The organism is Agrobacterium larrymoorei (assembly GCF_037722385.1).
GTDB lineage: Bacteria > Pseudomonadota > Alphaproteobacteria > Rhizobiales > Rhizobiaceae > Agrobacterium > Agrobacterium larrymoorei_C.
Window position 1 is genome coordinate 225,829 of sequence record NZ_JBBKAQ010000004.1, and the last position, 57,099, is coordinate 282,927.

Here is a 57,099-nt window from a genome sequence, read left to right on the forward strand (position 1 = left end):
TCCTCTTATCTGTCCAGCACGGCGCGGATGGTTTCCATGGCCGTGACCAGACGGCGCGAGACCTCGCGGTTCACCTCTTCGAGACGGTTGGCGCGAAACTGCGACTGGTCGAGCTCCTGGGCAAGACGGGCACGATCCACATGGACGCGCTTGACTTCACTCTCCACCTCGGCACTTTCCCGCTGGCGCTCAAGGCGCATGTCGAGGGCGTTTTCCAGGCTGGTGATTGCGGAGCTCAGCTCCGACAGCGCAACATGTATGGTCTTTTCCGCCGTCATCGTTTCTTCCAAACCGCGTAAGCGGCAAACCCGAATCGTTGCCGCCCGATGTCACTCAAGGCCAGAACACGATATGACCCGTTTTGCGCCCGCGTCAATCAAACCAATACATTCAAGCACTTTGCGCTGTGGATGAATGCACCCTGATAAGGATTTCGACAAACGAAGCCGTGACTCTTCTTGCCCGATTCTGGCCACACCTTGGCACCAGAACTATGTGTGAGCACACAAGGCGGATGCGAAACGATTTTTGTTGCCGAACGAACCGCAACGAAGGCCGCATTTGTTGACAGAGCCGCCCCACCTGCTATGGATCAACCCGCTTTTTGGATAGTTAGAACGACTATCTCCTTTCACCCGGAACAGACGGAAAAGCCATGATTTCTCGCGACAAACACGACCGGATGGCCAATGCAATCCGATTTCTTGCCATGGATGCTGTGGAGAAGGCCAATTCTGGCCATCCCGGCCTGCCGATGGGTGCAGCGGATGTCGCCACGGTCCTCTTTACCCGCTATCTGAAGTTCGACCCCAAGGCGCCGCTCTGGCCCGATCGTGACCGTTTCGTGCTGTCTGCCGGCCACGGCTCCATGCTGCTCTACTCGTGCCTGTATTTAACCGGCTACGAGGACATGACGATCGATGAGATCAAGCGCTTCCGCCAACTCGGCTCCAAGACCGCCGGCCACCCGGAATATGGTCATGCCACCGGAATCGAGACCACCACCGGCCCTCTCGGCCAGGGCATTGCCAATGCTGTCGGCATGGCGATTGCCGAGCGCAAGCTCGAAGAGGAATTCGGCTCAGACCTGCAGAGCCATTATACCTACGTCCTGTGCGGCGACGGCTGCCTGATGGAAGGCATCAGCCACGAGGCGATTGCGCTTGCCGGCCATCTGCGCCTGAACAAGCTCGTCCTCTTCTGGGACAACAACAACATCACCATCGACGGCGAAGTGGGCCTGTCCGATTCCACCAACCAGATCGAACGCTTCAAGGCGGTTCACTGGCACACGATCGAAATCGACGGTCACGATCCGGAAGCGATTGCCGCTGCCATCGAAGAAGCCCACAAGTCCGACCGTCCGACCTTCATCGCCGCCAAGACCACCATCGGCTTTGGCGCGCCGAACAAGGCCGGCACCCACAAGGTTCATGGCTCTCCACTGGGCGCAGAAGAAATTGCCGCAACCCGCAAGCACCTGAACTGGGAAGCGGAAGCCTTCGTCATTCCCGAAGACGTGCTCGACGCATGGCGTCTGGCGGGCCTGCGCTCCACCAAGACGCGCCAGGAATGGGAAGCCCGCCTGGAAGCGGTCGAAGGTGAGAAGAAGGCCGAGTTCAAGCGCCGTTTTGCCGGCGATCTGCCCGGCAACTTCGATAGCTCCATCGACGCCTTCAAGAAGAAGGTTGCCGCCAACAACCCGACGGTCGCCACCCGTAAGGCGTCCGAAGACACGCTCGAAGTCATCAATGGCGTTGTGCCGGAAACGCTGGGCGGTTCTGCCGACCTGACGCCGTCCAACAACACCAAGACCAGCCAGATGGTATCGATCACGCCGAGCGACTTCTCCGGTCGCTACATGCACTACGGCATTCGCGAACACGGCATGGCCGCTGCCATGAACGGTATCGCGCTGCACGGCGGTCTGATCCCCTACTCCGGCGGCTTCATGATCTTCTCAGACTATTGCCGTCCGTCGATCCGTCTTGCCGCTCTGATGGGCATCCGCGTCGTCCACGTTCTGACGCATGACTCGATCGGCGTTGGCGAAGACGGCCCAACCCACCAGCCGGTGGAGCAGGTTGCAGCGCTGCGCGCCATCCCGAACCTTCTGGTCTTCCGCCCGGCAGACGAGACGGAAACCGCGGAAGCCTGGCAGCTTGCCCTGCATGAGAAGCATCGCCCGTCCGCACTGGCGCTGACCCGTCAGAACCTGACGCCGGCCCGCAAGGATTACGAGGAAAAGAACCTTGTGGCCTACGGCGCTTACGAACTGGTTTCGGCAAGCGATGCCAAGGTCGCGATCTTCGCCTCCGGCTCGGAAGTCGAACTGGCGCTGAAGGCCGCTGCCACGCTGAAGGACAAGGGCATTTCCACCCGCGTCGTTTCGGTGCCCTGCTTCGAGCTGTTCAAGGAGCAGCCGGAAACCTACCGCCAGGCGATCATCGGCAACGCGCCGGTCAAGATCGCCGTCGAAGCAGCGGTTCGCCAGGGCTGGGATTACTTCATCGGCAATGACGGCGCTTTCGTCGGCATGCAGTCCTTTGGTGCGTCTGCGCCTGCCAAGGACCTGTTCAAGCATTTCGGCATCACCGCGGAAGCAGTCGTTGCCGCAGCCGAAGAAAAGCTTGGCTGATCCCATTGGCCGAAGGTCGGGTTGCTTTCAGCGCCATGAGCTTCGGCTGTCGACTGTCGCTAGGCGGTGAAGAGCCCCAAGCCTTTGCCGCTTCGCGTCCACGCCATTTCATCCAGACGTAAATTATTGATCGGGAGACTGTAAATGACTGTAAAAGTAGCCATTAACGGCTTCGGCCGCATCGGCCGCAACGTCCTTCGCGCCATCGTCGAATCCGGCCGCACCGACATTGAAGTCGTTGCCATCAACGACCTCGGCCCGGTCGAGACCAATGCGCATCTCTTGCGTTACGACTCCATCCACGGCAAGTTCCCCGCAGACGTAAAGGTCGAAGGCGACTCGATCATCGTTGGCGGCGGCAAGCCGATCAAGGTCACTGCCGTTCGCGATCCCGCAACGCTGCCGCATGGCGAACTCGGCGTCGACATCGCGCTGGAATGCACCGGCATCTTCACGGCCCGCGACAAGGCTGCCGCACACCTGACGGCTGGCGCAAAGCGCGTCATCGTTTCGGCTCCAGCTGACAATGCCGACCTGACGGTTGTCTTCGGCGTCAACCACGACCAGCTGACGAAGGATCACCTCGTCATCTCCAACGCCTCCTGCACCACCAACTGCCTGGTGCCGGTCGTCAAGGTTCTCGATGATCTGGTTGGCATCGACCACGGCTTCATGACCACGATCCACTCCTACACGGGCGACCAGCCAACGCTGGACACCATGCACAAGGATCTGTACCGCGCCCGCGCCGCAGCCCTCTCCATGATCCCGACCTCGACCGGTGCCGCCAAGGCCGTTGGTCTCGTCATGCCGCACCTCAAGGGCAAGCTGGACGGCACCTCGATCCGCGTTCCCACGCCAAACGTCTCGGTCGTCGACTTCAAGTTCGTCGCCAAGAAGGCAACCTCGGTCGCTGAAATCAACGAAGCCATCAAGTCTGCGTCGAACGGCGCGCTGAAGGGCGTTCTCGGCTACACCGACGAGCCGCTGGTCAGCCGTGACTTCAACCATGACAGCCACTCCTCGATTTTCGCCACCGACCAGACCAAGGTCATGGAAGGCAACTTCGTGCGCGTTCTGTCCTGGTACGACAACGAGTGGGGCTTCTCCAATCGTATGTCCGACACGGCCGTGGCTTTCGCCAAGACGATCTGATCCGGCTTTCAAAGCCAATCGACAGAACCGGTGGGAGCAATCCCGCCGGTTTTTGTTTTTGCGCCTGACGAAAAGGCCAGCATTGAATTCAAAGACCAGACTTATGGCCCCGCTACAACAGCAACCACAGGTAATCGAACCTCGGAAATCGCGGCTACTTGACCTTCCTTATGGTGCGAATAGATCCTTCTAAGTTGAGCAATCTATTTTCTAGTAATTTTATGGAATAGCGTTTCTTCATTCCCGTCGCCCCCTGGATCATCTTCAGCCATCGCCGCAATCGACAGGCCAAAGGAGAGATCATGTCGGGTTTGAAGGGGTACACCGCAATTGCTACAGCAACGCTTCTGTCGCTTTCCGTAGCGACGGGCGCGAGCGCATCCGATGCGCTGGTCAGCGCACAATGGGTGCAGGACAATTTGAAAAATCCCAAGGTGAAAATCTTCGAGGTCAGCGTCGATCCGGGCGTCTTCGAGCGCGGCCATATTCCAGGCGCGCAAAACCTCAACTGGCACACCGATCTCGTCGACCCCACAAGGCGCGATATCGCCAGCCGCGAAGCTTTCGAAAAGCTTCTGCGCCAGGCGGGCGTCGATAAGGACAGCACCATTATTCTCTACGGCGACAACAACAATTGGTTCGCGGCCTGGGGCGCCTGGGTGTTCGAAACCTATGGGCTTGGCGACCGGGTGAAGCTTCTGGATGGCGGACGAAAACTGTGGGAGGCGGAAGGCCTCCCGCTCGATACCGCGGCCATTGAAACCAAGGAAAGCAATATCGAGTTGCCGGATCGCGATCCAGCGATCCGTGCCCGCTTCTCGGACGTCGTGGCCGTGGCCGAAGGCAAGCACGATATCAAGCTCATCGATATCCGCTCCGCTGACGAATATAATGGCAAGATCTTCGCGCCCGACGGCGTGAAGGAACTGTCGGTCCGGGCCGGTCATATTCCAGGTGCCGTCAACGTGCCATGGGGCACCATCGTCAACAAGGATGGCACCTTCAAATCGGCCGACGAGATCAAGGCGATCTATGCCGAAAAGGGTATCGACGGGTCGAAGCCGGTCATCACCTACTGCCGCATTGGCGAACGCTCCAGCCACACATGGTTCGCGCTGAAGAAAATCCTCGGCTACGACGTCAAGAACTATGACGGCTCCTGGACCGAGTATGGCAATGCGGTCGGCGTGCCGGTGAAGAACCCGGCCGGCACCGTCTGGAACGGCAAGTAACACTCCAAACAGTTCCTCCCGGTCCGGTGGGTGCCTCGGCACCTGCCGGATGTCTTATCTGTGGTGGCCGCATGACCTTCCGGATCGCTCCGTTCATCTCTGTCGCCCTGCTCGTTCTGATCGGCATATGGGGCTGGTTCCTGTCGCTCGAAACCGGTGGACGCGCGCTGGCTTTCTCGCTGTTGGCGGGTGCCGCCTTCGGCATCGTTCTGCAACGCGGTCGCTTCTGCTTTCTGTGCAATTTTCGAGACCTCGTGGAAAAGCGCGAGGCTGGTGGCGTGATCGCCATTCTGCTGGCGCTCGCAGCCGGTACGGTCTTCTATCAGATCGTCATGGCGTCCTGGGCTCCGGTACCACAGCCCGGACGTTTGCCACCCGGCGCGCATATAGGCCCGGTCGGCTGGGTCCTGGCACTCGCCGCCACCGTCTTCGGCCTTGGTACTGCTCTCTCGGGCTCCTGCCTTTCGGCGCATTTCTACCGGCTCGGCGAAGGCGCCTTCGGCTCGCTGGTGGCGCTTAGCGGGGCCGCCATAGGCTTTCTGATTGGCTTCGCCAGCTGGAACAGCCTTTACACCGTTGCCGTCTATGACGACCCGCCGCTGTGGTTGCCGCACAGCCTTGGCTACACGGGGGCGCTGATCTTCAGCCTTACGCTGCTGGCCGGTCTCACGATAGCGTCACTCTGGTGGAGCAACGGGCGACTCCATCCGTCCGAGCGCGTCCGCCAGTCGCCATCGAGCGTCACCGCAATCTTCCAGCCCATCTTCAAGGATCGCTGGCCACCCGTCGTCACCGGCATCCTCATCGCCGCCATCAGCGCCTTCGCCTATTTTCGCGTGGCCCCACTCGGCGTGACGCAGGAATTGGGAAGCCTGGTGCGCACGGGCGGATTCTCTCTCGGCCTGGTACCGGAAACGCTCGCCGGTCTCGATACCGCCCGCGGCTGCATCAGCGCCATCAAGACCACCCTCCTCTCCCCCAACGGCCTCTTCGTCAGCGGCCTCATCCTGGCAAGCTTCGCCTGCGCACTTATCGCCGGTCAGTTCAAGCCCACTTGGCCGAACGGACGTGGCCTGACGCTGCGCTTCATCGGCGGCCTGCTGATGGGCTGGGGTGGCACGACAGCACTTGGCTGCACAGTGGGCGTGCTGCTCTCCGGCATCCACGCAGGTGCTGTGTCAGGCTGGGTGTTTCTGCTGTTTTGCGCGCTCGGCACGCTGGCGGGGCTGCGGCTCGTCCGAGCAATCACGCGCTGAGTATCAAGGAGGCCCTTCTCCCCTCCCTTCATCATTCCCGAAGGAGCCGGATGATGCCGGTGAGACGACATCTTTGCGCGCACCCGCCTTGCTCTGGTCCATTTTGCGACAGAACAATTGCAGACAAGATTCGGCACCAGCAGATGTGGCACTGCGCGTCGAATTCAAAAGTGCGGATGCAAAGGTTAGGGCATTGGAATCATTTTATCTCTTGCTGCTGGTTGCCACCGTCCTTGTTCTAGCAGCCGCCTTTTCAAGTCTGATTGCCTACCGCTTCGGCGCACCACTGCTGCTGCTCTTCCTGATGATCGGACTTGCCGCCGGCAAGGATGGGCTGGGCATCGAGTTCAGCAATAGCGCACTTGCCTACATGCTGGGCTCGCTTGTGCTGGCGGTCATCCTCTTCGATTCCGGCTTCAGCACGCCGTTGCAGACCTTCCGGCTGTCCTCCCGGCCTGCCATCACGCTTGCGACCCTGGGCGTGGTGCTGACCGCCGTGTTCTTCGCTGGGGCTGCTGCGCTGCTGCTTGGTTTCTCCTGGTTGGAAGGCCTGCTGCTTGGCTCCATCGTCGCTTCCACAGATGCGGCAGCCGTCTTCTTCCTCCTGCGCATCGGCGGCATTCACATCCGCGATCAAACGCGCTCGACGCTGGAAGTCGAATCCGGCACCAACGATCCGATGGCAATCTTTCTGACCATCGCGCTGGTGGAAGTTGTCAGTCGCGGCAAAGGGCTCGCGGGCTTTGACAGCGGCTTCCTGCTGATGTTCCTAGAAGAAATGGGACTGGGCCTCATCTTCGGCCTGCTGGGCGGTTTGATGATCGTCAACATCGTCAACCGCTTCACCATGGACCGCGGGCTTGCGCCCATCCTCGTTCTGGCCTTGGCCCTTCTCGTCTTTTCCTTTACCGGCGCGCTGAACGGCAGCGGCTTCCTCGCGGTCTATGTCGCCGGTATCGTCGCCGGCAACCGCAAGATTTTCGCCAAGGGTGCAATCCGTCGCTTCCATGAGGGCATGACATGGCTGGCGCAGATCATCATGTTCCTGATGCTCGGGCTGCTCGCCACCCCGTCACAGTTTCCGGCTATCATCATCCCCGCGATCCTGCTGGCGCTCTTCCTCATCTTCGTTGCAAGACCGCTTGCCGTGTGGCTAAGCCTCATGCCGTTCAACTACACCCAGCAGGAAACGAGCTTCGTTGCCTGGGTTGGTCTGCGCGGCGCAGTGTCCATTCTGCTGGCCATTCTTCCAGCGCTGGGCGGGCTCAACAATGCCGAGATCTATTTCAACGCAGCCTTCATCATCGTCCTGGTCTCGCTTCTGCTGCAAGGCTGGACCATCAAGCCCGTCGCCACCCGCCTCGGTCTCGTGGTGCCGCCACGCATGGGTGAGGTGGACAAGCTGGAAGTGGACCTGCCTGGCACGGCAACCCACGAACTGATCTCCTATCGCGTCGCCAAGGGCAGCGCGATCCTCCAGGGCGAGCGCATTCCGCGCTGGGCCATGCCGTCTCTCGTGGTGCGCGACGGCAAGTCGATCCGCTATCAATATGCCGGAAGGCTCAGGGAAAACGATCTCGTCTATCTCTTCGTCATCCCCAGTAATGCCAGGCTGCTCGACCGGCTCTTCGCCAGCGCCAAGCCCGTCACCACCGATGACGAGGACATCTTCGGCACCTTTGCCATCTCGCCGCAACGCCCGGCCAAGGAGCTCGACGCATCTTACGGCCCGGGGCTCATCACGGTGCAGGAGCAATCGCTCACCGTTGGCGAATTGATCGAATTTCGCCTCGGCGGAAAGGCGGAATATGCCGACCGGATCCGTCTCGGTTCGCTGATCCTGATCGTCCGAGATCTCGATGAAAACCATGCGATCTCCAGCATCGGTATTTCGCTGGAGCCGGTGGAGCCTGCCACCACGCTACCGATCTTCATCAGCCTGAAAGACATCATCCACCGCGCCCGCGAGCACCGCAGAGAGAAGCGGAAAGCAGCGCTGAACGCGAAGTGAAATTGCGTCAGCGTATCGTGACGAAAACGCCTTGCACCGCCGGTCAGGCATAGTATGGTCGCGCCCGAAGACATTGTTTCAAACACGTTTTACAGGATCGATCTATGCCCGCCTTCAAGACCCTTGACGACCTCACCGACATTTCCGGAAAGCGCGTTCTCGTTCGTGTCGATCTCAATGTCCCGGTTGCTGATGGCAAGGTGACGGACAAGACCCGCCTGGAGCGCGTGGCACCCACCATTCTGGAACTTTCTGACAAGGGCGCCAAGGTCATCCTGCTCGCCCATTTCGGCCGCCCCAAGGGTGAGCCAGTCGCCGACATGTCGCTTTCGCTCATCGCGCCTGCACTCGAAGAGGTTCTCGACCACGCAGTCCTGTTTGCCAGCGATTCCATCGGCCAGGCTGCGAGCGATGCGATCGCAAACATGAATGATGGCGATATCCTGCTTCTGGAAAACACCCGCTTCCACAAGGGTGAGGAAAAGAACGATCCGGCTTTCGTCACCGAGCTTGCCAAGAACGGCGATATCTTCGTCAACGATGCTTTCTCCGCTGCCCACCGCGCCCATGCGTCGACCGAAGGCCTTGCCCGTCATCTGCCGGCTTACGCAGGCCGCACCATGCAGGCGGAACTGGAAGCGCTGGAAAAGGGCCTCGGCGCCCCTGCCCGTCCGGTCGTTGCGATTGTCGGCGGCGCAAAGGTCTCCACCAAGATCGATCTTCTGATGAACCTCGTCAAAAAGGTCGATGCGCTCGTCATCGGCGGCGGCATGGCCAACACCTTCCTCGCCGCCCGCGGCACACAGGTCGGCAAGTCGCTCTGCGAGCATGATCTCGCCGAAACCGCAAAACAGATCATGATCGAGGCTGCCACTGCCGGCTGCGCCATCGTGCTTCCCGATGACGGCGTGGTTGCCCGCGAGTTCAAGGCCAATGCTGCCAATGAAGTCGTCGATATCAACGCCATTCCCGAAGACGCCATGGTGCTCGATGTCGGCCCGAAATCGGTCGAAGCCATCAAGGGCTGGATTTCGCGCGCTGAAACGCTGGTCTGGAACGGCCCGCTCGGCGCCTTCGAAATCGAACCCTTCGACACGGCAACCGTCGCGGCCGCGCGTCACGCCGCCGAATGCACCAAATCCGGCAAGCTCGTCTCCGTCGCAGGCGGCGGTGATACTGTCGCGGCACTGAACCACGCAGGTGTGGCAGAAGACTTCACCTACATCTCGACCGCCGGCGGCGCCTTCCTCGAATGGATGGAGGGCAAGGTTCTTCCGGGCGTTGCCATTCTGCAAGAGCAGAAGTAATTCACCTCTGCCAAGACACATCCGAATAAAACCGAACGACCGACGCCACCACCGGCGTCGGTCGTTTTATTTCGTGAGCACTCACTTCTATCGCCGGAACCAAACAGCGCATCAAGCGTCTTCTTCTTCGGCAATTTAGCACGCCGCACATGCTCGGAAACACATTCTCTGATCAAAACTATTTCAATCGTTTCAATATCTTAGCCTGCCATCTTTCTGCCTCTGTCTGGTACCTGAGTATGATCACGCATTTGGGAGAACTGGAAATGACTGAACGTCTTGAAGACATCGCCGCTAGAATGGTCTCGCATGGCAAAGGGCTGCTAGCCGCCGATGAATCGACCGGCACGATCAAGAAGCGCTTCGACACGATCGGTCTGGAATCGACCGAGACCAGCCGCCGCGATTATCGCGAAATGCTGTTCCGCACCGAGGAGGCAATGACCAAATGCATCTCCGGCGTCATTCTCTATGAGGAAACTCTCTTCCAGAAGGCAGCCGATGGCACACCCTTTGTCGACATCATCAAGGCGGCTGGCGCCATTCCCGGCATCAAGGTGGACAAGGGCGCAAAGCCGCAGGCATTCTTCCCTGGGGAGACCGTGACGGAAGGTCTCGATGGCCTGGCGGATCGCTTGAAGACGTATTACGAAGCGGGTGCGCGCTTTGCAAAATGGCGCGGCGTGATCGCGATCGGCGACGGACTTCCGACATGGGGTTCGATCAAGGCGAATGCACAGGCGCTCGCCCGCTACGCCGCTCTTTGCCAACAGGCCGGCATTGTTCCGATCGTCGAGCCGGAAGTGCTGATGGACGGCAAGCCCGGCACGCACAGCATCGACCGCTGCGCCGAGGTGACCGAGTGGGTGCTGCGCACCGTTTTCACCGACCTCTACGATGCCCGCGTCAATCTGGAAGGCATGATCCTGAAACCCAACATGGTCATCGACGGCAAGAATGCCCGCAAGGCCGGCGTTGAAGAAGTGGCCGAAAAGACGATAAAGGTGCTCAAAGCCACAGTACCAACCGCGGTTCCCGGCATCGCCTTCCTCTCCGGCGGTCAATCCTCGGAAGAAGCCACCGCCCACCTTTCGGCCATCAATGCAAGTCATGATCTGCCCTGGTCGGTGACCTTCTCTTACGGCCGTGCGCTGCAGGAAACGGCACTCCACGCCTGGGGCGGCAAAGCGGAAAACGTCGCCGCCGGGCAGCGCGCCTTCCGCCACCGCGCCGAAATGAATTCACTTGCAGCGCTGGGCAACTGGAAGCAGGAGCTCGAAAAGGCAGCCTGACGCCAGACCCGTGTGTTGAGACTTTACCGGAAAGCCGCTCCCCTTGGGCGGCTTTTTCTTTTTCAGGCGGCTCGCCGCACTCTTCAAATTCCCCACCGCCCGGCGCACAATGGCGCCACGACAGGCCCGTCACGGTCCCGACAGCAACCCGACTGTCGGGCAGATGACGTGGTGATCGATGGCGGTTTGCGGAAATGTCGACCACGTCGAACCTTGGAGAGAATGATGCTGGTACAGAAACTCAGGCTGCAGCGTGGCTGGTCGCAGGAGCAATTGGCAACCGTCAGCGGGCTCAGCGTGCGCACCATCCAGCGCATCGAACGCGGCCAATCTGCGAGCCTCGAAACGCTCGCAACGCTGGCATCCATCTTCGAGATCGACGTGTCGCAACTGACCGTGGAAAAGGAACCGGACATGCAAAGCCTTGCCGTCAACTCAAGAGAAGCCGAAGAAGCAATCGCTTTCGAGCGGGTGCGAAAGATCAAGAAATTTTACCTGCATGTCGCGCAATATGTCCTGGTCATCGCCATGCTGGTCGTCATCAACCTCGTCACCAGCCCCCATTACTTCTGGGCCATATGGCCCGCTCTCGGCTGGGGTGTTGCGCTTGCGCTCAACGGCATGACCACCTTCGACCTCGTGCCCTTCCTCAATGCGGCATGGGAGCGCAAGAAGGTCGAGGACTATCTCGGCCGCAAACTCTGATCATCTGAGCGCCCCTGCCGTTTCGTCGGGGCGACAGATTTCACGGGCGCAACAGCAGCACAAGCGTCCAGAGAACGAAGGCCACAACTGCGATCTTCCAGAAATCGGCGCGTCGCCTGAAACCCGCAAATCCGAGCGGGCGGATCAGCTGTATCCCCATGGCCAGAAGTAGCAAAAGGCCGATCGCCTTCGTCATCGCGCAACCTTTTGGCTCAATCGGGCAAGCATCGCGCCGCCATCTTTGCCATTGTCTTTGGGAACCGTCTGCAGCTTCTGCCGGTTCAACTGCAAATCTCTATTTAGGGGCTTGCCGCATTCGGGAGCCAAATGTCAAACTCATTCTACATCGTCACAGGGCCGACATTTTTATGCGCACCATGGCGGTACCTTATTCGCACCAGCTTGCACGTGATACCGTCAATAGCATCAGCATAAGAGTGATTTTATGAGCAGAAATATTCTACCCGTATTCGCTCTTCTCACCAGCACCCTCTTTCTCTTCCTTGGCAACGGCCTGCAGGGCCTGCTTCTGCCGGTGCGCGGCTCGGAGGAAGGCTACTCCAACGAAGTGCTCGGTTTCCTGGGCACCTCCTGGGCGGCGGGCTTCGTTATCGGTTGCTTCGTTGCACCGGCCATCGTGCGCCGTGCCGGTCACATCCGCGCCTTTGGCAGCTTCGTTGCGGTCATCTGCCTTACCGTTCTTCTGACGGGCCTGTTCATCGACGATGTCGCCTGGGTGGGCTTGCGCGTCTTGACCGGCTTCTGCACCGCCGGCACATCGATGATCATCGAAAGCTGGCTGAACGAGCGCGCCACCAATGAGAGCCGTGGCGCAATCTTCTCGCTCTATATCGCCATCACCCTGTTCGGCGTGGTCGCCGGACAGCTCGTCATCCCGTTTGGCCATGTGGGCAACACATCGCTCTTCATGATCTGCGCCATCATTTATTGCGTGGCGATCCTTCCCGCCATGCTCTCCAAGGCCGAGAGCCCGCAACCGCTGAAGAAGGTCAAGCTCGATCTGCCGGCGCTCTATCGCAATTCGCCGGTGTCTTTCGTCGGCATCCTGTTGGTGGGTATTGCCAATGGCGCCTATGGCACGCTCGCCGCCGTCTTCGGCGCGCGTGCCGGGCTTGATCCGACAACCATCGCCATCATGGTCAGCTCGACCATTTTTGTCGGCGCGCTTGCCCAGTTCCCGGCCGGCAAGCTCTCAGACCGGATCGACCGTCGCTACGTGCTGGCAGGCCTTTCGGCGCTCGCTGCCGTCGCAGGCCTTTCGGTTGCGACCATCCAGCCGGCGCATGTCTATGTGCTGATCGGCATGATTGCCGTCTATGGCGCGGCGGCAAACGCGCTTTACCCAATCGCGGTAGCGCATGCCAACGACTTTGCCTCGTCCGAAGACTTCGTCAAGGTCTCGGGCGGCCTGCTCCTGCTTTACGGCATCGGTACCATTATCGGCCCGACCCTTGGCGGCCCGATCATGACGTCCTACGGTCCTTACGCGCTGTTTCTGGTAACGGCGGTTTCGCATCTTCTGATTACGGCGTATTCTATCTTCCGCTCAAGGCAACGCGCCGCGCTCACCACCGAGCAGAAGGACAACTTCTCCACCATGTCGACAGCGCCTGCACCGCTGTTGACGCCGGAAAGCGCCTCGCTTGACCCCAGAGCACCGCAATATCCTGAAGACGAAGCAGATTTGCAGAAGGGAGCAGGAATATGAGTATCTTTGACGAGGATCTTCCGCAGAAGCAGAACACCACCCACATCGTCGGCGCCGATCTGACGCTGATCTCCGTGGATGAGCTGACCGCGCGCATCAATATCCTGACAGCTGAGATCGAACGGCTGGAAGCAGAGCGGGAGAAGAAGTCGGCCGGACGCAAGGCTGCGGAAAATCTGTTTCGCGCGAGATGAGATCGGTAACACCGAACAAACGTTACCCCTCGAGACAGTTTTTCATTTACCATTAACCAAATATTAAGCTTTCTGAGAGATTACTATACATGTTCAGTTCTGCTGAACCTCAGGCAGTTTCTCCTATCGGCGAATTGGTCTGATTTTTCTCCCTGTTTTACCTTGAGAGCCGCTTTTGCGGCTCTTTTTTTATCTTGTTGGAAAACCTGCAAAACTGTGGGTATTAACCTTTCTTTAATAATCAGCTTGCGCATTTGCGGTATTGGTATCATCCTGAAAATACAAAGGCCGGAACAATTTACCCGCTGACTCCGTTGCCTCACCGTATCATGCGTAAGCAGGGATTAAAGAAATGTCGGAACAGGTTTTGAATACCATCAGCTTCGCCGGCCGCGCTGCAGCCTCGAACCAGTTCAAGACTCTCTATGCCGAAGGCATGGGCCTGGTAGAAGAAACGGCAAGCTACCTCGATGGCTCCGGCCGCGCCGCTTCCAAGGTGCTGCCGCGGATGGCCTCGGTACTTTACGCCGCTGAATCCATGCGCCTCACCACCCGCCTGATGCAGATGGCATCTTGGCTGCTCCTGCAGCGCGCCGTCAACAATGGCGAGATGACCCGCGACCAGGTTCTCAACGAAAAGAATAAGGTTCGCCTCGACAACTTCAACGTGGATCGCAACGCGCCGGGCTGGAACGATCTGCCGGAATCCTTCCGCGACCTGGTCGAGCGTTCTCTGCGCCTGCAAAACCGTGTTGCACTTCTCGACCGCGAAATCTACCGCCCGTCGGAAGCAAAGGTTCCGGACAACGAGAACAGCGTTCAGGCACAGCTGAACCTGCTGCGCACTGCGTTCAACAGCAACTGATCGCGCTAACCCCGACGCATGATTTTGAAAAAGCAGGCTCAGGCCTGCTTTTTTGTTTTGGAGTCCCGCCACAGTGCACGGCGCATTTGATTTCCGAGCCTCGTGACGCAGATTAAGCGTATTGGAACGACGGCCAGATACTTTGTGATCAAAGGCGAAACCTCTCGGCTGTCATCCTCGGCCTTGAGCAGAGGATTCATTATTTTCAAGCGCTTGACGATAAGATAATGGATCCTCGCCTCAAGGGCGAAGATGACCAGGGGCGAGGTTAAGCCTCATTGCAACCTCGTGCGGAGGTGGACCTTCCCACCTCGTATGAAAAAGTTCGTGGCAGACAAATCGGTCGTGTCTTGTTCTGTGAGCCCGGCGCAGCGAAATCCCCGAAAGCGCTCCCCCCACAACAAAAAACCCCGGATCGCTCCGAGGTTCTTATGCAGTCCATGATCAAACGAATTAGAGGCCGAGGCCGCCGAAACGCTTGTTGAACTTGGAAACGCGACCGCCGCGGTCCATCAGCTGCTGGTTGCCACCGGTCCAGGCCGGGTGCGAGCTGGGATCGATTTCGAGGTTCATAACTGCGCCCTCGGAACCCCAGGTGGAGCGGGTTTCGTATTCGGTACCATCGGTCATGACAACTTTGATCATGTGATAGTCGGGATGGATTTCAGCCTTCATGACAATCTTCCTGCGTAAGTGGGTGCGGACCATTTGCCGCAATTGCGTCAACTGAGCCGATTCAATAAATGAAACCATGAGCCCTTCAGGCCATGGCTTCCCAATTTGATGCGGAGCCTATACATGAAGGGCGCCGAGATAACAAGTGCCTGCCGCTCACGGTAAGACACATATGAAGACGCGCAAAATGCGTTGCCGCACAGGGCTTTTATCCGCTGCGGTATGAAGGAGTGATGCACGTGGCAGACATTGAGGGACAGAAGCCCGCGGGACGCAGGACGTTGAAACCTCTGGCGAGCCTCTTTCCCTACCTCAAGCGCTATCGCGGCCTTGTCGCCGCCGCTCTGTGCGCGCTGGTCCTGTCCTCGGCCACCACGCTTGCCCTGCCGCTTGCCGTACGCCGCATCATCGACCACGGTTTTGAAGCCACCGACGGCGCGATGATCAACAACTATTTCGCCATGCTCTTGGCTATTGCCATCGTTCTCGCGCTCGCCAGCGCCATGCGCTATTATTATGTGATGATCATCGGCGAGCGCGTCGTGACCGATCTGCGCCGCGATGTCTTCGCGCATCTGACCTCGCTGTCGCAAGCCTTCTTCGATACCAACCATTCCGGCGAACTGACCTCGCGCCTGACCGCCGATACGGTGCAGATTCGCTCCGCCTTTGGCTCGTCCGCGTCCGTGGCGTTGCGCAACACGCTGCTCTGTCTCGGCGCGGTGGTAATGATGGTCTACACTAGCCCGAAGCTTGCGGGCCTCGCATTGCTTGCCATCCCCTTCATCGTCTTTCCGCTGATCGCGTTCGGCCGGTCGGTGCGCTCGCGCTCCAGAACCACGCAGGATACGTTGGCCGCCTCCTCCGCTTTCGCCTCGGAGACCATTTCCGCCAGCCGCACCATCCAGTCCTTCAATGCCGAGGCACTGGCAAACAGCCGCTACGATGGCGCAGTCGAGAAGGCCTATCAAGGCGCCCGCGCTGCCATAAGCGCTCGTGCCATTCTGACGGCCGTTGCCATCAGCCTGGTCTTCGGCAGCGTCGTCGCTATTCTCTGGTATGGCGCACACAGCGTTCTCAGCGGCACTATCTCGGGTGGCACGCTCAGCCAGTTCGTTCTCTACTCCGTCATTGCCGCAAGCTCGCTCGGTCAGCTCTCTGAAGTCTGGGGGGAACTGTCGCAGGCAGGAGGTGCAGCCGAACGCCTCTCCGAATTGCTGGCGGAAAAGTCACCGGTTGAAGAACCTGCAGCTCCCGTGTCGCTTCCCGTCCCGCCGCGGGGCGAAGCAAGTTTCGAGCATGTGGCCTTCCATTATCCGAAGGGTGCTGGCAAACCCATCCTCTCCGACCTGTCCTTTCACGTTGCAGCCGGCGAAACGGTGGCGATCGTCGGCCCGTCGGGTGCGGGCAAAAGCACCGTCTTCTCGCTCTTGATGCGCTTTTACGATCCGCAATCCGGCCGCATCACCATCGACGGCACCGATATCCGCTCCGTCACCTTGAAGGAGCTGCGCTCGAGGCTCGCCATCGTTCCGCAGGATGTCGCGATCTTTGCCTCTTCCATCCACGACAACATCGCCTTTGGCAGACCGGAGGCGACGCGCGATCAGGTCCGGGCTGCAGCGGTCGCCGCACAGGCCGATGGCTTCATCGCTAGACTGCCGGAAGGTTACGACACGGTCGCTGGCGAACGCGGCGTGACACTCTCCGGCGGCCAGCGCCAGCGCATTGCCATTGCCCGCGCCATCCTGCGCGATGCGCCGATCCTGCTGCTCGACGAAGCAACCTCGGCACTGGATGCCGAAAGCGAAACGCTGGTGCAGAGGGCGCTGGACGAGTTGATCGCCAAGCGCACCACCATCGTCATTGCCCATCGCCTTGCCACTGTGCTGAAGGCCGACCGCATTCTGGTAATGGATGAAGGTCGGATCATCGAGGAAGGCACCCATCAAAGTCTGATCCGCCAGGGTGGGCTCTACGCCAAGCTCGCGCGCCTGCAATTCAACACGGACGCCGACGACGCGGCTTGAACGCCGCAATCGCCCCCTGGGCGCAAAGACACCTGAATCGCGAAAAGATCAGCGCTCCGTCAGCTTCAACTCGATGCGGCGGTTTTGGGAACGCGCTTCCGGTGTCTCGCCTTCCGCCAGCGGCTGATACTCGCCAAAGCCGGCTGCGACCAAGCGATTGGCCGGCACGCCCTTGGAGATCAGGAACTTGACGACCGAAGTTGCGCGCGCAGACGACAGTTCCCAATTGTCCCGAAAGCGGCCAGAGCCCGACAGAGGCACATTGTCGGTGTGACCGTCTACGCGCAGAACCCAGTTGATCTCTGGTGGGATTTCCTTGGCAAGATCGATCAGGGCAGTGGCAAGCTTTGCCATCTCCACCTGGCCTTCCGGATTGAGATCCGTGCCGCCGGAGGGAAACAGGACTTCCGACTGGAAGACGAAGCGGTCGCCGACGATGCGGATGTTTTCGCGGTCGGAGAGAATTTCACGCAGACGTCCAAAGAAGTCGGAGCGATAGCGGTTCAATTCCTGCACACGTGCCGCTAGTGCCACATTAAGGCGGCGTCCGAGATCGGCAATCTTGACTTGCGAGGACGCGTCCTTGGCTTCCGAGGCCTGTAATGCTGCCTCGACCGAAGCGATCTGTGCTCTGAGTGCTGCGATCTGCTGGTTCAGCAGTTCGATCTGCGTCGAGGCTCTGGCACCGGCTTCGCGCGCATTCTCTAGCTCGCCAGTCAACTGACCGACACGCGCATTGGCAGCGGAGCTAGTCCCCGCACCTGCATCGAGAAGCGCCTGCAGGCGCGTCCGCTCATTCTCGGATTGCGCCAGCGTCGACTGCAGATTGGCAAGTGTGTCTTCGATATCCTGCTTGCTGCCCTTTTCCAGTGCCAGCAATTCGGTGAGTTCGGCGATCTGGTTGTTGAGGCGGGTCAAAACCTCATCCTTGCCGGAGATTTCCCGCGACAGCACGAACTGCGCCAGCACGAAGACCGTGAGCAGAAACATGATCGCCATAAGCAGCGTCGATAGCGCATCGACGAAGCCCGGCCAGTAATCGACGCCTTTGTCGCGGCGACGGTTGCGCGCAAGCGCCATGGCTACTCGCTCCCGTTATCGTGGGGAAGAGAACGCTTGGCGGAAGCCTTCTGATCAGCATCCATGCGTGCCGTCAGCCGATCGAGCGTGCGACGCAGCGCTTTGGATTCTTCCTGCTGCGCTTCGATCCAGTCGCGCAGCATCTGCTGCTCGCTGCGCATGTTCTTCACCAGCCCCTGAATGCCTTCGGCAAGGTTGTGCATGGCGGCAACCGAACGCTCGGTGCCAACCATGCCGTTTGCTGCGGCGGGCTTGCCATCGACGACAAGATCGACCCCGGTATCGGTGACAGAAGAAAGCCAGTTTTCCAACTGCGTATAGAAGCGGTTCTGCGCACGACCTGCCTGCAGATCGAGGAAGCCGAGGATGAGCGAGCCGGAAAGACCAAGCAGCGAAGACGAGAACGCCGTGCCCATGCCAGACAGCGGCGCGGTCAGGCCGGACTTGAGCGAGGAAAGAATATCGCTGCTGTCGCCAGAGCTTGGATCAAGCCCCTGAATGACACCGCTGATCGCGCCGATCGTGCCGATCAGGCCCCAGAATGTGCCAAGCAGACCGAGGAAGACCAGAAGGCCGATGAGATAGCGCGAAGTATCGCGTTGCTCGTCGAGACGCGTGGCAATGGAATCGAGAATGGAACGCTGGGTTACGGCAGACACGCGCACTTCACCGCGCTTGCCGATCAGCGCGCGCATGGGTGCCAAAAGCTTGGGCGAACGGCCCGCCTTGTCCACGCTGCCCGCAGCCTGGAAATTGTTAAACCACCGCACTTCCGGGCGCAGGCTGAAGATTTGCGTGAAAACGAGGATGATGCCGATGGCCAGAACGCCGAGAATGAAGCCGTTCAGCCCCGGATTGCTCATGAAGGCCGTTTGCGCCTGCCGAAACAGGATGGCGGCAATGAAGGCCACGATGATGAGGAAGATCATCATCGTCCATAGAAACGGCGTCGGGCTGGACAGCTTGTGGTGATAGTCTTTCGTCAGCGGTTTCTCGACGCCGACATCGAGCATTTCCGTATCCGCCATAGGGCCCGTTCCTCTGATGCTGCCATGACCCTGCCCTCAAGACTGGGACATCAGCATGGTTCGGAGCGGAAGCTAGAGTAAAATTACGACGAATTGAAGTGAAAAGCCTTTTGAGAACAAAGCTTTTTCAAAGCGCGAAAAGGAGGCTTAGGCGTTGTTCGATCGTCAAGGTACGAGATCGAACGCATGGGCGCCATAGTGGAAGTGGCGAGTGGCTAGAGCAAGGTTTACTCAACCACCGTCATTCCTGTGCTTGTCACGGGAATCTAGCCGTCGCGCGTCGCCGCGACGAGAAAACATTACTTCAGACCAAAGACTTGGCCTGACTGGATTCCTGTGACGAGCACAGGAATGAGGGCTTAACGGGAAGTTTAAGCTCTATCAGCGACCGGGAACCGGGCGGTTGACCACTTCCAGAAGAGCCTTCTGAATATATTCGTTACCGGCTACCACGCTGCGGCTTTCGAGCATGCTGTTGGCGCCGCCCATATCGGAGACAAAGCCGCCGGCCTCACGAATGAGGACGATGCCTGCTGCGATGTCCCAAGGCGACAGTTCCGCTTCCCAGAAGCCGTCGAAGCGGCCCGCTGCGACGTAAGCGAGGTCAAGAGCGGCTGCACCCATGCGGCGCACGCCTGCTGTTTCGCCCATCACGTGGCGAAGCTCGACAAGGAACTTGCCGTGGTTGCCGCGGCCCAGATGCGGAACGCCACAGCAGACGACGCAATCGGAAAGCTGCTTGCGAGCCGCAACGCGAATGCGGCGGTCATTGAGGAACGCACCGCCGCCACGCTCTGCGGTGTAGAGTTCATCCGTTGCCGGATTGAAGATGACGCCCGCGACGATTTCGCCACTGCGCTCCAGACCGATGGAAACCGCAAACTGCGGAATGCCGTGCAGGAAGTTGGTGGTGCCATCCAGCGGATCGACGATCCAGCGATGCGCGCCATCGGTGCCGATTTCCTCGCCGCCTTCTTCGCCCAGGAAGCCATAGGTCGGGCGTGCCTTCATCAGCTCGTCGCGAACGATCTTTTCAGCCTTCAGATCGGCTTGCGAGACGAAATCGCTTGGTCCCTTAACCGAAACCTGCAGGTTCTGCACTTCACCGAAGTCACGCGCCAAAGATTTTCCCGCCTTCAAGGCGGCCTGAACCATGACATTGAGAAGGGCTGAACGGGCCATGAAAACATTCCTGGAAGGTGGCTGAACCGGCCCCGCAAGATCGGGCAGGCAGGCATATTGGTTTCTGTTTTAGGTTTGCGGGTTCAAGACCACAAAACGGGTCGAAATTCAAGGAGAAAGCATGGTCAGGACAAAAGCGCGCAACGACACACCTTACTGCGGAACTGATTTCCTCTGCCTCTGACGCTGGAGAAGCGGCTTGGAACAGCGCGTGTGGCAGGCCCGCCATCAAATACGAAATCTCTCGGTCGTCAGAAAAAATTCGACCTCATCGCATCGTCTTGCGGAAGTTGATCTCACAACCGCACATGACAAAGCTGATAGCCGCAAGCATTTGTCTCGTGCGCTGTGACGGCGCTCTCTGCCGTCAGTGGGGCCGGAACTTGTTTGCCGCGTCGATCGCCTGTTTCTGCTGATCGTCCTCGATACCGAGATAGAAGTCCTCAAGGCCTGGATCTTTCAGGCCTGCGCGCCGCGAAAGCACGTACCACTTCGCAGCCTCTACCGGGTTTGGCCGCGTTCCAAGCGCCTGCACGTAGAGATGCGCAACCTTGTTCTGCGCCACCACATTGCCGCGCTGGGCAGCGCCATTCAGCCAGCGAAAACCTTCTTCCAGGTCGCGATCGCCGCCGGTGCCGTTGACCAGCCATATCCCGAGATCGACCTGCGCCGTATCGAAGCCGGCTTTTGCCGCACGCATCAGCCATTCCCGTGCCTTCGCCTTCTTTTCCTTGGGCACTTCCGGAACGTTGAAATAGATCTGCGCGACGGCATATTGGGCGTCTGCGATCCCCTTTTCCGCCGACCGCTCATAGAAGGGCAGTGCCGCCAGCAGACCCTTCGGCCCCGGCGTCTGGGAAACGAGGATTTGTGCCCAGTTGAATTCGGCTTCCGGATTTCCCGCTTCCGCCGCGCGGTGCATATAGTCATCGGCGAGCGTCTTGTCGCGCTTGACGAGACGGCCTTCCATCAGGATCAGGGCGTATTTGAACATGGCGACGGCATCGCCATTCTTGGCAGCCTGCTCGTACCAGAAGGCGGCGGTCTTTTCATCGCGCGCAATGCCGAGGCCACGGCTCATCATTTCGGCCACCAGCGTCTGCGCCGCCGCATCGCCGTCCTGCGCCCGGGTCAGCGCCTTATCCAGCGCCTGCACATATTCGCCGCGCTGGTAATGGCCATAGGCCTCGTCGACCTTGCCCTTGAATTCCCTCTCCTTCGGCAGCGCAGGAAGCTCGGCTCCCATGCGCTGATAGACGGTCACGCCCTCCGAAGGCTGCAGATCCTTCTGATCCCCACCGGTCACGCGGCCTTTGCGAAGCGGATCGGCATCCTGATCCGTTGGTCGCGCAAGAATTTCCGGTGCCTGTTTGACCGCCGGTCCGAAATCGGTGTCTTCCTCATCTGCGCCCTCAGCCCCTTGAGCCTGCTGGCCAAGGCCCGGCAGAAGCTCAGGGTTTCCCTGCGGCTGGGCCTGCTGGGGCGCCGCCTGTTGGCCGGCGGCTGGGGCCTGGCCTTGCGCAAAGACAGGTGTCGCGATCAGAGCACAGGCCAGCGCGATAAGCGAAGTCGATTGGGGCGGGCGAAACAAGCGAAGGATCATCGCCCGTATCAACCGCCAAACCGTGGCGCTTTTTCGTCAAGCAATGCATTGGCCTCAGTAACGGCCTGCGCTGCTCCGCTCGCATGGCCAAAAACAGCCTGGCGCAGTGCGACGAATTCCACGCCGCTTTCAGCCACAGCGACGACGGACGCGACATCCGAACCGCCCATGACGATCGCCGGAATTTCGATCATCGACGCCCACCATTCGCCAAGCGCTACGTTCTTCGGGTGCGGCTCCGGCTTGATATCGCCTTCCAGCTTGCCGAAGAAGATATAGTCCGGGCTTGCCTCGCCCTGTTCCAGCGCCTTGTGACGGTCATCGGCGTTACCGCCACCGACGATCAGCTTGGGCGTGAACTTCTCCACCGCCTCCGCCAAGGGTTCCAGGCCGCCGACGACGTGCAGACCATCGGCCTTCACCCGGCCGGCAACACGGCTGTCGCCGGCAACGAGTGCCGCAGCGCCAGCCGCCTGCACGATGGGCACCAGCACTTCCGCGCGTTTCTGGAAGCTGTCGTCATCGAGCGCATATTGCGGAATGATGACGGAGGCGACATCGCCGCCCCGCAACGCATCCTCCAACGTCTTGGCTTGCAGGCTAGCATCTTCAGCTTGCGGCACGATCAGAACCAGACGGCAGCGATCTTCAGGAGAACCCATGATTTTTCCATTTTCCGCAGAAAGAACGCTTCATCGCCAATCTGCACTCGTTTTCATATACTGTTTCCGATAAACCGGACTGCACGAAGGATCAACAGTTCATACCCCGACTCTTTGTTGTCCTTTCCCTTCGCGGCCTGTTCTAACGGCCTCCCACACGTTCGATTCAAGTCCTGCCCATGTCGCTCGATCTGCATTTCTTCCTCGTTGCCATTCCCGCTGTCGTTCTGGTCGGCCTGTCGAAAGGCGGGCTTGGCGGCGCCTTGGCCTTGATGGGTGTGCCACTGATGGCGCTCGCCGTACCGCCGGTGCAGGCGGCTGCGATCTTTCTACCCATCCTGATCGTCATGGATCTGGTGGCCCTCTGGGCATGGCGTCACCACAACCACCGCGAAACGCTGCTGTTGATGCTGCCGGGCGCGATTGCCGGCATTGCGCTCGGCTGGGCCACCTCGACATTGATTTCGCCCAATGCCATGCGCCTTGTCGTGGCAACGGTTACCATCATCTTCGTGCTGCGCTATTTCTATGAGGCGTACCGCGCTCGCCGTGGACAGGAGATTGCCCCCAAACCGCAAAGACCGGCCGCAGCCACGCTCTGGTCGTCGCTCTCCGGCTATGCCAGTTTCGTCGCCCATGCGGGCGGCCCGCCCTTTCAGATCTACGTGCTGCCGCTGAAACTCGATCCGAAGACCTATACCGGCATGAGCGTGCGCTTCTTCGCCATCATGAACGCGATCAAGCTCATCCCCTATTTCGCCCTCGGCGCGCTGGATTCCACCAATCTCACCACGTCCGCAACCCTGCTGCCGGTGGCGATGATTGCCACATTTGCCGGCGCCAAGGTGGTGAAGTACATGAAGCCCGCCGTCTTCTATCCGCTGATGTACGGCATGGCATTTATAGCAGCGCTGAAGCTGCTCTGGGATGGGTTGCCGATCTGAGGAGGAACGGTCGCCGCTGATCCACGCCGAAGCCTTGAACAATCAAACGAAAAGGCCCTGATCACGCTTTGCAACCAGGGCCTCGAACCTTTACCGCTTCTCAAGCGAAATTTCGCCGCGCGGTTTCAATAGTCGTTGAAAATCAATGTTTCGTGGTCGCTTTCAGCCTCTGCAACTCGTCCTTAAGGCGCAGCTTCTTGCGCTTGATATCGGCAATCTCCCGATCGTCGGAAGATGGGGAAGCAAGAATACTCTCGAGCTCCTCCTCCAGAGCACCGTGTTTCTTTTCGAGCGATGCAATATGAGCCTGAATGGTCATGCGGCACGTCCTTCCTAGTTGAACCTACCTCCAGCTCTCCATCGCTGGAGTTTCAGGTTTACGACAACACTGTGACATGGAAAGCGAGGTTTGTCGAAGGTGAAATCGAGGCAATAGTGCGGCAAAAATGCTCTTAAGGAAAACTTCCCGTTATCGCCATTTGATGGTACAGGCACGAAGACCGATAACAAACATGCCGGATGGCGGTCCGGTTCATTACAATGGGGACGACGAGATGCCCGACCAGGAACAGGCGGACGTCCGGCTTACGCTGGCAAGGCTGAGGCAGGAGCATGAGGATTATGACGCGGCCATCAACGCGATGATCCAGACAAGTTGCGAAGCGCTCAGAATTCAACGGATGAAGAAGAAGAAGCTGGCCATCAAGGACAAGATGACCCAGATCGAAGATCAGATCATCCCGGATATCATCGCCTGACAAACCCTGACCCTGACAGTCTCTGGACAAGGAGAGGCCGCTTGACCACCGAAACTCCGCCCGTCGCCATCATCATGGGAAGCCAGTCTGACTGGGAAACCATGAAGAACGCCGCCGATACGCTGGATGCGCTCGACATCGAATATGAGGCGCGCATCGTGTCCGCCCACCGCACCCCGGAACGCATGTTCGATTTCGCTACCAATGCGAAGGACGAAGGTTTCAAGGTCATCATTGCCGGTGCCGGCGGTGCGGCCCACCTGCCCGGCATGACGGCAGCGCTGACCCCCCTTCCGGTCTTCGGTGTTCCGGTCCAGTCAAAAACCATGTCCGGCCAGGACAGCCTCTACTCCATCGTGCAGATGCCAGCAGGCATCCCAGTCGGCACGCTTGCCATCGGGAAGGCAGGCGCCATCAACGCCGCCCTTCTGGCCGCCGCTGTGCTGGCACTGTCGGATGAGGATCTCGCCGACCGGCTGGACAATTACCGCGCCCGCCAGACGGCCATCGTTGCCGAATATCCCATGGACGCGCCGCAATGAAATCCTCCACCATCGGTATCATCGGCGGCGGCCAGCTTGGCCGCATGCTGGCCATGGCAGCCGCACGCCTCAACTTTCGCACCGTGGTGCTGGAACCGCAAGAAGATTGTCCGGCAGCCCAGGTCTGCAACCGCCAGATTGTCGCAACTTACGATGACGAAAAGGCGCTCGCAGAACTCGCAAGCCTCTGCGATGTCGTGACCTACGAATTCGAAAACGTGCCGGTCGTTGCGGCAGAAACTCTTGCCGCGTCCGTGCCGGTCTACCCGCCGGCTGAAGCGCTCAGCGCCTCGCAGGATCGCCTGACGGAAAAGCGCTTCCTCAATGGCTGCGGCATTCCGACCGCCGATTTCCACGCTGTGGACGATCAGGCGGGGCTTGAAGCAGCACTCGCCTCATTCGGCGGCAAGGGTGTGCTCAAGACGCGGCGCATGGGCTATGACGGCAAGGGCCAGCGCGTCTTCAAGGGCGGCGAAGATCTGACCGGTGCCTTCGATGCACTGGGCAAGGTTCCGCTCATTCTGGAAAGCTTCGTGCCCTTCGAGCGCGAAATTTCCATCATCGCGGCACGTTTTCAGGATGGCACCGTCACCTGCTACGATCCGGCTGAAAACGTTCACCTGAACGGCATTCTCCACACCTCGACCATTCCCGCCGATCTTTCCGACGCGGCAAGAACTGTCGCCGTAGAATCAGCGCAAAAGCTGCTCGCAGCACTGAACTATGTTGGCGTCGTCGGCATCGAGTTCTTCGTGCTGGCGGATGGCTCGCTGGTGGCCAATGAAATGGCACCGCGCGTCCACAATACCGGCCACTGGACGGAAGCGGCCTGCGTGGTCTCGCAGTTCGAACAGCATATCCGTGCAGTCGCAGGACTGGTTCCTGGCAGCACGCAACGACATTCCGACTGCGTGATGACCAATCTCATCGGCGACGACATCGATTCTGTGCCGGAATGGCTCAGCAAAAAAGACTGCCTCGTGCATCTTTACGGCAAGACGGAAGCGCGTCCGGGTCGCAAGATGGGCCATGTGACGCAACTCTTCAACGCTGGAAAGCCGGGGGTTTTACCAGCAAAAGCGTGAGTCACGTGTTGACAGGGGGGTGCCGAAAGGGTATCTGCCTGCCAACCGAAAAAGGCGCGCCCCGTTGCGCGCTTTTGATTGTTTAGATTATGCGTGCGAAAGCCCGCCAAACTGCGGACCAGAAAAATGAAGATCAAGAACTCGCTCAAAGCGCTTAAGGCTCGTCACCGCGACAACCGTCTGGTTCGCCGCAAGGGCCGCGTCTACATCATCAACAAGCAGAACCCACGCTTCAAGGCTCGTCAGGGCTGATTGCGTTTCTCAAGTGCTCCGTTCGAAAAGCGGATCACTTTGTTGATAGCAGACAGAATTCGATTTCCTAATTGGCGCATACGGATTATGGTGATCCGCATGCGCCAATTTCGTTTTTGTGCCCTTCTCCTCGCCTCGATCAGCCCGCTTGCTTTGGCCACGGCTATCACCGCCCACGCTGCAGAGCCCGCGGTGGCAACGCCTCCGCCCGAGCAGCCTGCTTCAAAGGACACGGTTGGCGACCTCTTCAACAATCTGAAGAAGGAGCGCGACGCCAAGAAGGCCCGCGTCATCGCCACCGAGATCGTCGGAGAGTGGAGCGATTCCGGCAGCCCGACCATCAACCTGTTGATGAAGTGGGCCGAAGAAGCCAGTGAGGAAAAGCGAAGCGCCGCAGCCTATGACTTCCTCGACCAAGCCATCTTCCTCGATCCCGACTACGCCGGCGCCTGGTACCGCCGCGCCATGGTGCATCTGGCGGACGGCGACACCCGCAAGGCCATGGCCGATCTGAACAGCACGCTGGAAAAGGAACCCCGTTTCTTCCCCGCCCTCTCCGGCCTCGCCAACATCCTCGAAAGCGCCGAGCGCAACGAGACGGCGATGAAGGTCTGGGAGCGTTACCTGACGCTCTACCCCGCCGACAAGGAAGCGCAGAAGGAAATGAGCGAACTTTCAGAGAAGCTTGCCGGCACGCGCAGCTGATGCACGTGGTGCGTTTGTCAGCTTGACGGGTGTCGTTGATGCCCGTTCAATGTGGCCAGCGTTGTGAGTGACGGCATTGCTGGCGAAGTCACGACCCTAGACTTCCAAGATAATCCAGAGGTGGCGCGGTGGGAATGCTTGTGGGCCCCTGCTCGCAGCGGTGACTCCACCCTCTGCCGTCGTCCTGCCGTTTGAGCCACTGGTGTCCTGCGGTTCGAACCGTGTGTTTAATGGAAGGCCTCCTCCCTGCGTCACCCCGCACTTGATGCGGAGTCCAGCCGCTGCGCGTCCGCGCAGCGGGACGAGTCCATTCGTCACACCCCATATGCCTGCCTCACAAAGCAAAATCGCCGCAGAAGCGGCGATTTAACACATCAACCCTGGATGAGCCCCAAGCTCACTCCATTCCAAGGGCTGCCATATAGGTCTGCAGGATCGTTTCTTCCTCGATGCGCTCATTGGCATCCTTCTTGCGAAGGCGGATGATAGTGCGGATCGCCTTTGTGTCGTAACCGCGGCCCTTGGCTTCGCCCATGACATCCTTGATATCACCCTGGATCGCCGCCTTCTCTTCTTCGAGGCGTTCGATGCGCTCGATAATCTGGCGAAGTTCGGCGGCGGCGACGGTTTCGGTTGTGGCTGTTTCGTCCATTCCATGATCCTTCAATAGTTCGGCTCGCTTCGAGCCCGTTTTCTGTGCAGCGAAATCTTCGCCTGCTGCTCATCAAAGGCAGCCCAAATTCCCGGCTGGTGAACTGCCCGTGGAAAGGCCTCACGTCAAGCTGATTCGGGTGGAAGGCAACTATTCCTTCGGACGGTTTTCTTCGAAGGCGGCTTTCTGGCCATCGCTCGCTTCCCGCTGGTGAAGACGCTTCCAGTCTTCATAGGGCATGCCGTAGATGATCTCGCGCGCTTCGTCCTTGCTGAGATCGGCGCCTGCATCCTTGGCAGCATCCGCATACCAGTTGGACAGGCAGTTGCGGCAGAAGCCTGCCAAGTTCATGAGGTCGATATTCTGCACCTCTGGGCGATTGCGCAGATGGTTGACCAGCCTGCGAAACGCCGCTGCCTCGAACTCTGTTCTCTGCTTCTCGTCAAGCTCGCTCATGTCGATGTCGCCTTTCAATAAGGACCAGTTCGCGAGGCGAACTGCATGTACTCGTGCAGGGTGGGATCGTCATTCATTGCGGCGAAAATGGGAGCGAGACGCTCCGCCCAGGCGGCAATACCGGCCTCGTCGCCGATCAGATCCTGGCGCACTTCGAGAAGCGCGTGCGCAATGCCCTTCATCATGCAATGGCGATACATGGTGTCGCCCTTCAGCGCGCCGTCATAAGGCTCATTATCGCCCACCAGAATATCGCCGCTTTCCCGCAGCTGCGCGATCAAGGGGACAACTGCCCGATGGTCGGTATCCCACAGAACCGCCGTATGCCAAGGGCGCGGAACCGACTTCCAGAACGGCGTATAGGAGTGCAGCGAAAACACCAGCGGTGCCTTGCCCGAAGTCTCTGCCGCTCTTGTCAGAACCGCATCTACGGCATTGTGATAAGGACGATGATAGGTCTCAAGTCGCCTCTCCCACTCCTCATCGCTGATCGGATGGTTGCCGGGCACGATGGCGCCATCGGAAATCTTCATGATCAGCGTCGGATCGTCTTCACCCCGATTAGGATCGATCAGCAAACGCGAGAAGCGGCCGAGAACCGCAGGCACGCCCAGCCTCGCCGCGAGCTTTTTCGTTAAGCCTTCCACACCAATGTCATAAGCGATATGGCGCTCGAAAGCGGTTTGCGGTAGACCGAGATTGCCGTAAGCTTGTGGAAGAAGGTTCATGGCGTGGTCTGCAAGCAAAACCATGCCTTTGTCATAATCGCCTTCTATGATTTCGTATGGCTGAAAGTCTGACATAATTGATTTCTGGGGCAGCTAAGGGAGAGACGCTTGATGGCATGGCTTGACGCCACGCGCAAGTTTGCACGGATAGATGGCCATCGACAGCACCGCAGCAGAGACCCGACCTGACAATATAATCGATTAAACTCGCGTTGACATTCTTGGGCCTCCGCGCCTAGAAGTGTTTTCACTATAACCATGGAATCCGGATGGACGCCGTGACATACACATTCCCCGCTCTCCTCGAGAAACATCGGCGCGCGATCCGCACTCTTACCGCAGCCGCCGTTCTCTCCTCTCCTCTTTTCGTAGCGCAGCCGGCCTGGGCGGATTTCCGCGTTTGCAACAGCACGCAGAACCTTGTGGGCGTTGCCATCGGTTACCGCGCAAAGGAAGGCTGGGTCAGCGAAGGCTGGTGGCAGGTGCCCGCCTCCACATGCGCCACGCTGATCGAGGGTGAGCTGCAATCGCGCTATTATTACCTCTACGCCGAAGATGCCGCCCGTGGCGGCCGCTGGACCGGCGACGTCAACATGTGCGTGGCGGAAAACGAGTTCAAGATCAACGGCGTCGATGATTGCTATGCCCGCAGCTTCCAGCGCATGGGCTTCAAGGAATACGATACTGGCCGACAGGGAAGCTGGATGGTCCAGCTTTCGGACACGCCAGGAACACAGGAAAGTCAGAACTGATGAAGCGTAATCGCAAAGTCAAAATCCTTGCAACTCTTGGCCCCGCTTCGGCAGAAGAGGCGATGATCGAGAAGCTTCATCAAGCCGGCGCCGATCTCTTCCGCATCAATATGAGCCATGCGAGCCATGACGTGATGCGCACGCTGATCCAGCGCATTCGCTCCGTCGAAAGCCGCAACGGCCGTCCGATTGGCATTTTGGCGGACTTGCAGGGACCGAAGCTGCGCGTCGGCAAGTTTGCCGATACCAAGGTCGATCTCACACCGGGCCAGACCTTCACGCTCGACAATAACGAGGCACCTGGCGACAAGAACCGCGTATTCCTGCCGCACCCGGAAATTCTCGAATCCGTCAAGCCAGGCGATCGCCTGTTGATCGATGACGGCAAGCTGCATCTGCGCGCTGAAAAATGCGATGGCAAGAGCATCGTCACCACCGTCGTCTCCGGCACGAAGATTTCCGACCGCAAGGGCATCAGCCTGCCTGACACGCTGCTTGGCGTTGGCGTTCTGACCGATAAGGACCGCGCCGACCTCGCCGCCGTTCTCGCGACGGAAGAAGTCGACTGGGTCGCACTTTCCTTCGTTCAGCGGCCGGAAGATCTGGCGGAAGTCCGAAAAATTGCCGGCAACCGCGTCGGCCTGATGTCGAAGATCGAAAAACCGCAGGCGATCGAACGCATCGAAGAGATCATCGAGCTTTCCGACGCGCTGATGGTGGCCCGTGGCGACCTTGGCGTGGAAATGCCGCTCGAAGCCGTGCCCGGGATCCAGAAGCAGCTGACGCGCGCCTGCCGCCGCGCCGGCAAGCCGGTTGTCGTTGCCACACAGATGCTGGAATCGATGATTTCCGCCCCTGTTCCCACACGCGCCGAAGTCTCCGACGTCGCGACCGCCGTCTTCGAAGGCGCAGATGCGATCATGCTCTCGGCCGAATCCGCCTCCGGCGATTACCCGGTCGAAGCCGTCTCCACCATGGCCTCCATCGCCAGCACCGTGGAGCAGGACCCGCACTACTCCAACATCATCTACGCGCAGCGCGCCCAGCCGGAAGCAACCGGTGCGGATGCGATTTCGCTCGCTGCCCGCCAGATCGCCGAGACGCTGCGTCTCTCCGCCATCGTCACCTACACCTCGTCCGGCACCACCGGCCTTCGCGCCGCCCGTGAGCGTCCGCAGGTTCCGATCATCGCGCTCTCGCCGATCATTCAGACGGCCCGCCGTCTTTCGGTGGTCTGGGGTCTGCACTGCGTCGTCACCGGTGATGCAAGCGACCTGGACGACATGGTCAACCGCGCATGTCGCATCGTCGTCGCCGAAGGTTTCGGCAAGCCCGGCGACCGCATCATCATCTCGGCTGGCGTCCCTCTTGGCACACCAGGCGCCACCAACATGGTCCGTATTGCCTATATCGGTCAGGACGGCCAGAGCGGCGTTTGATGGCATTCACAGAGGGCGCGAGCAAAGCTCCGCCCTCTGTGCTTCGCCGTTAGCGCGAGACGCGCAGCGGAGCCCAATCCACCTAGAGCGGGTTTGAGACGTCTCTCTTAGACGGCCGTGCGTCTTTTAGATGCGAAGAAGACACTCCATCTTCTTCGAAACTGCGCATCGTGCTTCCCCGAAATCGGATCGGATTCTTTGGGCCTGTGCCGTCAGGCTTCATCCTTCCCTCCTGAGACAGGCAAGCCGTGCACGAAACTTGGTCCGGATTCCGCCGATGATCGGTGCGGCTTCGCGGCACCTAACCACCCGGCGCATCTCTCAATCACACACTCTGATAGGCCGCGATCACGATGTTGACCTGCGCCGTGCTCATCCCATCGATCTGATTGGATGAGAAGGCGGAACGATGGCTGGCATCGAGACCGCTGAGGGCGCTTGTGCTGAGCCCTGTGATCGCACTTTTCTTGATGGCGGCGATTTCGCCGGGGGTGAAGCTGTTGAGTTCAGTACCCGACAGAGTTGCCAGTTGTTTGCTGCTGAGGGCCGCGACCTGAGCTTCGGTGAGCGCCGCAATACTGTCCGAACTCAGCGCGTCGAACTGCGAGGTCGTCAAAGACGCGATCTGCCGTGTGCTCATGCCCGCAAGTGTCGCGGTGCTGAGATTGGCAATGGTCGCAGTCGAAAGCGTGGCGATCTGCGTAGTAGAGAGCGCCGCAAACTGGCTTGGTGTCAAAGCAGAGATCTGCGTTGAGGTCAGCGCATTAACCTGTGCGCTGGAGAGGCCAGCGATTTGCGCAGGCGTCATCGCAGACAACAGGTTGGTGGAGAGTCCTGAAATCGTCGCCGTCGGCAGGCCGCTTAGCACGTTCTTCTTCAGGGCTGCAATTTCCGCCGTTGTAAAGCTGTTGAGCTCATCGGCGGACAGCGTCGATAGCTGTGCCGAGGTCAAGCCCGCTACCTGCGTTGCGCTCAAAAGCGCGATATCGGCGCTGTCGAGCGACTGGAACTGCGCCGTCGTCAGTGAGCCGATCTGGCGGGTGGTGAGCGCCGAGAGCGTTGCATCGTTCAAGCTTGCAATCACCGCCGTCGACAGATTGGCAATCTGCTGCGGCTTGAGAGCGGAGATCTGCGTCGCAGTCAGCGCCGAAAGCTGCGACGAGGTCAACGCCTGAAACTGCGAGGAACTCAGGGCCGAAATCTGGGCCGTCGTCAACGCCGCGATCAACGTCGTCGAAAGCCCGGATATTGTCGCTGGCGACAGGCCCGTCAGTGCACCCTTCTTCAGCGCGGCCATCTCTGCGGTGGTGAAGCGGTTGATTTCGGCAGAAGACAGTGTGGCAAGCTGCGCCGACGTCAGTCCGGCAACCTGGTTCTCGTTCAACAGTGCAATGTCGTCGGAGCTCAGCGCGTCAAATTGCGCAGCGGTGAGCGCGGAGATCTGCCGCGTGGTCAGCGCCGACACTGTCGCATCGTTCATGGCGGCGATCGCGTCTGTCGTCAGGCTGGCAATCTGGTCCGGCTTCAGGGCAGCGATCTGCCCGCTCGAAAGCGTTGCAAGCTGTGCGGCCGTCAGGGCCCTCAACTGAGCGGAGCTGAGACCGGCGATCTGCGCCGTGGTGATGGCCGAGACCAGGCTGGTTGCAAGGCCGGCGATGGCAGCCGTGCTGATGCCCGAGACCGCATTCTTCTTGATCGACGCGATCTCATCGGCCGAGAAGCTATTGAGCTCTGCTGCAGTCAGCGTCGCCGCCTGTGCTGCCGTCAACCCGGCCACCTGCTGCGTGCCGAGTGCCGTTAATCCCGCACTGCTCAGCGCATCGAACTGCGCCGGCGTCAGTGCCGACATCTGTCGCGTGGTGAGGCCGGAGACCTGAGCGGAACTGAGGCTATGCAGGACATCTGTCGACAGCCCTGAAACTTGCTTCGGCGTCAATGCACCCATCTGCGCTGGCGTCAGCGCCGCAAACTGCGTGCTCGTCAAGGCGCTCATCTGCGATGGGCTGAAAGCCGCAAGCTGGGCGGGCGTCATGGCAGCAAGCTTGGTCGTCGACAGCCCGGCGATAGCGGCGCTCGACAACCCAGCCAAGTTGGCCTTCTTGATGGCAGCCAACTCGTCAGCCGTGAAACTGTTGATCTCGCTCGATGACAGCGTCGCGAGCTGCGCACTGGTCAAGGCGCCGACTTGCGCAGTGTTGAATGCTTCGATCAACACACTCGACAGCCCATCGATCTGGCTGCTGTAGAGTGCGGCAACCTGCGTTGGTGTCAGCCCGGATAGCTGCGTCGTGCCAATCGCCTGCAATTGCGACAGGGTGAGACCGATGACAGACTTCGGTGCGATTGCGCCGACATCGCTGGCGGAGAGCGACGAGATTACCGAGGTGTTCAGCGCACCGATCTGGCTGCTGGTCAGCGCCTTGATCTGCGCCGGGCTCAAGGAATCGACATCGGCGCTCGTCAACCCCGCAATTGTGGAGATGGAGAGCATGGCGATCTGGCGTGTGCCGAGCAGGGAAATCGATGTCATGGCGCGTGATACCGTCAAGTGGCCATGCTCATGTGACGGCGGATCAGCCTCTTCGCGATCAATCCCTGCAGGTGAAGGATAGGCGCTGAGACGAACTTCGACACGGCCTCACGGCGCGTCTTTCATCGACACAGGAACACGGAATTTACCAGGGACATGGTTCGTCAGAACCTGCGCATTGAAAGAGCTTCATGCGTGCAGCGTCTTGAGGACAGCTGCCTTTGCGCGACCAAAACTAAAAACGTGCGGCGATACACGCATAACATTCGCCGCGACAAACAAAGCAATGAAGAAAGCGTTAACAGCGCCGCCGAGGCCCGTCAAGGTGGCCGCGTGGCCGACGAAAGCTCCGCGCATCCTTCGCAAAGAATGGACACGCTCTCAATCGCAAGCACGCTTAACGGTAAGCGCGTCCCGACCAAGACAGAGCGAGATCTTCTGGAAAGCATCCTTTCAAAAACGCTAAGCGGTAGAACGTTGCAAAAAACAAATGACCCGGAAATCGATATCGATTTCCGGGTCATTGATGTGTCTAGTGCTCTAAAAGTCAGCTCAGGGCATTCTGACCGGAGAGCTGAAGCGGCTGGAGTCGATTGCCTTGGCACCCTGGCGGAAGCTGGCATTGGCAGCGGAGGCCGACATATCGTGGCTCAGCATCCGGTTGCTGACGCGGGGTGCCTTCACGGCGCGAACAGTCGCACCCTTGTTCTGGCTGAGCGCCCAGTCCGAAATCGCTTCCTGCGTCAGGCGTCCACCGCTGACCATAGCCTGCTGCGAGACAACGGCATCCTGCTTGCTCGGACGACCGCCCTTGGTCGGCAGGCCGGCATTGAGGCCGCTATTGTTGGCGGCTGCCGGCTTCGGATCGAACTCGTCACCAAAGGTCTTCGCCTTCGGCGTCACCATCGGATCAAGCTTGGCGACCTGGCGCGGCGCCTCAACTGGCGTCGGTGCAGCATAAGCAGCAGCCGATGACGGGAACGGTGCAGCCGACGGCATGGCGGCGGCCGTCACGGCAGAGCGTGCATCCTGTCCGCTCTGTTCCAAGGCAGCAATGACCGTCGGAGAGAGCGACGCTTGGGCGTCGGCTTCGTCATCCTGGCCTTCCGCATCCGCATTGGCCGAGGCAAGCAGGGCTTCGGCAACGGCGGGACGATTGGCCGGAACCGGCACATGCGCGACCAGTGCATCGGCCGGTGCGTTTTCAGGATCCAGTGACGCCGTCATGACCGAGCCTTGAGCATCGCCGCGCATGCCGCGTGGTCCAAGAAGGGTCGGAACCGGGACGGAGACTTCGGCAAGATCGGCGAACTTCTGTTCAGCCGGAGCGGCAGTCGGCGTCGGCGTGGTCGCAGCCTGGAGAGCATCCTGCGCAGCGTTGCGACCTGGAGAGTAAAGCGCCGTTGCGAGGCCAGTCGAGCCTTCTTCGCCACGGAAAGCCGGACGTGCGGTTGGCAGCGGTGCATTGACCGCACTTGGTACCGGCTGCGCCGAGGCAACGGCAACCGGAGCTTCTTCCGCCTCTTCCGCTACAGCAGCAGGCGAGCGGCCAGCCGGGGCGGGTGTTGCAACTTCATCGGAATCTTCGTCCTCGTCACCACCGCCAAACAGCGCTGCAAGAAGGGTCTTGCGCTTGCCGCCGGAAGACGATGTCGCGGGTCCAGAACCGGCGGTGCTGGCAACCTGAATGGAGGAGGAACTGACGCGCTTCTTGTAATCGGCCAGAGCCTGGTCGTAACCCGGCAGCGGCTTGCCGTCTGCGGGAAGGTGAATGGTGTTGCCGTTCGGGAAGATGCGAACGAGTTCCTGGCGGCTCATGCGCGGCCATGCACGAACATTGCCCACATCCATATGGACGAAGGGCGAGCCGGATGTCGGGTAGAAGCCCACGCCGCCGATCTGCATCTGCATGCCGATCTCACGCAAGCGGGCAAGCTTTACGCCGGGAATGAAAAAGTCCATCGCCTTGCCGAGCGTGTGCTGGCTGTGCTTGGCAACACCCTTGGTGCGCGAACGCAGCATGCCGTTGGTCTCAGGCGAGCGGAATGCGGAAACGACGTTGATGTAGTCAGTGGCGCCGGAGCGGCGATACACTTCCCAAACGAGATCGAAAAGGCGCGGATCCATCTTGGTGGGCTGGTTGCGGCGCCAGTCGCGCAGGAAGCGGTTCAGCTCCTGCAGGCCCTTTTGGTCGTACTTGCCGTTTCTCTTGAATGTGATGACGGCTTTTTCTTTGGTGTGGATATAATAAAGCTTCAAACTGCGTGTCTCGGCGGCGGCTTCCGTCGCTGAAACGCTGAGGATGGGCATTGCGGCTAGCATCAGGCACGCAAAGGTGACAACGCGTGCCGACAGCTTCGTGCATATATCTTTGATCAAGCCGCGCGCAGACTTGCCCGCATGCGCGTTATTCCGATTCAGATATGGCAATTCGATCCCCGCCTGGCAGACAATTTGTCACATTGTCCCACTTGAACCTCAATTACGGTGACACGATGGCAAATTTGCCACACACATACAACCTTCCTCTATATAGTGAACAGACAACTAACAAGAGGTTTATGAAGCGTAAGCGAATATCCTTGCTCAGGGGTTAACAAAAATCCGAACGCCTAATTTAGGCATCTGCCCACATCGCTCACGCGGCGTCATGCATCGGATCATCAGGATCAATGCCATAATCCTTCAACTTTCGGTAGAGAGTGGAGCGTCCGATACCCAGTTTTCGAGCCACTTGGCTCATCTGCCCGCGATAGAAGCGCAACGCGAAGCGGATCAGTTCTTCTTCGATTTCGGCAATGGTGCGCACATTGCCGGTCTCGTCTGTGCTGGCGATCAGACTGCCGCCGGGGAAAATGCCATCATCTGCCACGTTTGCCTCCTCGCTTGCAGTTTCCCGCGTTACCGGCACTTGGGATGTCTTGCCTTCCACCAAAGAGGGGACGGTACCTGCCACGGGTCGATCCGCGGCGTGCGGATCTCTCTCGCGCGTCTCTCCCTCGAAGCCTGGGACCTGTGCGGCGATCTGCACGAAATCGCCTGGCGTCAACTCGCGCCCCTGCGCCAGAACGGCCGCGCGGAAGACGGCGTTTTCCAGTTGGCGGATATTGCCCGGCCAGTCATAGGCGGTCAGTAGCGCAAGAGCGGCAGCACTGACGCCGACGGTCTGCGGCAGTTTCTGCTCGATGGAAAAGCGATCGGCGAAGGCGCGCGCGAGGAAGGGAATGTCCTCCTTGCGGCGACGCAGTGCCGGAATGGTGATGGGGAAGACGTTGAGACGATAATAGAGGTCTTCGCGAAAGCGCCCCTCCTTCACCTCGTCGATCAGGTTTTTTGCTGTGGCGGAAATCAACCGCACATTGACCTTGCGCCTTTTGGCCGATCCGGCTGCCTCAACCTCACCGCTTTGCACGGCGCGCAGAAGCTTCACCTGCACCTCAAGCGGCAAATCGCCAAGCTCATCGATGAAGAGTGTGCCGCCATCGGCCTCCACGAATTTTCCCGTTTGGCGCGCCAGCTCGTCTTCGCCATCCGCCGCCACGCCGCCGAACAATGCTCTCTCGATCAATTCAGGCGCAATCGCGCTGCAATTCAAAATGACGAATGGCTTCGTCGCCCGGTCGCTGCCCGCATGGATGGCGCGCGCGATCATCTCCTTGCCGACGCCCGCCTCACCTTCCAGCACCACGGGAATGGTCGAGTGGCTGGCGCGCTTCGCCAAATCCACCACGCGTGTCATGGCGGGACTTGCAGAAACGATCTCGGCAAGTCCAACCGGCTGATGGCGCACGCGCCGCAGAGCGCGGCCCTTCGGCTCGTCGGATTTCAGCGCACCGGCAATCGCCGTCCCAAGACGCTCCGCCGTCACCGGCTTGACGATGAAATCGAAAGCGCCCGCCCGCATGGCTTCGACCACCACATCGATGCCGCCCTGCCCGGTCTGAACGATGACGGGAATATCCATGCCGAGATCGTGAGCCGACTGGATGAAGGAGAGACCATCCAGCCCGCGCATCGTCATATCGATGATCACGACGCCGATTTCGGTCCCACGGGTCTTCAACAGCCCAAGCCCTGCCTTGCCGCTCTCGGCCAACAGGCACACATGTCCATTCTGCTCGACGGCCTGTTTCAACACGCGGCGCTGGACGGGATCATCTTCGACAATGAGAACGTGGGCGGTCATCTCGAGCTCCGATTTCCGGTTTATGAACCTGCCTCATGCAGGCTCTTTGGCCCGACTTTGCCACGCAAGACTTCAACATCGGGTTGTAAGAAATGCTTGCATTTTAAGCATTGCCACCGGAAACAAAGGCACCCATATGCTTCGATGCGAAGACAAAAAGGACGCGTTTCATGACCTTGAAGACATCGACCCCCATGCCTGCCTTCTCTCCCGCCGAAAGCGCAAGCACTGCTCTCGGCGACCTGCCGGTCTGGAAACTCTCCGATCTTTACCCCTCAGCCGACTCCGCCGAATACAAGGGCGACCTGAAGAAGGCGGAAAGCGACGCCAAGGCATTCGAGGCGAAATGGAAGGGCAAGCTCGAAGCTGCCGCTGGCCGTTCCGGCGATGACGGCATCGGTGCAGCCTTGAGAGAATATGAAGCGCTGGACGACATTCTTGGTCGCATCGGCTCCTTTGCTGGCCTCACTTATTTTTCCGACACGTCGAACCCGGCCAATGGCAAGCTTTATGGCGATGCGCAGGCGAAGCTCACCGATATCGCCTCGCACCTGCTGTTCTTCCCGCTGGAACTGAACCGCATCGACGATGCGCTGATCGATGCCGCATTCGAGAAGGATGCTCTTGCTGCGCACTACAAGCCGTGGCTGGTGGACCTGCGCAAGGACAAGCCGCATCAGCTGGATGACAGCCTGGAGCAGCTCTTCCTCGAAAAGTCCATGACCAGTGCCGCCGCCTTCAACCGCCTGTTCGACGAGACGATGACCGATCTGCGCTTCGAGATCGACGGCGAAAGCCTGGCCCTGGAGCCGACGCTCAACATGCTGCAGGAGCCGGACCCCGAAACGCGTCGCAAGGCAGCAGCCGCACTCAGCGCCACCTTCAAAAACAATCTGCGCGTCTTCACGCTGATCACCAATACGCTCGCCAAGGACAAGGAAATTTCCGACCGCTGGCGCAACTTCGAAGACATTGCCGACAGCCGACATCTGGCAAACCGCGTCGAGCGCGAAGTGGTCGATGCGCTGGCAGATGCCGTGCGCGAAGCCTATCCGCGTCTGTCGCATCGCTATTACAAGATGAAGGCCAACTGGCTTGGCATGGAGCAGATGAACTACTGGGATCGCAACGCGCCGCTTCCGGACACGTCCAATGCCATCATTCCCTGGGGCGAAGCAAAAAACATGGTGCTTTCCGCCTATGGCGCCTTCGCCCCGGAAATGGCCGATATTGCCCGCCGCTTCTTCGACGAGGAATGGATCGATGCACCCGCCCGTCCCGGCAAGGCACCCGGCGCCTTTGCCCATCCGACTGTGCCCTCAGCGCATCCTTATGTTCTGGTAAATTATCTCGGCAAGCCGCGCGATGTGATGACGCTCGCCCATGAGCTTGGCCACGGCGTGCATCAGGTTCTTGCCGGCGAGCAGGGTGCGCTGATGTGCGCGACACCGCTGACCCTGGCTGAAACGGCCTCGGTCTTCGGCGAAATGCTGACCTTCCGCAAGCTTCTGGAAGCCACCACCGATCCGCGCGAGCGCAAGGCCATGTTGGCGCGCAAGGTGGAGGACATGATCAACACGGTGGTGCGCCAGATCGCCTTCTACGAATTCGAGCGCAAGGTGCACACCGCCCGCAAGGAGGGTGAACTGACCGCCGAACAGATCGGCGAATTGTGGCTATCGGTACAGGAAGAAAGCCTCGGGCCGGCGATCCGCATTTCGGAAGGCTATGAAACATGGTGGACCTATATCCCCCACTTCATCCACTCGCCCTTCTATGTGTACGCCTACGCCTTTGGCGACTGCCTGGTGAACTCGCTCTATGCCGTCTATCAGAATGCCGACGAAGGCTTCCAGGCGAAGTATTTCGAGCTTCTGAAGGCCGGCGGCACCAAGCACCATTCGGAGCTTCTGAAACCCTTCGGGCTGGACGCCACCGACCCGTCCTTCTGGAGCAAGGGCCTGTCGATGATCGAAGGCCTGATCGACGAGCTGGAAGCCCTCGACGCCGTCAAAATGAGGCCGTGACAACAAAAATCGGCGACGCTCCCATTTCGGACAAGCTTCGCCGGTTTTTATATCCCGTCGCACAGATGCAGAAGACGGACCATGAGCATGAAGCGCAAACCCGCTGACCTTACCTTGAGGGAAACATTGCGATGGGAGCCGCAAAGCGGCTTCCAGCGGCTGGAGCAGCATTTGCGCCGTCTGCTGCGCTCTGCCGACGCGTTGGGTTTTCGTGCGCCAAACGATCCGGCTTCTGCCTTGAAGACCACCGTGAACGGCGATGGCCCTATGAAGGTTGCCCTGGTGATGAACTACAAGGGCGAACTGGAGATTGCCGCCGAGCCCTTCAAGCCGCTTGCGCCGGATGCCGTCTGGCGGCTAAAGATTGCGGAACAGACCAGGCTCGATTCCAGCGACACATTCTACCGGCACAAATCCTCTCGCCGCGAACCCTATGATGCCGCGCGTGCCGAGTTTTCATCCAAAGAGGCGGACGAAGTGCTGCTTCTCAACGAGCGTGGCGAGATCTGCGAAGGCTCCACCACCAGCCTCTTCGTCGAAAGCCCGGATGGCCAGTTGCTGACGCCGCCGCTCGATAGCGGCATCCTACCCGGCGTGCTGCGCGCCGATCTCATCCGCGAGCGCAAGGCGCGTGGACAAGCGCTGAGACCCGAAGACTTGAAAGGCCGAAAGATTTTCGTCGGAAACTCGTTGCACGGACTGGTGCCGGCCGAGCTGGTCTAATTTGCGCAGTGATGATCGACGGGTCTGGATAAGACCCGTCTGAGGCTCGCTGAGACATCAGTTTCATTTGGCGAGAAAGGGGTTCTTCGACTTCGACGGAACCTTACCACCGAACATACGGAACAATGTCCACTCCTCAACGATCTTGTCTTTCGTGAGATAGCAAAGGCCTATTTCATCGCCGGAAGACAACTTGGCGTTCACGGAGCGGCCACCCATCTTCAAGCAGAAATCTGAAGCGGGATTGCTCATAGCCATTGCGCTCGAACCAAGGCCAAAACTCGTTACACTGATGGAAATTAAGACCAATATCGTTTTCATTGCATATTCCTCTTGAATGACCGCTGATGCGGCACTCGGGAATATCACCGAAATCTGGGCCAATCTTTGGCTAAATATATGATTTAGAACAGGCTTTGGTAGAAAGACCTAATTGACAATCCATTCCAGCCGAGCGCGGCCATTCTGCTTGGCGAGATAGAGCGCGCGGTCGGCGCGGTGGTAGAGTTCGTTGCTGCCCTCGCCCGCCTTGTAGAGCGCAATGCCGGCAGAACAGCTGTAGGAAAAGCCGGGATGATCGGCGAAAGGACGTGACTCGGCTGCCTTTTCCAGAATGCGACCGACGATCGAGGCGCATTCGTCCAGCCCGGTGCGTGGCATGACGAGCATGAATTCCTCGCCGCCGACACGCCCGAAACAATCCGGGCGGCGGATGGTGGAATGGGCAAGCTTGACGAAATCACGCAGCACCGCATCGCCACCCTGGTGGCCGAAGCGGTCGTTGATCGCCTTGAACAGATCGATATCGATGATGCAGACACCGAACGGCGTTTCGATGTCCTTGTCGACGTTGTCCGCATGGCCTGCGAGACGGGAAAACACGTAGCGGCGGTTGGAGGTGCCGGTCAATTCATCGGTCTGCGCGGCGCGCATCGCAATGTCGCGATCCTGCCTCAGGCTTCGCTGGTTCTGGCGAAGTGCGGTGATGTCGGTTCCGACGCACAGCATCCAGCCGTCGGTCTCCACCGTCTCCGTCATCCAGATCCAGCGCCCGTCATGCATGTCGAGTTCAAGCCCGCGAAAAGGCTGCTTGCCGCGCCGGGATTGGGCGGAAAGCAGCCAGGCCTCGAAATCCGCCGTGTTGATGATCAGCCCCTCACGGCTCTCGTGGTTCATCCGGATGATTTCGGCCCAAGTGGGAAAGCTGTCTTCGGAAAGATGGAAGGCCTCGCGAAAGGCGCGGTTCGCATAGCGGACGCGATCTTCCGTATCGTAAAGCGCAATGAGAACGGGCGTTATGTCTTGTAACGCGCCGACGCGCTCCAGAAGACTGCCCATGTAAGACTGTTCATCATGACGGAACATTCGCCACCTGAAATCCGGCCAGCGTCCCTCATGGCCGCTCGTTTAGCGGATGATTATATCGGCTCGTGTCAAAATTGCGATTGTGAGAAAGGATGCATTATTCTCCGTAGTAAAGAGAGAATGAAGATGTGCTTCATATTCGCGTCATGTGGTTGTACTTTATTGATACGAATGGATAATCTGGCTTGAACGTGGTTCACGAAGGAAATTGAAATGACGGAAGCAGCATACCCGATCTACGGGGAGATCAACGGCCCCATCATCATGATCGGTTTCGGCTCGATTGGCCGTGGCACGCTTCCGCTGATTGAACGGCATTTCAAATTCGACATGTCGAAGCTGGTGGTGATCGACCCGCGCGAGGATATCGCTCCTTATCTGGACGAGCGCAACATCCGCCATATCCGCACGCATCTGACCAAGGACAATTACAAGGACGTGATGACGCCGCTGGTCAGGGGCGGAAAAGGCGGCTTCTGCGTCAACCTGTCGGTGGACGCATCTTCCGTCGATCTGATGAAGCTCTGCCGCAAGCACGGCGTGCTCTATATCGATACCGTCGTCGAACCGTGGCCGGGCTTTTACTTCGATGAGAAGGCCGACAATTCCGCCCGCACCAATTATTGGCTGCGCCAGACCATGCTGAAGGCCAAGGATAAGCATCCGGGCGGCACGACCGCGGTGTCCACCTGTGGGGCCAATCCCGGCATGGTCTCCTGGTTCGTCAAGCAGGCGCTCGTCAACCTGGCGAAAGATATGGGTGTCATGATCGAGGAGCCGCAAACCGGCGACCGCGAAGGCTGGGCAAAGCTGATGCAGACCCTGGGCGTCAAAGGCGTGCATGTGGCAGAGCGCGACACGCAGCGCGCCCGCGAGCCGAAACCCTTCGGCACCTTCTGGAACACCTGGTCGGTCGAAGGCTTCATCGCCGAAGGCTTGCAGCCCGCCGAACTCGGTTGGGGCAGCCATGAAAAGTGGAAGCCGAAAAACGCCAAGAAGCACCAGAAGGGCTCCAAGGCCGCCATCTATCTGGAGCAGCCGGGTGCCGATACCCGCGTGCGCACCTGGTGCCCGACGCATGGCGCGCAATATGGCCTGCTCGTCACCCATAATGAGGCGATCTCGATCGCCGACTACTTCACCGTGCGCGATGAGGACGGCAAAGTCGCTTTCCGCCCCACCTGCCACTATGCCTACCACCCCTGCAACGACGCGGTTCTGTCGCTTTATGAAATGTTCGGCAATGGCGGACAGGCGCAAAGCGTGCAACACGTGCTGACGGAAGAAGAGCTGGTTGATGGCGCAGACGAACTCGGCGTGCTGCTCTACGGCCATGACAAGAACGCCTATTGGTACGGCTCGCGCCTGACGCTTGAACAGGCGCGCAAGCTTGCCCCCAACCAGAATGCCACCGGCCTTCAGGTCAGTTCCGCGGTTCTGGCCGGCATGGTCTGGGCGCTGGAGAACCCAACTGTCGGCATCGTTGAAGCCGATGAGATGGACTATCGCCGGTGCCTCGAAATCCAGAAGCCCTATCTCGGCCCCGTCGAAGGCCATTACACCGACTGGACGCCGCTTGACGGTCGCCCAGGTTTCTTCCCGGACGATATCGACAAGGACGATCCCTGGCAGTTCCGCAACATTCTGGTGCGCTGAGCCTGATGGAGAGGTAGGCGCTTGGGCTAAAGCTCAGGCCTTCAATATCCGCATTGATGCAGTTTTGCCACGCCTGCGGTTTTGTCACGGGTTATAGGAACTGGTGTGTATCGCCTGTCGTTCGCTTGCAATAGACCAGAACTCGCGCCATGGTCATTAACCATCGGCTGAAGAATCGCAGGAGAAAAGATAATGTACTTCAAGACAAGTATTGCCTTGCTGTTGGCGGCAGTCGCCGTTTCTTCTTGTGCTCCAGCATCCAGCCCCGTGCGGCCCATGCCGTCGATTTCGCAGCGCCCCGCAGTGGATGGCCGCTGGATCGACCGCAACGGCATCGTCTCCACCTTCCAGAACGGTTCCTTCTCTACCCGTTCTTCCGATACCAACACGCTGTTGGCATCCGGAACCTATGTGGCGATCTCTCCGACCCTTTACGAGATCAACATGACCTCGCTGGTGCGCAACACCCAGTCGCGCGTCAACTGCGCGCTGATCTCGCCTGGTCAATTGAACTGCACCACGGACAGCAACAGCCAGTTCACGCTGAACCGTCAGGGCTGAGCCGAAAGGCCTGTTCCAAACGCAGAACCCCTCTGTTGTTTCAACGCGCGCGTGCAGCGCGCGTTTTTTATTGCGCAATCACCATGACAATTCTACTTGCGGCAGATGCCTCAAGATGGAAACATGCCTTCGAATGGCTGTCACAGTCTTGAACTAGCTAGGGGTGTGAACGGTCTGATACGGAACGCAAGACATCAACAGGAGAGAGACTGATGAACAGGATTTTGAGATTTGGCCTGATGACCGCATCCGCGGTCGCTCTGTCGGCAGGCGCAGCACTCGCCGATTATCAACTCAACATCCTGCATATCAACGATCTCCATTCCCGCATCGAGCCGATCAACAAGTATGACTCCACCTGCTCGGCTGCCGAGACGGAGAAGAAGGAATGCTTTGGCGGCATTGCCCGCGTGAAGGGCGCCATCGATGCGCGCCGCTCTGAGCTTGGACCGAACGCCAATATCCTCGTTCTCGATGCCGGCGATGAGTTTCAGGGCTCGCTCTTCTACACGCAGTACAAAAGCGGCCCGGTTGCCGAGTTCATGAACGGCATCGGCTTCGATGCCATGGCAATCGGCAACCATGAGTTCGATGATGGCCCGGCCGAACTTTTGAAGCTGATCAACGCTGCCAAGTTCCCGATCATTTCCGGCAATACCAAGATTGCCGACGGCTCTGAGCTGAAGGACAAGTTCAAGGGCTACGTCGTCAAGGAAATGGGCGGTCAGAAGGTTGGCGTGGTGTCCGTTCTTGCCACCGATACTGGCGAAACCTCCTCGCCGGGTGACAAGGTCTCCTTTGAAGACGAAGTCACTTACCTGAAAGGCGCGGTGAAGGAGCTTCAGGACCAGGGCGTCAACAAGATCGTGCTGCTCTCGCATGTCGGTTATGTGCGCGACCAGGAAATCGCCAGGGAAGTGGATGGCATCGACGTGATCGTCGGCGGCCACAGCCACACACTGCTCTCCAGCACCGATCCGAAGGCTGCTGGCCCCTATCCGACGCTGGTCAAGAACCCGTCCGGCGTCGATGTTCCGGTCGTCACCGCATACGCCTATTCCAAGTATCTCGGCGATCTGACCGTCACCTTCGACGACAATGGTGTGGTGAAATCCGCAACAGGCGCGCCGAAGCTCTTGGATGCCGCCGTTGCCCAGGATGAAGGTTTCAACAAGCGCGTGGCAGAACTGGCCGCACCGCTGGAGGAAATGAAGAAGAAGGAGATCGGCGTCAGCGAAGCCCCGATCGACGGTTCGCGCGAGGTTTGCCGCGTCAAGGAATGCTCCATGGGCAACCTCGTCGCTGACGCGCTGCTCGACCGCGTCAAGGATCAGGGCATCACCATTGCTATCCAGAATGGCGGCGGTCTTCGCGCCTCCATCGATGCCGGTCCGGTAACGATGGGCGAAGTTCTGACGGTTCTGCCGTTCCAGAACTCCATCGCCACCTTCCAGATCAAGGGCGCCGACCTGCAGGCCGCACTCGAAAACGGCGCAAGCCAGATTGAAGAAGGGGCTGGTCGCTTCGTCCAGGCGTCGGGCCTGAAATATACCTTCGACCGCTCGAAGCCAGCGGGAAGCCGCATCGTTTCCGTCGAGGTCAAGGAAGGCGACAACTTCGTCAAGCTCGACCCTGAGAAGACCTATGGCGTTGTAACCAACAACTACAACCGCACCGGCGGCGACGGCTTCAAGACCTTCGCCACCAAGGCAATCAACCCTTATGACTTCGGACCAAGCCTGGAAGATGCCGTTGCCGCCTATATTGGCGCTCACAGCCCCTACAAGCCCTACACCGATGGCCGCATTGTAGACGCAACGCCTGCCGATTACGTCGCCCCGCCGAAGCAGCCGGCCGCAGCGGCCCCGGCTGCACCTGCGCCGGCCACAACCGCCCAGGCCCCTGCAGCCCCCGGTCCTGCCGCTCCGGCGCCTGCCACCCCTGCACCAGCAACTCCGGCTCCAAGCGCGCCAGCGCCTGCAGCCGAAGCGCCTGCTGCGGCGGCACCATCGGCACCTTCCACCACGTCGCCATCCGCACCGGCAGCCGCTACCGCGGCAGCAAAATACGTCGTCACTAAGGGCGACTCGCTGTGGAAGATCGCCGAGGAGAAGTACGGCAACGGTATCGAATGGAAGAAGATCGCCGAAGCCAACGAGCTGCGTCGTCCCAACCATATCGAGATCGGCGAAGAGCTGACCATTCCGGCGAACTGATCTTTGGTTGATTGATGACAAGAAAGCCGGTTCGCATTGCGGGCCGGCTTTTGGTTTTCGGCTCGTCCCCGGGCCGCGGATGAACATAATCATCCGCAAGCCATTGAAAAGATGGATCCTCGGCTCAAGGCCGAGGATGACGCGGAGGAGGGATTGGAGCCCGCGAACAAGGTTGGCGAAACAGGCGCTCCGACTGGAGGTCACTACACCACTGAACGGCTTCTTTTGGATCTCCAATGCCAAAAGAACTCTCTGCCGTCATCCTCGGGCTTGACCCGAGGATCCATCTTTCCACCGGCTTACGAGTGCGCGGAAGGGACAACACCAATGTCGCGACCCTTGCAACGGGGCGTCAACCGCTCAATCATCCCGCATCGCGCTGATATGCCACGCGCGCTTTGTCAAAAATCAATTCAGATCAGGCCAGCGATGCATTACATATTGATCCACGATGCGCGCGCGGACGTAATCTTCCGCGAATCATGAGAGTTCAGGACAAGTTAATGGCCGCAGACATCACCACCTTCCCCGCAAGCCACCTGCCCAAGGACCATCCGAAGGTCTCATTCGGCAAGGTCGGCGTTCTTCTCGTCAATCTCGGCACGCCGGATGGCACGGATTACAAATCCATGCGCCGCTATCTTGCGGAGTTCCTGAGCGACAAGCGCGTCATCGAGTGGTCGCGCGTCTTCTGGTACCCGATCCTCTACGGCATCGTGCTGAACAAGCGCCCGCAGAAGGTCGGCAAGGCCTATGAGGAAATCTGGAACCACGAGAAGAACGAAAGCTATCTGCGCACCTATACCCGCAACCAGTCGGACCTGATGGCGCAGGCACTCACCGATCTTCCGAATGTGGTCGTCGATTGGGGCATGCGCTACGGCCAGCCGTCCATCGCCTCCAAGATCGATGCGCTGAAAGAACAGGGCTGCGAAAAAATCCTGCTCTTCCCGCTCTATCCGCAATATGCGGCCGCCACCACGGCAACCGTCAACGACAAGGCCTTCGAACATCTGATGAAGATGCGCTGGCAGCCCGCCTTACGCACCGTGCCACCCTATCATGATGACGAGACCTATATCGATGCGCTGGCGAGTTCGGTGAAAGCTCATCTGGCAACGCTGGACTGGGAGCCGGAAAAGCTGATCGCTTCCTTCCACGGCATTCCGCAATCCTACTTCAAGAAGGGCGATCCCTATCACTGCCAGTGCATGAAGACCGGCCGCCTGTTGCGCGAGAAGCTGGGGCTTGAGAAGGATCGCTTCATCATCACCTTCCAGTCGCGCTTCGGACCGGAAGAATGGCTCCAGCCCTATACCGACAAGACAGTCGAGAAGCTGGCGACCGAAGGGGTGAAGCGCATCGCGGTGATGAACCCCGGCTTCGTCTCCGATTGTCTTGAGACGCTGGAAGAAATTGCTGGTGAAGCGGGCGAGAGCTTCCTGCACCATGGCGGCGAGAAGTTCACCCATATTCCTTGCCTCAATGATAGTGCGGATGGTATGCGGGTTCTCGAAAAAGTTGTGCGCAAGGAGTTGCAGGGCTGGGTCTGATCCAGTCCCGTCGACCCTTCGTTGATGAAATAGGAGAGCAGGAATGGATTTGAGCGGTTTCGATATTTTTGTCATAGCGGCGGTCATTCTTGTCATCCTGACGCTGGTGGCCGGTATCAAGACTGTGCCGCAGGGCTACCGCTACACTGTGGAGCGGTTCGGCCGCTACACCCGCACGCTGGAGCCCGGCCTCAACATCATCACGCCCTTCATCGAGCGCATTGGCGCGCGCATGAATGTGATGGAGCAGGTGCTGGACATCCCCACCCAGGAAGTCATCACCAAGGACAATGCCAGCGTGTCGGCCGATGCGGTGGCCTTCTACCAGGTGCTGAATGCGGCCCAGGCCGCCTACCAGATCGCCAATCTGGAATTCGCCATCCAGAACCTGACGATGACCAACATCCGCTCCGTCATGGGCTCGATGGATCTGGACGAGCTTCTCTCCAACCGCGATGCGATCAATGATCGCCTGCTGCGCGTCGTCGATGAAGCCGTCGGCCCTTGGGGCATCAAGGTTACCCGCATCGAAATCAAGGACATCGCGCCGCCAAAGGATCTCGTCACCTCCATGGCCCGCCAGATGAAGGCCGAGCGTGAGAAGCGCGCCCAGGTTCTGGAGGCTGAAGGCTCGCGCAACGCCCAGATCCTGCGTGCCGAAGGCGCCAAGCAATCGGCCATTCTGGAAGCCGAGGGCCAGCGCGAAGCCGCCTTCCGCGATGCCGAGGCACGCGAGCGTCTGGCAGAGGCCGAGGCCAATGCGACCCGAATGGTCTCCGAAGCGATTGCCGCGGGCGATATCCACGCCATCAACTACTTCATCGCCCAGAAATATACGGAAGCGCTCGCCGATATCGGCAAGGCGACCAACTCCAAGATCGTGCTGATGCCGATGGAAGCGTCGTCGCTGATCGGCTCACTCGGCGGCATTGGCGCCATTGCCCGCGAAGTGTTCGGCAAGGACAGTGACGGCGTAACACCTCCGCCGGCACCACGGGCAACGACGGCCCGCTCTTCCGTTCCGCCGTCCAACCGTCCCGCCAGCCAGACGATCAATGTGACTGTACCGAACCCTTTCGCCGGCCCGACGGACAAGTAAGATGATCCAGAAACTCGTCGCCGATCTCGGTCCGTGGAGCTGGTGGCTGCTGGCGGCCATCCTGCTGGTGGCGGAATTGGCGGCACCGGGCGTCTTCCTCATCTGGATTGGCGCGGCAGCACTGGTGGTGGGTGCGCTGTCGCTGGCGCTTTGGGATATGGGCTTCTGGGGCTGGCAGATCCAACTCCTGCTTTTCGCAGCACTCTCCGTCGTCTTCGCCGTTGCCGGTCGCCGTTACTATGACCGCAAGCACGCGGCAACAGACGAGCCCTTCCTCAATCAACGCGAAGCAAGCCTCGTCGGCCGCACGGCAACCCTTCAGGAGCCGATCACCGAAGGCCGCGGTCGCATTCGTCTGGATGATACATGGTGGCCGGTGCAGGGCGCCGACCAACCTGCCGGCACGCGCGTGCGCATCGCCTCGGCCCATGGCCGCACATTGACAGTGGAGAGGGCTGAAGGCTGAGGGTCATGACAAAGGTCTGAAAGCCCCTACAGCGTCATGGTCGGGCCTGACCCAAACTTATCCGGTTCAACTTTGCGAGCTGCGGCCTATGTGGCTGATAAAGCTTCATCTTATTGCCCCGCTTGCCGTTTGAGACACGCCTGCACCACGACAGCTATAAGGACACGAGAGGATGAGAAGGCGCTACCAAACACGCTACCTCTCGTCAAACCGGACAACAGTGGGTCGAGCCCGAGGGTGACCCAAAAGTCAATGTTGAGGTTGGCGTCACCCTAAAGCGCTGAGGCAACCCCTCAGGCAACGCCAATCCGAAGCAGATCGTGAAAATGAACGAGGCCAATCGGTTTCTTGTCTCCGTCGATGACGATCAACGCACCGATATGATGCTTCTCGAGCGTCGCAAGCGCCGCCGTCGCCAGAACGTCTCTCGTCACGGTCTTCGGCGTGCGCGTCATGATATCGTCAACCGTCAGTTCGGCGAGATTGCGCGTGAGATTGCGCGCCATATCGCCTTCGGTGACGATGCCGCATAGGCGCCCGTCTTCATCCAATACGGCAACGCAGCCAAAGTGCTTTTGCGCCAGCACCCGTATGGCATCCGCGACCGGCGTACCCTGTGCCACAAGCGGCACGCGCTCGCCCGTATGCATGATATCGCCGACGACCGTGAGGCTCGCACCAAGCTTGCCGCCCGGATGGAACACGCGGAAATCACCGGCAGTGAACTTGCGCGCCTCAAGCAGCGCAATCGCCAGCGCATCGCCAAGCGCAAGCTGCATCAAGGTGGACGTGGTGGGCGCCAGCCGATGCGGGCAGGCCTCTTCCTCATCCGGGATCAGAAGGACGATATCGGACGCCTTGGCGAGCGATCCGCCCTTGGCGCAGGTCAGCGCAAGCAGCGGGATGGCAAAGCGGCGAGTGTAATTGATGATGCTGCGAAGCTCGGCACTCTCGCCACCCTTGGAAATTGCCAGCACCACATCATTGCCGCCAATCATGCCAAGATCGCCGTGATTGGCTTCCGCAGCATGCACGAAGAAGGCGGGCGTGCCGGTAGAGGCGAAGGTGGCTGCGAGCTTGGCACCGATATGCCCACTTTTTCCAACACCAGTGATGATCAGCCGCCCGGTGATGTTGCCGATCACATCGACAGCTTTGGCGAAGGCATCGCCGAGCTCACCAGTCAGCGCAGTCTCCAGCGCCGCCAGCCCGTTCCGCTCGATCGAAACGGTTCTGAGCGCGGACTCGATGGCGTTGTTTTCGGTCAGGGCAGCAGATCTTGTGGTCATGGCCGGACTGTTACTCTTTTCACCTTTGCCTGTCCATTGGCGAAATCCGCTCTGCCTGCCCGTCGAAAGCTGCAAGAGCGTACGTAATCAACCAGATATTAACCATGCGATTTTACCTTTGGGTAACCAAGATACCGAACCCGGGTGAAACGCATGACCTCTCACAGCACCGCGCTGCGTCTGAAGACGTTGCGCAGAGCAGCCGCCGCTCTGCCGGCCTGCCTGTCGCTGTGTCTGTCGCTGTCTTCGCCCGCGTACGCCCAGACAACCGGGCAGAACAGAGGCCAGAATACCGGCCAGAACACGGGTCGTAATGCCCCGGTTCAGCCAGCTGGCCTGCAAAGCGCCGACCCTTACGCCAACGATCCAGCGTCTGGCCAGGACCCGACGCCTGCGGCGACCGTCGTTCCCACGCCGCGACCGACCACCGGCACAACGACCACGAACGGCACGCGCGCAAGCGTCGATCCAGGCAGCGCTGTTCAGGAGCCCGTCGATGAAGCGATCGAACCGGTTGACCGGCGCGAGAACACCTATGAGACGACGCTCGATGGCGGAGAGAAAGCGGCCATCGATGATGGTGCAGCGCCCGGCATCCGCATCGGCACGCTGACGCTTCGCCCCTCCATCAGCCAGACGATCAACCATGAGAACAAGACATTCGCCACAGGATCGACCAACCGCAATTATCTGGCGACCGGTATCCGCGGCACCTTGACGAGCGACTGGTCGCGCCATGCGCTGACCGTCACCGGCGAAGGGATCTATGAGCGCAACCTCGGCGGCAGCAGTGCGGGCGAAAATCCGAGCGCGAATGCGCAGGCCGAACTGCGGCTCGATCTGGCCGACCAGACGACAGCCAGGCTGAAGGCGGGTTACACCTTCAGCCGTGAGGACACCACTGACCCCAACGCCATCACGGGTGCTGCGGTGCAGGGCGGCGAGCATCTCTTCACCACAGGCGCCTCGGTCGAGCACAATATCGGCCTCGTCAAGACGCTTGCCGCACTCGATCTGACGCGCACCATCTATACCGATGCCAAGGGGTTGAACGGCCAGTCGATCAGCCTCTCCGATCGCGACCGCGCAGGTGCGGCCATCCGCGGACGCGTCGGCTATGAAGTATCGCCCGCCCTCATCCCCTTCATGGAAGCAACGGGCGCGCTCAGTTCCTACGACCAGAAGACGGACAGAACGGGTTACCAGCGCTCCTCCACCACCTATGGGGCAAAGGTCGGAACGCAGATCGATCTCGGTGAGAAGTGGCGCGGCGAAGTCGCCGTCGGCCTTCTTCGTCGCGACTATGACGATAGCCGCCTGGCATCCGTCAACGCGCTGACCACCGATAGCACCCTCACCTGGTCTCCGATGCGCGGAACGGACGTCAATTTCGGCCTGAAGACAGACATCGAGGACTTTGCTGGCGGGCCTGAGGGCGGCTGGGTTACCCGCCAGTTGACCGTCGGCCTGATCCAGCAGTTGCGCTATGACCTCGTAGCACGGCTTACGACCGGCCTGGAGCGGCGCAACTTCCAGACCTCCAGCATCAAAGACGAGACCAAATATACGCTTGGCGCCGGTGTCACCTGGAACATCAACCGCTATCTCGATTTCACCACCGACGTCAGCTACGAAACCACGCCTGTGACCAACAACAACAATTGGCGCATCGGTGCAGGGTTGACGCTGAAGCGATAGGACGTTGATCCTGTCGCACCCGCTCAATCTTGCGCTTGACCCACTTCTGTCCGGTTAATGAGCGATAGCTCTCTTTTGGTGACGCTTTCTCCTCCTCCCTCATTCCTGTGCTTGTCACAGGAATCCGGCCGACGCGCGTCTGCGCGGCGAGAAAGGTCTTTTCAGACCAAAGACTTGGTCTGACTGGATTCCTGTGACAAGCACAGGAATGAGGAGCTTTATCAGCGACATTGGTCGCACTCGCAACGAACCCGGCCAGCAGTGGGTCAAGCTTTCGTAGCCTTGTGGAGGTCCAGTCGAGCCCCGACCATAGCACCGGACAAGTGTGGGCCTATGCCACGAAAACAAATCCCGGCACGAGGCCGGGATTGACGTTTATCAGAGCCGATGCCTCTCGCAGCCACTCGAGATCAAGTCCAACATGGCAGGGCAAGAGTGATCCGGTCATCAGCCCATTTTGGCGATGAGGTCCTTCAGCGGGCCTTCGATCAGCGGACGGATGTCTTCGCGCTGCAGGGCGAAGGCCAGGTTGGCGAGAATGAAGCCATCCTTGGCGCCAGTGTCGTAGGTTTCGCCGCGGAACGGATATGCGGTAAAGTCCTGCTGTTTGAGAAGCTTCAGCATGCTGTCTGTCAGCTGGATCTCGTTGCCGGCACCGCGCTCCTGCGTTTCCAGAAGCGTGAAGATTTCCGGCTGAAGGATGTAGCGACCGTTGATGAAGTAGTTCGACGGCTGTGTGCCCTTCGCAGGCTTTTCCACCATGTCGGTGATGCGGAAACCGTTGCCGATCTCCTCACCCGGCGCGACGATGCCGTAACGATGGGCGAGTTCCGGTGCGCATTCTTCGACTGCCAGAACGTTGCCGCCGCTCTGATCGTAGAGTTCGACCATGCCCTTGAGGCAGGACTTGTTGTCGCCGGTCATGATCATGTCAGGCAGAAGAACCGCGAAGGGCTCATCACCGACGATGTCACGGGCGCACCAGACCGCGTGGCCGAGACCGAGCGGAACCTGCTGGCGGGTGAAGCTGGCCGTGCCGGCCTTGGGCAGAATGTTCGACAGCAGCGTCAGTTCGGCGTTCTTGTTGCGCTCACGCAGCATCTGCTCCAGTTCGAACTGGATGTCGAAGTAGTCTTCGATGACGCCCTTGCCGCGTCCGGTGACGAACACGAAATGCTCGATACCGGCCTCAGCCGCCTCGTCCACCACATACTGGATCACCGGCTTGTCGACGACAGTCAGCATTTCCTTCGGAACAGCTTTGGTTGCCGGCAGGAAGCGTGTGCCAAGGCCAGCCACGGGAAAAACTGCTTTCCGAATTTTCTTTTTTTCTACCACACATCCCTCCTCAGAGATTGAATCGGTTTTTGAAGTCCGCGCACGACTTTGTTATCTCAAAAGTGGCAAGTTTTTGTAAAGAGTGACCTTACCTTTGGTTAATGGTAAAGAATTTGTTGACTTTAATTTGGTACCCCATCGTGAAGCCCGATGCGTATCTCGCAATCGAACTGACATTCGAGAGAAACGAAAGACTGACGATGAAAAAGATGATCCTTTCCGGCGTCCGTAAATTTGGCTGCGTGGCACTCGCAGGCCTGACAATTGCTTTGACGCCCGTCACTGCAAGTGCAGATGCGGGTTTCAAACAATGGATCAACCAGTTCTATGCCACAGCCGCCAAGGAAGGCATTTCGCGCGCGACCTATCAGAAAGCCTTTGCAGGCGTGACTGAACCTGATCCGGATGCGCTGCGCAAGGCAACCTTCCAGCCCGAATTCACCACTCAGATATGGGATTATCTCGACAGCCGCGTGAACCCCTACACAGTGCGCATCGGCCGCGAGATGAAGATGAAGCACGCCACGACGCTCAACTGGATCGAGCGCAATTTCGGCGTCGACAAGCACGTCATCCTCGCCATCTGGTCGATGGAATCCAATTACGGCGCGGTGCTGGAGAAGCCAGAACGCCTGCACAATATTCCCCAGGCACTGGCAACGCTTGCCTATTCCGATCCCAAGCGCGCCAAGTTTGCCCGCACGCAGCTGATTGCAGCCTTGAAGATCCTCCAGTCCGGTGACGTGACGCCCAAGCAATTGACCGGCTCCTGGGCCGGCGCCATGGGCCACACACAGTTCATTCCGACGAGCTACCTGCTCTATGCGGTCGACGCCGATGGAAACGGCAAGCGCGACATCTGGCATTCCGTGCCGGATGCGCTGGCGACCGCTGCCAACCTGCTGGCCAAGAACGGCTGGGAGCCTGGCCGGACCTGGGGGTACGAGACCGCGGTGCCTGCGGGCGGCGCGCGTTATGCGGACCAGACGAAGACGTTGGCCGAGTGGCAGAGGCTCGGCTTCTCCCGCCCTAACGGCAAGGGTTTCCAACGCGGCTCTGACCGCGCGACGCTGAAGCTCGAGGGTGGTTCGAATGGTCCAGGCTTCCTGATGACCAAGAACTTCTTCACCATCAAGCGCTACAACGCGTCCGACAGCTACGCGCTGGCCGTCGGCCTTCTGGCAGACGAGATCGCAGGCTATGGCGGCATGCAGCAGAAGTGGCCGCGCCCGAATGGCACGCTCGACATCAAGGAAAAGTTCGAGCTTCAGACGCGCATGAAGGAACTCGGCTATTATGATGGCGAGATCGACGGCAACTTCGGCTCCGGCTCGAAGGCGGCAATCAGTGCAATTCAGAAGCGCATGGGCCTGCAGAATGATGGCGAGCCATCGCAGACCCTGCTAAGAGCGCTTCGTAACTGATAAAAGTTCTGACGGGCCTCGAATATTAGCATACAGTCAATGGGACCGTCTCGGGAACATCACGCCATGACCACCAGAGAAGCAGGCCCACTCGCAAAGACTTTGAAGCGCGGCAACGTCGCGCTTCTTGTCGTGACACTCTGCCTGCCCGCTTGGACAGCGCCCGCCGTTGCGCAGGAGTATCGCGAGCGTCGCACGCTTCTGGAAATGCTTTTTGGTGGCCCGAACCAGCAAAACGACCGCCTCTATTCGCCTGAACGCCGTGAGCAGCGCCGGCAGGCCGCGCCGCAACGGCAAAATTCCAGCCGATCCGTCACGCGGCCTTCGGCGCCGCGCAGCACGCCCTCGGTGGTACAGATGCGTACCGCCAAGCCAGCGCCGGTGGAAAAGCAGGAAAACGCGCGGCGCGTCCTCGTCGTCGGCGATTTTCTTGCCGGTGCCATGGGCGAAGCGCTGGTCTCCACCTTCGAAGGCTCTGCGGGGATCGTGATCGATGTACGCGCCAATGGCTCGTCCGGCCTGGTGCGCTCGGATTACTACGACTGGTTTGCCAATCTCCCGCAGTTCATCAAGGACACCAAGCCGGCCACCATCGTGATCATGATGGGCTCCAACGACCGTCAGGCGATGGACATTGGCGGCACCAAAGAGAAATACGGCACCGAACTGTGGTTCAAGGAATACGAGAAGCGCATCGACGCGCTGATCACGCTCGCCAAGCGCCAGCAGGTGCCGGTGCTCTGGGTCGGCCTGCCCGCCTTCCAGTCGCCATCGCTGACGGCCGATTTCGTCGGCTTCAACCGGCTTTACCGCAGCCATATCGAAAAGCTCGGCGGCGAGTTCGTCGATGTCTGGGATGGGTTTGTGGATGAGGGCGGCAAGTACGTGACCACCGGCTATGACGTGAACGGCCAGCAGGCCCGTCTGCGCGAAGCCGATGGCATCGGCATGACGCAGGCCGGCAAGCAGAAGCTGGCTTTCTATGTAGAAAAATTCGTCCGTCGCCATCTGGATGGTGCAGAGCCCGGCCTTGGCACGCTTGACGGCAGCAACCTTCCCTCGCTCACATCTCTGCCCGCTCTTGGCATTGATGCCCAGCAGGTGCGCACCCAACCGATCAGCCTGACCGATCCAGACCTCGACGGTGGCGACGCTTTGCTGGGGGGTAAGCAGGCACCCGCCAAGTTCTCCGTCGTCGAAACGCCACGTGAAAGATTGACGAAGCGCGGGCTGATGGACGATGCGCCGCTGGGACGCGTCGATGACTATCGCATGCCTCCAACGGGTGAAACCGCTGCAAAATGAACGTCTTGCGGGAAAACCGGTAGTCGGCTACCCGAGCGCCCATCTTTTTCATCACGAAATATTAAAAGCGGAACGATCTTCCCGGGCGTCGTGTTAACGCCCGGCAAGGCATGAGGCCTTTGCTTAAAAAGATGGATATGAGGAGTATACCGTCATGGCCAATCAAGGTGGCACGCACGAACAGCACGTCAAGGCTGGCAAGCAGTCGCACAAGAACAGCGACGACAAGTCAACCCGCAGCGCTTCGTCCAAGTCTTCTTCGGACAGCAAGACCAGCGGCAAGCAGGGCGGCTCGTCCGAGCAGCACATGAAGGCCGGCCAGCAGAGCCACAAGAACAAGCACTGATTTCCACGCATGTGGGAAAACGGCCTTCGCGCATCATGCACGGAGGCCGTTTTTTTATGGTGAACGTTGGCGCGGGAACGCTCGAAGCATGTCGCGCAGAAGGTTGCAGCGGCATTGCGGACAACGACATGCGCTAACAGGTGCATGAGCGTTTCTGAAAGATCGCGACACGCTTCAACGGGCGATCTGGGCGACGAGCCGTTCTCGCTCTTGACGTGAGCGGGCAATGCGAGTCTTGGCCTTCTCAAGGATGTCGGACGACGCCTCCTGCGGCGTGCCGGAGCTGAAAGGTGGCGCTGGCGCATATTCCAGCGACAACTGCACGATCTTCGCCTCTTCCTCGCCCATCAGTTCCGCCAG

At 59.5% G+C, this 57,099-nt stretch carries 52 protein-coding genes (1 of these 52 only partly in view); 32 read left to right on the forward strand and 20 right to left on the reverse strand.

What is annotated here, in order from left to right; all coding sequences use genetic code 11:
* Nucleotides 1-5: 5 nt before the first annotated feature.
* Nucleotides 6-278: a DUF4164 domain-containing protein gene (locus tag WKI41_RS09245; protein ID WP_340193189.1), complete on the reverse strand. Its 273-nt coding sequence runs from the start codon at nt 276-278 to the stop codon at nt 6-8.
* A gap of 377 nt (nt 279-655) precedes the next feature.
* Between WKI41_RS09245 and tkt the strand changes: the two genes are divergently transcribed.
* From tkt to WKI41_RS09285, 8 genes are all read left to right on the forward strand, one after another.
* The gene (gene tkt / locus WKI41_RS09250) at nt 656-2,638 is read left to right on the forward strand and encodes a transketolase (RefSeq protein ID WP_340193190.1); all 1,983 of its coding nucleotides are present in this window, start codon (nt 656-658) and stop codon (nt 2,636-2,638) included.
* Between the two features lie 144 nt (nt 2,639-2,782).
* Nucleotides 2,783-3,793, forward strand: a complete 1,011-nt coding sequence (gene gap, locus WKI41_RS09255) for a type I glyceraldehyde-3-phosphate dehydrogenase (RefSeq protein WP_340193191.1) — start codon at nt 2,783-2,785, stop codon at nt 3,791-3,793.
* 302 nt (nt 3,794-4,095) lie between these two features.
* On the forward strand, nt 4,096-5,025 hold the full coding sequence (locus tag WKI41_RS09260; protein WP_340193192.1) for a sulfurtransferase: 930 nt from the start codon (nt 4,096-4,098) through the stop codon (nt 5,023-5,025).
* Nucleotides 5,026-5,096: 71 nt separating this feature from the next.
* Nucleotides 5,097-6,281 carry a YeeE/YedE family protein gene (locus WKI41_RS09265; protein WP_340193193.1) on the forward strand — a complete coding sequence of 395 codons (1,185 nt, stop codon included), beginning with the start codon at nt 5,097-5,099 and terminating at the stop codon, nt 6,279-6,281.
* A gap of 193 nt (nt 6,282-6,474) precedes the next feature.
* Entirely contained in the window at nt 6,475-8,292 is a 1,818-nt protein-coding gene (locus WKI41_RS09270) for a potassium/proton antiporter (RefSeq protein WP_340193194.1), read from the forward strand.
* A 104-nt stretch (nt 8,293-8,396) separates the two neighbouring features.
* Complete coding sequence (locus WKI41_RS09275) at nt 8,397-9,599, forward strand: phosphoglycerate kinase (protein ID WP_340193195.1); 1,203 nt, start codon at nt 8,397-8,399, stop codon at nt 9,597-9,599.
* 266 nt (nt 9,600-9,865) lie between these two features.
* Complete coding sequence (locus tag WKI41_RS09280) at nt 9,866-10,891, forward strand: class I fructose-bisphosphate aldolase (RefSeq protein ID WP_340193196.1); 1,026 nt, start codon at nt 9,866-9,868, stop codon at nt 10,889-10,891.
* A 225-nt stretch (nt 10,892-11,116) separates the two neighbouring features.
* Complete coding sequence (locus WKI41_RS09285; protein ID WP_340193197.1) at nt 11,117-11,596, forward strand: 2TM domain-containing protein; 480 nt, start codon at nt 11,117-11,119, stop codon at nt 11,594-11,596.
* Nucleotides 11,597-11,636: 40 nt separating this feature from the next.
* On the opposite strand, the gene WKI41_RS09290 is transcribed toward WKI41_RS09285, so the two are convergent.
* Entirely contained in the window at nt 11,637-11,792 is a 156-nt protein-coding gene (locus WKI41_RS09290) for a hypothetical protein (RefSeq protein WP_340193198.1), read from the reverse strand.
* A 249-nt stretch (nt 11,793-12,041) separates the two neighbouring features.
* Here WKI41_RS09290 and WKI41_RS09295 point away from each other — a divergent pair, with 249 nt between their 5' ends.
* The 3 genes from WKI41_RS09295 (at nt 12,042) to WKI41_RS09305 (ending at nt 14,384) form a co-directional block, all read left to right on the forward strand.
* A complete protein-coding gene (locus tag WKI41_RS09295; RefSeq protein ID WP_340193199.1) occupies nt 12,042-13,325 on the forward strand; it encodes an MFS transporter in 1,284 nt (427 codons plus the stop codon).
* Nucleotides 13,322-13,519, forward strand: a complete 198-nt coding sequence (locus WKI41_RS09300; RefSeq protein WP_340193200.1) for a DUF1192 domain-containing protein — start codon at nt 13,322-13,324, stop codon at nt 13,517-13,519. Before WKI41_RS09295 ends, WKI41_RS09300 begins: the two co-directional genes overlap by 4 nt.
* A 352-nt stretch (nt 13,520-13,871) precedes the next feature.
* On the forward strand, nt 13,872-14,384 hold the full coding sequence (locus WKI41_RS09305) for a DUF1465 family protein (RefSeq protein WP_062427920.1): 513 nt from the start codon (nt 13,872-13,874) through the stop codon (nt 14,382-14,384).
* A gap of 453 nt (nt 14,385-14,837) precedes the next feature.
* Here the strand turns inward: WKI41_RS09305 and rpmE are convergent, their stop codons facing one another.
* Nucleotides 14,838-15,059, reverse strand: a complete 222-nt coding sequence (gene rpmE, locus WKI41_RS09310; RefSeq protein WP_174064701.1) for a 50S ribosomal protein L31 — start codon at nt 15,057-15,059, stop codon at nt 14,838-14,840.
* A gap of 239 nt (nt 15,060-15,298) precedes the next feature.
* On the opposite strand from rpmE, the gene WKI41_RS09315 reads away from it, so the two are divergent.
* On the forward strand, nt 15,299-17,089 hold the full coding sequence (locus WKI41_RS09315; protein ID WP_340193201.1) for an ABC transporter transmembrane domain-containing protein: 1,791 nt from the start codon (nt 15,299-15,301) through the stop codon (nt 17,087-17,089).
* 48 nt (nt 17,090-17,137) lie between these two features.
* Here the strand turns inward: WKI41_RS09315 and WKI41_RS09320 are convergent, their stop codons facing one another.
* The 5 genes from WKI41_RS09320 to WKI41_RS09340 all read right to left on the reverse strand — a co-directional run bounded on the left by WKI41_RS09320 (nt 17,138) and on the right by WKI41_RS09340 (nt 22,644).
* Entirely contained in the window at nt 17,138-18,169 is a 1,032-nt protein-coding gene (locus WKI41_RS09320) for a peptidoglycan -binding protein (protein ID WP_340193202.1), read from the reverse strand.
* Nucleotides 18,170-18,171: 2 nt separating this feature from the next.
* Entirely contained in the window at nt 18,172-19,197 is a 1,026-nt protein-coding gene (locus WKI41_RS09325; protein ID WP_340193203.1) for a flagellar motor protein MotA, read from the reverse strand.
* A gap of 381 nt (nt 19,198-19,578) precedes the next feature.
* Nucleotides 19,579-20,379 (reverse strand): inositol monophosphatase family protein, encoded by an 801-nt coding sequence (locus WKI41_RS09330; RefSeq protein WP_340193204.1) that lies wholly within the window; start codon nt 20,377-20,379, stop codon nt 19,579-19,581.
* Between the two features lie 367 nt (nt 20,380-20,746).
* Nucleotides 20,747-21,982: a tetratricopeptide repeat protein gene (locus WKI41_RS09335; RefSeq protein WP_340193205.1), complete on the reverse strand. Its 1,236-nt coding sequence runs from the start codon at nt 21,980-21,982 to the stop codon at nt 20,747-20,749.
* 8 nt (nt 21,983-21,990) lie between these two features.
* Entirely contained in the window at nt 21,991-22,644 is a 654-nt protein-coding gene (locus WKI41_RS09340) for a thiamine phosphate synthase (RefSeq protein WP_340193206.1), read from the reverse strand.
* 179 nt (nt 22,645-22,823) lie between these two features.
* Here WKI41_RS09340 and WKI41_RS09345 point away from each other — a divergent pair, with 179 nt between their 5' ends.
* The gene (locus WKI41_RS09345) at nt 22,824-23,588 is read left to right on the forward strand and encodes a sulfite exporter TauE/SafE family protein (protein ID WP_340193207.1); all 765 of its coding nucleotides are present in this window, start codon (nt 22,824-22,826) and stop codon (nt 23,586-23,588) included.
* 142 nt (nt 23,589-23,730) lie between these two features.
* Here WKI41_RS09345 and WKI41_RS09350 read toward each other — a convergent pair whose 3' ends face one another.
* Nucleotides 23,731-23,907, reverse strand: coding sequence for a YdcH family protein (locus WKI41_RS09350; protein WP_340193208.1), 177 nt, complete (start codon nt 23,905-23,907; stop codon nt 23,731-23,733).
* Between the two features lie 235 nt (nt 23,908-24,142).
* Here WKI41_RS09350 and WKI41_RS09355 point away from each other — a divergent pair, with 235 nt between their 5' ends.
* From WKI41_RS09355 to WKI41_RS09375, 5 genes are all read left to right on the forward strand, one after another.
* Complete coding sequence (locus WKI41_RS09355; RefSeq protein WP_296016511.1) at nt 24,143-24,346, forward strand: YdcH family protein; 204 nt, start codon at nt 24,143-24,145, stop codon at nt 24,344-24,346.
* A gap of 74 nt (nt 24,347-24,420) precedes the next feature.
* Nucleotides 24,421-24,888 carry a 5-(carboxyamino)imidazole ribonucleotide mutase gene (gene purE, locus WKI41_RS09360; protein WP_207773727.1) on the forward strand — a complete coding sequence of 156 codons (468 nt, stop codon included), beginning with the start codon at nt 24,421-24,423 and terminating at the stop codon, nt 24,886-24,888.
* Nucleotides 24,885-25,973, forward strand: coding sequence for a 5-(carboxyamino)imidazole ribonucleotide synthase (locus WKI41_RS09365; protein WP_340193209.1), 1,089 nt, complete (start codon nt 24,885-24,887; stop codon nt 25,971-25,973). Before purE ends, WKI41_RS09365 begins: the two co-directional genes overlap by 4 nt.
* Before the next feature lie 126 nt (nt 25,974-26,099).
* Nucleotides 26,100-26,225: a type B 50S ribosomal protein L36 gene (gene ykgO / locus WKI41_RS09370; protein ID WP_003497670.1), complete on the forward strand. Its 126-nt coding sequence runs from the start codon at nt 26,100-26,102 to the stop codon at nt 26,223-26,225.
* Nucleotides 26,226-26,324: 99 nt separating this feature from the next.
* Nucleotides 26,325-26,930 (forward strand): hypothetical protein, encoded by a 606-nt coding sequence (locus WKI41_RS09375; RefSeq protein ID WP_340193210.1) that lies wholly within the window; start codon nt 26,325-26,327, stop codon nt 26,928-26,930.
* A gap of 397 nt (nt 26,931-27,327) precedes the next feature.
* On the opposite strand, the gene WKI41_RS09380 is transcribed toward WKI41_RS09375, so the two are convergent.
* From WKI41_RS09380 to WKI41_RS09390, 3 genes are all read right to left on the reverse strand, one after another.
* Nucleotides 27,328-27,582, reverse strand: a complete 255-nt coding sequence (locus tag WKI41_RS09380; RefSeq protein WP_062439745.1) for a DUF2312 domain-containing protein — start codon at nt 27,580-27,582, stop codon at nt 27,328-27,330.
* Nucleotides 27,583-27,732: 150 nt separating this feature from the next.
* Nucleotides 27,733-28,038: a DUF1244 domain-containing protein gene (locus tag WKI41_RS09385; RefSeq protein ID WP_340193211.1), complete on the reverse strand. Its 306-nt coding sequence runs from the start codon at nt 28,036-28,038 to the stop codon at nt 27,733-27,735.
* 14 nt (nt 28,039-28,052) lie between these two features.
* Entirely contained in the window at nt 28,053-28,841 is a 789-nt protein-coding gene (locus WKI41_RS09390) for an N-formylglutamate amidohydrolase (RefSeq protein ID WP_340193212.1), read from the reverse strand.
* 194 nt (nt 28,842-29,035) lie between these two features.
* Between WKI41_RS09390 and WKI41_RS09395 the strand changes: the two genes are divergently transcribed.
* Nucleotides 29,036-29,518, forward strand: a complete 483-nt coding sequence (locus tag WKI41_RS09395; protein WP_340193213.1) for a DUF1036 domain-containing protein — start codon at nt 29,036-29,038, stop codon at nt 29,516-29,518.
* Complete coding sequence (gene pyk / locus WKI41_RS09400; protein WP_340193214.1) at nt 29,518-30,957, forward strand: pyruvate kinase; 1,440 nt, start codon at nt 29,518-29,520, stop codon at nt 30,955-30,957. The genes WKI41_RS09395 and pyk overlap by 1 nt, the downstream gene beginning before the upstream one ends.
* Nucleotides 30,958-31,282: 325 nt before the next feature.
* Here the strand turns inward: pyk and WKI41_RS09405 are convergent, their stop codons facing one another.
* The 3 genes from WKI41_RS09405 to WKI41_RS09415 form a co-directional block, all read right to left on the reverse strand.
* Complete coding sequence (locus WKI41_RS09405) at nt 31,283-33,487, reverse strand: hypothetical protein (protein ID WP_340193215.1); 2,205 nt, start codon at nt 33,485-33,487, stop codon at nt 31,283-31,285.
* Between the two features lie 552 nt (nt 33,488-34,039).
* Nucleotides 34,040-35,917: a DUF882 domain-containing protein gene (locus WKI41_RS09410; protein ID WP_425341007.1), complete on the reverse strand. Its 1,878-nt coding sequence runs from the start codon at nt 35,915-35,917 to the stop codon at nt 34,040-34,042.
* Nucleotides 35,918-36,125: 208 nt separating this feature from the next.
* Nucleotides 36,126-37,673, reverse strand: a complete 1,548-nt coding sequence (locus tag WKI41_RS09415) for a sigma-54-dependent transcriptional regulator (RefSeq protein ID WP_340193217.1) — start codon at nt 37,671-37,673, stop codon at nt 36,126-36,128.
* A gap of 170 nt (nt 37,674-37,843) precedes the next feature.
* On the opposite strand from WKI41_RS09415, the gene WKI41_RS09420 reads away from it, so the two are divergent.
* Together WKI41_RS09420 and WKI41_RS09425 are read left to right on the forward strand one after the other, a co-directional pair.
* Nucleotides 37,844-39,700 carry a M3 family oligoendopeptidase gene (locus WKI41_RS09420; protein WP_340193218.1) on the forward strand — a complete coding sequence of 619 codons (1,857 nt, stop codon included), beginning with the start codon at nt 37,844-37,846 and terminating at the stop codon, nt 39,698-39,700.
* An 87-nt stretch (nt 39,701-39,787) separates the two neighbouring features.
* Nucleotides 39,788-40,423, forward strand: coding sequence for an aminotransferase class IV family protein (locus WKI41_RS09425; protein WP_340193273.1), 636 nt, complete (start codon nt 39,788-39,790; stop codon nt 40,421-40,423).
* Nucleotides 40,424-40,486: 63 nt separating this feature from the next.
* Here the strand turns inward: WKI41_RS09425 and WKI41_RS09430 are convergent, their stop codons facing one another.
* Nucleotides 40,487-40,744, reverse strand: coding sequence for a DUF333 domain-containing protein (locus WKI41_RS09430; protein ID WP_340193219.1), 258 nt, complete (start codon nt 40,742-40,744; stop codon nt 40,487-40,489).
* Nucleotides 40,745-40,852: 108 nt separating this feature from the next.
* Nucleotides 40,853-41,761, reverse strand: a complete 909-nt coding sequence (locus tag WKI41_RS09435; RefSeq protein ID WP_340193274.1) for a diguanylate cyclase — start codon at nt 41,759-41,761, stop codon at nt 40,853-40,855.
* Between the two features lie 240 nt (nt 41,762-42,001).
* Here WKI41_RS09435 and WKI41_RS09440 point away from each other — a divergent pair, with 240 nt between their 5' ends.
* From WKI41_RS09440 to WKI41_RS09465, 6 genes are all read left to right on the forward strand, one after another.
* The gene (locus WKI41_RS09440; RefSeq protein ID WP_340193220.1) at nt 42,002-43,444 is read left to right on the forward strand and encodes a homospermidine synthase; all 1,443 of its coding nucleotides are present in this window, start codon (nt 42,002-42,004) and stop codon (nt 43,442-43,444) included.
* 192 nt (nt 43,445-43,636) lie between these two features.
* Nucleotides 43,637-44,005, forward strand: a complete 369-nt coding sequence (gene omp10, locus WKI41_RS09445) for an outer membrane lipoprotein Omp10 (RefSeq protein WP_340193221.1) — start codon at nt 43,637-43,639, stop codon at nt 44,003-44,005.
* A 212-nt stretch (nt 44,006-44,217) separates the two neighbouring features.
* Nucleotides 44,218-46,221 (forward strand): 5'-nucleotidase C-terminal domain-containing protein, encoded by a 2,004-nt coding sequence (locus WKI41_RS09450; protein WP_340193222.1) that lies wholly within the window; start codon nt 44,218-44,220, stop codon nt 46,219-46,221.
* A 503-nt stretch (nt 46,222-46,724) separates the two neighbouring features.
* On the forward strand, nt 46,725-47,774 hold the full coding sequence (gene hemH / locus WKI41_RS09455; RefSeq protein WP_340193223.1) for a ferrochelatase: 1,050 nt from the start codon (nt 46,725-46,727) through the stop codon (nt 47,772-47,774).
* A gap of 43 nt (nt 47,775-47,817) precedes the next feature.
* The gene (locus WKI41_RS09460) at nt 47,818-48,873 is read left to right on the forward strand and encodes an SPFH domain-containing protein (protein ID WP_340193224.1); all 1,056 of its coding nucleotides are present in this window, start codon (nt 47,818-47,820) and stop codon (nt 48,871-48,873) included.
* Between the two features lies 1 nt (nt 48,874).
* A complete protein-coding gene (locus WKI41_RS09465; RefSeq protein ID WP_340193225.1) occupies nt 48,875-49,339 on the forward strand; it encodes an NfeD family protein in 465 nt (154 codons plus the stop codon).
* A gap of 293 nt (nt 49,340-49,632) precedes the next feature.
* Here the strand turns inward: WKI41_RS09465 and WKI41_RS09470 are convergent, their stop codons facing one another.
* A complete protein-coding gene (locus WKI41_RS09470) occupies nt 49,633-50,628 on the reverse strand; it encodes a KpsF/GutQ family sugar-phosphate isomerase (RefSeq protein WP_340193226.1) in 996 nt (331 codons plus the stop codon).
* 153 nt (nt 50,629-50,781) lie between these two features.
* Between WKI41_RS09470 and WKI41_RS09475 the strand changes: the two genes are divergently transcribed.
* Complete coding sequence (locus tag WKI41_RS09475; RefSeq protein WP_340193227.1) at nt 50,782-52,326, forward strand: surface lipoprotein assembly modifier; 1,545 nt, start codon at nt 50,782-50,784, stop codon at nt 52,324-52,326.
* Between the two features lie 447 nt (nt 52,327-52,773).
* Here the strand turns inward: WKI41_RS09475 and galU are convergent, their stop codons facing one another.
* Nucleotides 52,774-53,664 carry a UTP--glucose-1-phosphate uridylyltransferase GalU gene (galU, locus tag WKI41_RS09480; RefSeq protein WP_340193228.1) on the reverse strand — a complete coding sequence of 297 codons (891 nt, stop codon included), beginning with the start codon at nt 53,662-53,664 and terminating at the stop codon, nt 52,774-52,776.
* 200 nt (nt 53,665-53,864) lie between these two features.
* Between galU and WKI41_RS09485 the strand changes: the two genes are divergently transcribed.
* The 3 genes from WKI41_RS09485 (at nt 53,865) to WKI41_RS09495 (ending at nt 56,739) form a co-directional block, all read left to right on the forward strand.
* On the forward strand, nt 53,865-55,088 hold the full coding sequence (locus tag WKI41_RS09485) for a lytic murein transglycosylase (protein ID WP_340193275.1): 1,224 nt from the start codon (nt 53,865-53,867) through the stop codon (nt 55,086-55,088).
* 66 nt (nt 55,089-55,154) lie between these two features.
* On the forward strand, nt 55,155-56,393 hold the full coding sequence (locus WKI41_RS09490; protein WP_340193229.1) for a DUF459 domain-containing protein: 1,239 nt from the start codon (nt 55,155-55,157) through the stop codon (nt 56,391-56,393).
* Between the two features lie 154 nt (nt 56,394-56,547).
* On the forward strand, nt 56,548-56,739 hold the full coding sequence (locus WKI41_RS09495) for a hypothetical protein (protein WP_340193230.1): 192 nt from the start codon (nt 56,548-56,550) through the stop codon (nt 56,737-56,739).
* A gap of 174 nt (nt 56,740-56,913) precedes the next feature.
* Here the strand turns inward: WKI41_RS09495 and WKI41_RS09500 are convergent, their stop codons facing one another.
* Nucleotides 56,914-57,099: the 3' end of a DJ-1/PfpI family protein gene (locus WKI41_RS09500; RefSeq protein ID WP_340193231.1), read on the reverse strand. 486 nt of this gene lie beyond the right edge of the window; the window shows 186 of its 672 coding nt (coding positions 487-672); its start codon lies off the right edge, out of view; its stop codon occupies nt 56,914-56,916.

Excerpts from the sequence above, each read along its gene's own strand:
- WKI41_RS09460 (WP_340193224.1), top strand. The coding sequence starts at position 47,818 with ATGGATTTGAGCGGTTTCGATATTTTTGTCATAGCGGCGGTCATTCTT.
- WKI41_RS09485 (WP_340193275.1), top strand. The coding sequence starts at position 53,865 with ATGAAAAAGATGATCCTTTCCGGCGTCCGTAAATTTGGCTGCGTGGCA.
- WKI41_RS09355 (WP_296016511.1), top strand. The coding sequence starts at position 24,143 with ATGCCCGACCAGGAACAGGCGGACGTCCGGCTTACGCTGGCAAGGCTG.
- WKI41_RS09275 (WP_340193195.1), top strand. The coding sequence starts at position 8,397 with ATGCCCGCCTTCAAGACCCTTGACGACCTCACCGACATTTCCGGAAAG.
- WKI41_RS09465 (WP_340193225.1), top strand. The coding sequence starts at position 48,875 with ATGATCCAGAAACTCGTCGCCGATCTCGGTCCGTGGAGCTGGTGGCTG.
- WKI41_RS09320 (WP_340193202.1), bottom strand. The coding sequence starts at position 18,169 with ATGGCGCTTGCGCGCAACCGTCGCCGCGACAAAGGCGTCGATTACTGG.
- WKI41_RS09470 (WP_340193226.1), bottom strand. The coding sequence starts at position 50,628 with ATGACCACAAGATCTGCTGCCCTGACCGAAAACAACGCCATCGAGTCC.
- WKI41_RS09430 (WP_340193219.1), bottom strand. The coding sequence starts at position 40,744 with ATGAAAACGATATTGGTCTTAATTTCCATCAGTGTAACGAGTTTTGGC.
- tkt (WP_340193190.1), top strand. The coding sequence starts at position 656 with ATGATTTCTCGCGACAAACACGACCGGATGGCCAATGCAATCCGATTT.
- ykgO (WP_003497670.1), top strand. The coding sequence starts at position 26,100 with ATGAAGATCAAGAACTCGCTCAAAGCGCTTAAGGCTCGTCACCGCGAC.
- WKI41_RS09395 (WP_340193213.1), top strand. The coding sequence starts at position 29,036 with ATGGACGCCGTGACATACACATTCCCCGCTCTCCTCGAGAAACATCGG.
- WKI41_RS09280 (WP_340193196.1), top strand. The coding sequence starts at position 9,866 with ATGACTGAACGTCTTGAAGACATCGCCGCTAGAATGGTCTCGCATGGC.
- WKI41_RS09440 (WP_340193220.1), top strand. The coding sequence starts at position 42,002 with ATGACGGAAGCAGCATACCCGATCTACGGGGAGATCAACGGCCCCATC.
- WKI41_RS09295 (WP_340193199.1), top strand. The coding sequence starts at position 12,042 with ATGAGCAGAAATATTCTACCCGTATTCGCTCTTCTCACCAGCACCCTC.
- omp10 (WP_340193221.1), top strand. The coding sequence starts at position 43,637 with ATGTACTTCAAGACAAGTATTGCCTTGCTGTTGGCGGCAGTCGCCGTT.
- WKI41_RS09450 (WP_340193222.1), top strand. The coding sequence starts at position 44,218 with ATGAACAGGATTTTGAGATTTGGCCTGATGACCGCATCCGCGGTCGCT.
- WKI41_RS09405 (WP_340193215.1), bottom strand. The coding sequence starts at position 33,487 with ATGACATCGATTTCCCTGCTCGGCACACGCCAGATCGCCATGCTCTCC.
- WKI41_RS09425 (WP_340193273.1), top strand. The coding sequence starts at position 39,788 with ATGAAGCGCAAACCCGCTGACCTTACCTTGAGGGAAACATTGCGATGG.
- WKI41_RS09260 (WP_340193192.1), top strand. The coding sequence starts at position 4,096 with ATGTCGGGTTTGAAGGGGTACACCGCAATTGCTACAGCAACGCTTCTG.
- WKI41_RS09265 (WP_340193193.1), top strand. The coding sequence starts at position 5,097 with ATGACCTTCCGGATCGCTCCGTTCATCTCTGTCGCCCTGCTCGTTCTG.
- WKI41_RS09305 (WP_062427920.1), top strand. The coding sequence starts at position 13,872 with ATGTCGGAACAGGTTTTGAATACCATCAGCTTCGCCGGCCGCGCTGCA.
- WKI41_RS09335 (WP_340193205.1), bottom strand. The coding sequence starts at position 21,982 with ATGATCCTTCGCTTGTTTCGCCCGCCCCAATCGACTTCGCTTATCGCG.
- WKI41_RS09495 (WP_340193230.1), top strand. The coding sequence starts at position 56,548 with ATGGCCAATCAAGGTGGCACGCACGAACAGCACGTCAAGGCTGGCAAG.
- WKI41_RS09285 (WP_340193197.1), top strand. The coding sequence starts at position 11,117 with ATGCTGGTACAGAAACTCAGGCTGCAGCGTGGCTGGTCGCAGGAGCAA.
- WKI41_RS09390 (WP_340193212.1), bottom strand. The coding sequence starts at position 28,841 with ATGTCAGACTTTCAGCCATACGAAATCATAGAAGGCGATTATGACAAA.
- rpmE (WP_174064701.1), bottom strand. The coding sequence starts at position 15,059 with ATGAAGGCTGAAATCCATCCCGACTATCACATGATCAAAGTTGTCATG.
- gap (WP_340193191.1), top strand. The coding sequence starts at position 2,783 with ATGACTGTAAAAGTAGCCATTAACGGCTTCGGCCGCATCGGCCGCAAC.
- hemH (WP_340193223.1), top strand. The coding sequence starts at position 46,725 with ATGGCCGCAGACATCACCACCTTCCCCGCAAGCCACCTGCCCAAGGAC.
- WKI41_RS09350 (WP_340193208.1), bottom strand. The coding sequence starts at position 23,907 with ATGACCATTCAGGCTCATATTGCATCGCTCGAAAAGAAACACGGTGCT.
- WKI41_RS09300 (WP_340193200.1), top strand. The coding sequence starts at position 13,322 with ATGAGTATCTTTGACGAGGATCTTCCGCAGAAGCAGAACACCACCCAC.
- WKI41_RS09420 (WP_340193218.1), top strand. The coding sequence starts at position 37,844 with ATGACCTTGAAGACATCGACCCCCATGCCTGCCTTCTCTCCCGCCGAA.
- WKI41_RS09330 (WP_340193204.1), bottom strand. The coding sequence starts at position 20,379 with ATGGCCCGTTCAGCCCTTCTCAATGTCATGGTTCAGGCCGCCTTGAAG.
- WKI41_RS09490 (WP_340193229.1), top strand. The coding sequence starts at position 55,155 with ATGACCACCAGAGAAGCAGGCCCACTCGCAAAGACTTTGAAGCGCGGC.
- WKI41_RS09245 (WP_340193189.1), bottom strand. The coding sequence starts at position 278 with ATGACGGCGGAAAAGACCATACATGTTGCGCTGTCGGAGCTGAGCTCC.
- WKI41_RS09475 (WP_340193227.1), top strand. The coding sequence starts at position 50,782 with ATGACCTCTCACAGCACCGCGCTGCGTCTGAAGACGTTGCGCAGAGCA.
- WKI41_RS09290 (WP_340193198.1), bottom strand. The coding sequence starts at position 11,792 with ATGACGAAGGCGATCGGCCTTTTGCTACTTCTGGCCATGGGGATACAG.
- WKI41_RS09345 (WP_340193207.1), top strand. The coding sequence starts at position 22,824 with ATGTCGCTCGATCTGCATTTCTTCCTCGTTGCCATTCCCGCTGTCGTT.
- WKI41_RS09415 (WP_340193217.1), bottom strand. The coding sequence starts at position 37,673 with ATGACCGCCCACGTTCTCATTGTCGAAGATGATCCCGTCCAGCGCCGC.
- purE (WP_207773727.1), top strand. The coding sequence starts at position 24,421 with ATGGGAAGCCAGTCTGACTGGGAAACCATGAAGAACGCCGCCGATACG.
- WKI41_RS09385 (WP_340193211.1), bottom strand. The coding sequence starts at position 28,038 with ATGAGCGAGCTTGACGAGAAGCAGAGAACAGAGTTCGAGGCAGCGGCG.
- WKI41_RS09435 (WP_340193274.1), bottom strand. The coding sequence starts at position 41,761 with ATGGGCAGTCTTCTGGAGCGCGTCGGCGCGTTACAAGACATAACGCCC.
- WKI41_RS09365 (WP_340193209.1), top strand. The coding sequence starts at position 24,885 with ATGAAATCCTCCACCATCGGTATCATCGGCGGCGGCCAGCTTGGCCGC.
- WKI41_RS09325 (WP_340193203.1), bottom strand. The coding sequence starts at position 19,197 with ATGGCGGATACGGAAATGCTCGATGTCGGCGTCGAGAAACCGCTGACG.
- pyk (WP_340193214.1), top strand. The coding sequence starts at position 29,518 with ATGAAGCGTAATCGCAAAGTCAAAATCCTTGCAACTCTTGGCCCCGCT.
- WKI41_RS09380 (WP_062439745.1), bottom strand. The coding sequence starts at position 27,582 with ATGGACGAAACAGCCACAACCGAAACCGTCGCCGCCGCCGAACTTCGC.
- WKI41_RS09340 (WP_340193206.1), bottom strand. The coding sequence starts at position 22,644 with ATGGGTTCTCCTGAAGATCGCTGCCGTCTGGTTCTGATCGTGCCGCAA.
- WKI41_RS09375 (WP_340193210.1), top strand. The coding sequence starts at position 26,325 with ATGCGCCAATTTCGTTTTTGTGCCCTTCTCCTCGCCTCGATCAGCCCG.